50 protein-coding genes (1 of these 50 running past the window's edge) are annotated in these 57,671 nt (G+C 60.9%); 8 read left to right on the top strand and 42 right to left on the bottom strand.

The features are described from left to right. Positions 1–384: 384 nt before the first annotated feature. Positions 385–1,407 carry a zinc-dependent alcohol dehydrogenase family protein gene (locus ASH01S_RS05675; RefSeq protein WP_067924939.1) on the bottom strand — a complete coding sequence of 341 codons (1,023 nt, stop codon included), beginning with the start codon at positions 1,405–1,407 and terminating at the stop codon, positions 385–387. Positions 1,408–1,424: 17 nt separating this feature from the next. Continuing rightward, positions 1,425–1,922 carry a 6-phospho-3-hexuloisomerase gene (gene hxlB, locus ASH01S_RS05680; RefSeq protein ID WP_304504133.1) on the bottom strand — a complete coding sequence of 166 codons (498 nt, stop codon included), beginning with the start codon at positions 1,920–1,922 and terminating at the stop codon, positions 1,425–1,427. Positions 1,923–2,485: 563 nt separating this feature from the next. On the opposite strand from hxlB, the gene ASH01S_RS05685 reads away from it, so the two are divergent. Further along, on the top strand, positions 2,486–3,508 hold the full coding sequence (locus ASH01S_RS05685) for an NADH:flavin oxidoreductase/NADH oxidase (RefSeq protein ID WP_067924942.1): 1,023 nt from the start codon (positions 2,486–2,488) through the stop codon (positions 3,506–3,508). 160 nt (positions 3,509–3,668) lie between these two features. Here ASH01S_RS05685 and ASH01S_RS05690 read toward each other — a convergent pair whose 3' ends face one another. Further along, positions 3,669–5,327, bottom strand: coding sequence for a long-chain fatty acid--CoA ligase (locus ASH01S_RS05690; RefSeq protein WP_067924944.1), 1,659 nt, complete (start codon positions 5,325–5,327; stop codon positions 3,669–3,671). A 392-nt stretch (positions 5,328–5,719) separates the two neighbouring features. Here ASH01S_RS05690 and ASH01S_RS05695 point away from each other — a divergent pair, with 392 nt between their 5' ends. From ASH01S_RS05695 to ASH01S_RS05710, 4 genes are read left to right on the top strand one after another with little or no spacing between them, the layout of a single operon-like run. Further along, positions 5,720–6,454 (top strand): FadR/GntR family transcriptional regulator, encoded by a 735-nt coding sequence (locus ASH01S_RS05695; protein WP_067924946.1) that lies wholly within the window; start codon positions 5,720–5,722, stop codon positions 6,452–6,454. Between the two features lie 2 nt (positions 6,455–6,456). Beyond that, entirely contained in the window at positions 6,457–7,209 is a 753-nt protein-coding gene (locus tag ASH01S_RS05700; protein WP_067924952.1) for a (Fe-S)-binding protein, read from the top strand. Next, a complete protein-coding gene (locus ASH01S_RS05705) occupies positions 7,206–8,684 on the top strand; it encodes a LutB/LldF family L-lactate oxidation iron-sulfur protein (protein WP_083516850.1) in 1,479 nt (492 codons plus the stop codon). The genes ASH01S_RS05700 and ASH01S_RS05705 overlap by 4 nt, the downstream gene beginning before the upstream one ends. 5 nt (positions 8,685–8,689) lie before the next feature. Then, the gene (locus ASH01S_RS05710) at positions 8,690–9,349 is read left to right on the top strand and encodes a LutC/YkgG family protein (RefSeq protein ID WP_067924954.1); all 660 of its coding nucleotides are present in this window, start codon (positions 8,690–8,692) and stop codon (positions 9,347–9,349) included. Between the two features lie 22 nt (positions 9,350–9,371). Here ASH01S_RS05710 and ASH01S_RS05715 read toward each other — a convergent pair whose 3' ends face one another. The 14 genes from ASH01S_RS05715 to ASH01S_RS05780 all read right to left on the bottom strand — a co-directional run bounded on the left by ASH01S_RS05715 (position 9,372) and on the right by ASH01S_RS05780 (position 23,512). Continuing rightward, positions 9,372–10,049 carry an MgtC/SapB family protein gene (locus tag ASH01S_RS05715; RefSeq protein WP_245628944.1) on the bottom strand — a complete coding sequence of 226 codons (678 nt, stop codon included), beginning with the start codon at positions 10,047–10,049 and terminating at the stop codon, positions 9,372–9,374. After that, the gene (locus tag ASH01S_RS05720; RefSeq protein ID WP_067924958.1) at positions 10,034–10,870 is read right to left on the bottom strand and encodes a glycerophosphodiester phosphodiesterase; all 837 of its coding nucleotides are present in this window, start codon (positions 10,868–10,870) and stop codon (positions 10,034–10,036) included. Before ASH01S_RS05720 ends, ASH01S_RS05715 begins: the two co-directional genes overlap by 16 nt. A 69-nt stretch (positions 10,871–10,939) precedes the next feature. Beyond that, on the bottom strand, positions 10,940–11,908 hold the full coding sequence (locus tag ASH01S_RS05725) for a sugar phosphate isomerase/epimerase family protein (protein WP_067924960.1): 969 nt from the start codon (positions 11,906–11,908) through the stop codon (positions 10,940–10,942). Positions 11,909–12,018: 110 nt separating this feature from the next. Next, positions 12,019–13,014, bottom strand: coding sequence for a Gfo/Idh/MocA family protein (locus tag ASH01S_RS05730; protein WP_067924962.1), 996 nt, complete (start codon positions 13,012–13,014; stop codon positions 12,019–12,021). Then, positions 13,007–14,062: a Gfo/Idh/MocA family protein gene (locus tag ASH01S_RS05735; RefSeq protein ID WP_067924966.1), complete on the bottom strand. Its 1,056-nt coding sequence runs from the start codon at positions 14,060–14,062 to the stop codon at positions 13,007–13,009. Before ASH01S_RS05735 ends, ASH01S_RS05730 begins: the two co-directional genes overlap by 8 nt. Before the next feature lie 29 nt (positions 14,063–14,091). Beyond that, positions 14,092–15,081, bottom strand: coding sequence for an oligopeptide/dipeptide ABC transporter ATP-binding protein (locus ASH01S_RS05740; protein WP_067924969.1), 990 nt, complete (start codon positions 15,079–15,081; stop codon positions 14,092–14,094). Beyond that, positions 15,032–16,060: an ABC transporter ATP-binding protein gene (locus ASH01S_RS05745; protein ID WP_067924972.1), complete on the bottom strand. Its 1,029-nt coding sequence runs from the start codon at positions 16,058–16,060 to the stop codon at positions 15,032–15,034. Before ASH01S_RS05745 ends, ASH01S_RS05740 begins: the two co-directional genes overlap by 50 nt. Before the next feature lie 24 nt (positions 16,061–16,084). Next, complete coding sequence (locus ASH01S_RS05750; protein ID WP_067924975.1) at positions 16,085–16,975, bottom strand: ABC transporter permease; 891 nt, start codon at positions 16,973–16,975, stop codon at positions 16,085–16,087. Positions 16,976–17,030: 55 nt separating this feature from the next. Further along, entirely contained in the window at positions 17,031–17,996 is a 966-nt protein-coding gene (locus ASH01S_RS05755) for an ABC transporter permease (protein WP_067924978.1), read from the bottom strand. Between the two features lie 52 nt (positions 17,997–18,048). Further along, positions 18,049–19,833 carry a peptide ABC transporter substrate-binding protein gene (locus tag ASH01S_RS05760; protein ID WP_067924981.1) on the bottom strand — a complete coding sequence of 595 codons (1,785 nt, stop codon included), beginning with the start codon at positions 19,831–19,833 and terminating at the stop codon, positions 18,049–18,051. Continuing rightward, complete coding sequence (locus tag ASH01S_RS05765; RefSeq protein WP_245628948.1) at positions 19,830–20,672, bottom strand: sugar phosphate isomerase/epimerase family protein; 843 nt, start codon at positions 20,670–20,672, stop codon at positions 19,830–19,832. Before ASH01S_RS05765 ends, ASH01S_RS05760 begins: the two co-directional genes overlap by 4 nt. Positions 20,673–20,730: 58 nt before the next feature. Continuing rightward, a complete protein-coding gene (locus ASH01S_RS05770) occupies positions 20,731–21,783 on the bottom strand; it encodes a Gfo/Idh/MocA family protein (RefSeq protein WP_067924991.1) in 1,053 nt (350 codons plus the stop codon). A gap of 27 nt (positions 21,784–21,810) precedes the next feature. Continuing rightward, complete coding sequence (locus ASH01S_RS05775; protein WP_067924993.1) at positions 21,811–22,791, bottom strand: ROK family protein; 981 nt, start codon at positions 22,789–22,791, stop codon at positions 21,811–21,813. Beyond that, positions 22,784–23,512, bottom strand: a complete 729-nt coding sequence (locus ASH01S_RS05780; protein ID WP_067924996.1) for an N-acetylmannosamine-6-phosphate 2-epimerase — start codon at positions 23,510–23,512, stop codon at positions 22,784–22,786. Before ASH01S_RS05780 ends, ASH01S_RS05775 begins: the two co-directional genes overlap by 8 nt. Before the next feature lie 154 nt (positions 23,513–23,666). On the opposite strand from ASH01S_RS05780, the gene ASH01S_RS05785 reads away from it, so the two are divergent. Both ASH01S_RS05785 and ASH01S_RS05790 read left to right on the top strand, forming a co-directional pair. Next, entirely contained in the window at positions 23,667–24,503 is an 837-nt protein-coding gene (locus tag ASH01S_RS05785) for a metallophosphoesterase family protein (RefSeq protein ID WP_067924999.1), read from the top strand. Between the two features lie 26 nt (positions 24,504–24,529). Beyond that, positions 24,530–26,230: a DUF4855 domain-containing protein gene (locus tag ASH01S_RS05790; RefSeq protein WP_067925002.1), complete on the top strand. Its 1,701-nt coding sequence runs from the start codon at positions 24,530–24,532 to the stop codon at positions 26,228–26,230. Between the two features lie 67 nt (positions 26,231–26,297). On the opposite strand, the gene ASH01S_RS05795 is transcribed toward ASH01S_RS05790, so the two are convergent. The 10 genes from ASH01S_RS05795 to ASH01S_RS05835 form a co-directional block, all read right to left on the bottom strand. Then, on the bottom strand, positions 26,298–27,158 hold the full coding sequence (locus ASH01S_RS05795) for a MurR/RpiR family transcriptional regulator (protein ID WP_067925003.1): 861 nt from the start codon (positions 27,156–27,158) through the stop codon (positions 26,298–26,300). Positions 27,159–27,322: 164 nt separating this feature from the next. After that, positions 27,323–28,144, bottom strand: coding sequence for a sugar phosphate isomerase/epimerase family protein (locus ASH01S_RS05800; RefSeq protein WP_067925004.1), 822 nt, complete (start codon positions 28,142–28,144; stop codon positions 27,323–27,325). 158 nt (positions 28,145–28,302) lie between these two features. Continuing rightward, entirely contained in the window at positions 28,303–28,455 is a 153-nt protein-coding gene (locus tag ASH01S_RS19215) for an MFS transporter (protein WP_245628945.1), read from the bottom strand. A 17-nt stretch (positions 28,456–28,472) separates the two neighbouring features. After that, a complete protein-coding gene (locus ASH01S_RS05805; protein ID WP_067925007.1) occupies positions 28,473–30,278 on the bottom strand; it encodes an ABC transporter ATP-binding protein in 1,806 nt (601 codons plus the stop codon). Next, positions 30,271–32,052: an ABC transporter ATP-binding protein gene (locus ASH01S_RS05810; RefSeq protein ID WP_067925009.1), complete on the bottom strand. Its 1,782-nt coding sequence runs from the start codon at positions 32,050–32,052 to the stop codon at positions 30,271–30,273. Before ASH01S_RS05810 ends, ASH01S_RS05805 begins: the two co-directional genes overlap by 8 nt. A 176-nt stretch (positions 32,053–32,228) precedes the next feature. Next, entirely contained in the window at positions 32,229–33,041 is an 813-nt protein-coding gene (locus tag ASH01S_RS05815; protein WP_067925012.1) for a helix-turn-helix transcriptional regulator, read from the bottom strand. A 130-nt stretch (positions 33,042–33,171) separates the two neighbouring features. Next, positions 33,172–33,399 carry a hypothetical protein gene (locus tag ASH01S_RS05820; protein WP_067925015.1) on the bottom strand — a complete coding sequence of 76 codons (228 nt, stop codon included), beginning with the start codon at positions 33,397–33,399 and terminating at the stop codon, positions 33,172–33,174. A 58-nt stretch (positions 33,400–33,457) separates the two neighbouring features. Next, complete coding sequence (locus tag ASH01S_RS05825; RefSeq protein WP_067925017.1) at positions 33,458–34,819, bottom strand: MFS transporter; 1,362 nt, start codon at positions 34,817–34,819, stop codon at positions 33,458–33,460. An 80-nt stretch (positions 34,820–34,899) separates the two neighbouring features. Further along, on the bottom strand, positions 34,900–37,773 hold the full coding sequence (locus ASH01S_RS05830) for a DEAD/DEAH box helicase (protein WP_067925019.1): 2,874 nt from the start codon (positions 37,771–37,773) through the stop codon (positions 34,900–34,902). Further along, on the bottom strand, positions 37,770–39,374 hold the full coding sequence (locus ASH01S_RS05835) for an SWIM zinc finger family protein (RefSeq protein ID WP_169794189.1): 1,605 nt from the start codon (positions 39,372–39,374) through the stop codon (positions 37,770–37,772). Before ASH01S_RS05835 ends, ASH01S_RS05830 begins: the two co-directional genes overlap by 4 nt. Before the next feature lie 203 nt (positions 39,375–39,577). On the opposite strand from ASH01S_RS05835, the gene ASH01S_RS05840 reads away from it, so the two are divergent. Then, positions 39,578–40,585, top strand: coding sequence for an LLM class flavin-dependent oxidoreductase (locus ASH01S_RS05840; RefSeq protein ID WP_067925024.1), 1,008 nt, complete (start codon positions 39,578–39,580; stop codon positions 40,583–40,585). Between the two features lie 33 nt (positions 40,586–40,618). Here ASH01S_RS05840 and ASH01S_RS05845 read toward each other — a convergent pair whose 3' ends face one another. The 15 genes from ASH01S_RS05845 to ASH01S_RS05915 form a co-directional block, all read right to left on the bottom strand. Then, positions 40,619–41,671, bottom strand: a complete 1,053-nt coding sequence (locus ASH01S_RS05845) for a mannonate dehydratase (protein ID WP_067925027.1) — start codon at positions 41,669–41,671, stop codon at positions 40,619–40,621. Beyond that, positions 41,668–42,324, bottom strand: coding sequence for a bifunctional 4-hydroxy-2-oxoglutarate aldolase/2-dehydro-3-deoxy-phosphogluconate aldolase (locus ASH01S_RS05850; RefSeq protein WP_067925029.1), 657 nt, complete (start codon positions 42,322–42,324; stop codon positions 41,668–41,670). Before ASH01S_RS05850 ends, ASH01S_RS05845 begins: the two co-directional genes overlap by 4 nt. Continuing rightward, positions 42,321–43,292 (bottom strand): sugar kinase, encoded by a 972-nt coding sequence (locus tag ASH01S_RS05855; protein WP_245628946.1) that lies wholly within the window; start codon positions 43,290–43,292, stop codon positions 42,321–42,323. The genes ASH01S_RS05850 and ASH01S_RS05855 overlap by 4 nt, the downstream gene beginning before the upstream one ends. After that, positions 43,289–44,818, bottom strand: coding sequence for a tagaturonate reductase (locus ASH01S_RS05860; RefSeq protein WP_067925032.1), 1,530 nt, complete (start codon positions 44,816–44,818; stop codon positions 43,289–43,291). Before ASH01S_RS05860 ends, ASH01S_RS05855 begins: the two co-directional genes overlap by 4 nt. A gap of 65 nt (positions 44,819–44,883) precedes the next feature. Next, positions 44,884–45,687 (bottom strand): 5-deoxy-glucuronate isomerase, encoded by an 804-nt coding sequence (iolB, locus tag ASH01S_RS05865; RefSeq protein ID WP_067925034.1) that lies wholly within the window; start codon positions 45,685–45,687, stop codon positions 44,884–44,886. Positions 45,688–45,810: 123 nt separating this feature from the next. Continuing rightward, on the bottom strand, positions 45,811–47,325 hold the full coding sequence (locus ASH01S_RS05870; protein WP_067925098.1) for a UxaA family hydrolase: 1,515 nt from the start codon (positions 47,323–47,325) through the stop codon (positions 45,811–45,813). Positions 47,326–47,467: 142 nt separating this feature from the next. Further along, entirely contained in the window at positions 47,468–48,541 is a 1,074-nt protein-coding gene (locus ASH01S_RS05875; protein WP_067925037.1) for a M24 family metallopeptidase, read from the bottom strand. 3 nt (positions 48,542–48,544) lie between these two features. Then, a complete protein-coding gene (locus ASH01S_RS05880; RefSeq protein WP_067925040.1) occupies positions 48,545–49,330 on the bottom strand; it encodes a DeoR/GlpR family DNA-binding transcription regulator in 786 nt (261 codons plus the stop codon). Between the two features lie 94 nt (positions 49,331–49,424). Beyond that, positions 49,425–50,969: a xylulokinase gene (locus ASH01S_RS05885; RefSeq protein WP_067925043.1), complete on the bottom strand. Its 1,545-nt coding sequence runs from the start codon at positions 50,967–50,969 to the stop codon at positions 49,425–49,427. Between the two features lie 314 nt (positions 50,970–51,283). Further along, positions 51,284–52,627, bottom strand: a complete 1,344-nt coding sequence (locus tag ASH01S_RS05890; RefSeq protein ID WP_217996299.1) for an MFS transporter — start codon at positions 52,625–52,627, stop codon at positions 51,284–51,286. 154 nt (positions 52,628–52,781) lie between these two features. Continuing rightward, complete coding sequence (locus ASH01S_RS05895) at positions 52,782–53,306, bottom strand: (2Fe-2S)-binding protein (RefSeq protein WP_067925046.1); 525 nt, start codon at positions 53,304–53,306, stop codon at positions 52,782–52,784. Between the two features lies 1 nt (position 53,307). Continuing rightward, positions 53,308–55,671: a xanthine dehydrogenase family protein molybdopterin-binding subunit gene (locus tag ASH01S_RS05900; RefSeq protein WP_067925049.1), complete on the bottom strand. Its 2,364-nt coding sequence runs from the start codon at positions 55,669–55,671 to the stop codon at positions 53,308–53,310. Continuing rightward, positions 55,664–56,554 (bottom strand): FAD binding domain-containing protein, encoded by an 891-nt coding sequence (locus ASH01S_RS05905; protein WP_067925052.1) that lies wholly within the window; start codon positions 56,552–56,554, stop codon positions 55,664–55,666. The genes ASH01S_RS05900 and ASH01S_RS05905 overlap by 8 nt, the downstream gene beginning before the upstream one ends. Next, entirely contained in the window at positions 56,551–57,015 is a 465-nt protein-coding gene (locus ASH01S_RS05910; RefSeq protein ID WP_067925053.1) for an SRPBCC family protein, read from the bottom strand. Before ASH01S_RS05910 ends, ASH01S_RS05905 begins: the two co-directional genes overlap by 4 nt. Then, positions 56,988–57,671, bottom strand: the 3' portion of a protein-coding gene (locus tag ASH01S_RS05915; protein ID WP_067925054.1) for a cyclase family protein. The gene runs 57 nt beyond the window's last position; 684 of the gene's 741 nt are visible here — the last part of the coding sequence; its start codon lies beyond the right edge, outside the window — the gene reads right to left on this strand; it ends in the stop codon at positions 56,988–56,990. The genes ASH01S_RS05910 and ASH01S_RS05915 overlap by 28 nt, the downstream gene beginning before the upstream one ends.

Consider the following 57,671-nt stretch of genomic DNA (forward strand, 5'->3'; position numbering starts at 1 on the left):
ATACAGCTCCTCTCACCCCCAAATTCTAGTTCATTCAACAACACCAGAACACAAATAAACAATTCTTGACGTGTAGACTATAGCAAATCAACAAGACATTGTCTAGAGTTGAACATCTACAAACACCCAACCACAAGATAATCACTCATGAGGGAGTGCGATGTCATGGGAGTAGAGTGACCATGATTTCAAGATTCGGTTGTAGGCAGGAGAAAGGAACTTCGATCCACGGGTGCCCAGGGGATTTTCTATATCTCTCCGGAACTTGTGGACCGTTACAAAACTTAACTCCCCAAACTTATATCGCTCCCCGTGCCATGCTCAAAACTTCAGTTCGTCACTCCCCATATATCTTCAAAATCTTCACTGCGCCCATACCCACCGTCACACACTTCCAACTATCACCTTTATATGTCCACGCCCGGACTCGACCTGCTTGATGGCGTCTCCAAAATCGTCGAGTGAAAATCGATGTGTAATGATGTCACGAACATTCACAATACCCCGCTGCATGAATTTAATTGCCCGATCAAAACAGTGCGTCTGCGCGAATGAACCAATAATCTTCAGTTCTTTTCGGAACACTTCATACGGACTGATGACCATTTGGTCCGATTCGTTGCACACGCCGTACACCACGATCTTCGCGCCGTACTTGGCGAACTGTGTGCAGTGCTGGAGGACAGTGACTGCCCCTGTCGCGTCGATAATAACGTCAAATCCTTTCGGGTAACGCCGCTGTAACTCGGCCGTATGCTTGGAATAGTCGGACCTATCCATACGTACTACGTCAGCTGCCGCCAGCCCCGCCACCACTTCCAATTTGCGCTCGTCGGAAGCGACCACCACGAGGTTTCCGGCGCCCGCGTGGCGCAGCAACTGCGCCAGCACGATGCCCGTCGGTCCGGTACCAAACAACAGTACATCGTCCCCAGGGCGTACATCGATCACATCCAATCCGTGCACCGCACATGCTGTCGGCTCAATCATGGCTGCTTCTTCAAACGTAAGATTGCCAATCGGGAACACCTTGTCATGCCCCGCAGCCACATATTCGGCGAAACCGCCGGGCCCATTACACCCCAGAGAGTAGAATCTTTCACAAAATAGTGGTTCATTCCGCCGGCAGTAGTAACAGTGACCACACAACACTGTGTTGTCCACCGCCACTCTGTCCCCAGGCCTGAAAGCCTCCACCCCGCTTCCGACCTTGACAATCTCCCCAGCAAACTCATGCCCAGGTATCAACGGAAACTCCGTCAGAAACTCGCCATGGTGAATGTGCACGTCCGTTTTGCAAACGCCACACGTGGCGACTCTAACAAGGACCTGATTTGCCGCAATCTCCGGAACTGGCACATCTTCCACTCGAAACGAACGCGGCGCATCATATACAACCGCTTTCACGATTCCCTCACCTTCTTCTATTCCAGGTTAGTGTGCAGCTCGACCATATCCGTCTCTGTCCGGCCAAGCCGCTCTTTTAATCGCATTGCCAGCATATCGAGCAGCATGAGCTGCACCTGTTCAAACAACGTCCCCATCGGCTGGACGGACGAAGTGCCATTCCTGTCGTCACGCATTGTCCGCGCTGGAATCAAGACTGCTTGGTCCACCATTGGAAGTAATGGTGAATCCGTGGCGGCTGTAAAGAAAGCGATCCGAGCCCTGGCCGTCTTCGCAATCTTCATCAACGCCTCTACAGTCGCAAGATACCCAGCTCCAGAACTGGTCAGAAAAAGATCACCCTCGCCTATGCGTGGTGTCGTAACGTCGCCCACCACGTGAACCGTCAGCCCCAAATGCATCAGGCGCATCGCAAATGCTTGCAACATCAGTCGTTCGCGACCCAGGCCATACACGAACACCCGCTTAGCTTGGCAGATTTCGTCCAGTAGTTGTCCCAACTGCTCCTCCTCCACGCGTTGGAAGGCCTAGCGCAATTCTTGCATCATCCGATCCCGCAGTTCGAACGTATCACACTGGCCATTTCCCATTTGTTTACAAACATCCCCCTCCGCGGGATTCATAATGTTTGGTACCTATCCACCTGCAAACCCGGTTGAAATCCCCAGGCGAATCCTCATGTCTCACCATCTTTCTGAAATACACCAACAAAAATCAACAAATTAATCAGCCGATCTGTTTAGTTTTGATAAAAAGACAGTTCTATTGTGTCTTATCAACCACAACCTTGCAAGCTCCTAGGATCACGTGAACGTATAAAAAGTGCACACATAAACATGATCAACACAAAATTAACATTTAATGGAAATCGTTCGCCGGAAGGGATGTGAATCATAACCTCCCTCCTTTGCACGTCATGGGTGGACACACAGGGGGACCCGTTGACTGGCTCCTTGGCTTACAATAAGATAGTATCTGCCCCGACCAGAAGGCGCCGAGATTGGACGCATCTTCCTTTGGAAGGACAAACAGGGCTTCTATGCCCGTTCCAGTCTTGCTAGGAGGAGGGACTGCACACATGTCGAAGCTCTTTACCCCGTTTTCTTATAAAGGTCTTGAACTGAAAAACCGCGTCGTGATGGCGCCGATGTGCCAGTATTCGGTGACCGCCAAGGATGGCAAGCCCAACGATTGGCACTTTGTCCACTACACCAGCCGCGCCGTGGGCGGGGCCGGTCTGATTATCATCGAAATGACAGATGTCGAACCGGACGGTCGTATCACCGACTACGACCTGGGGCTGTGGTCAGATGACCACATCGCTGCCTTCGCGCGCATCATTGATGCCTGCCACCGACACGGCGCCAAGGTCGGAATTCAGATTGCCCACGCCGGACGTAAAGCCGAGGACGCGGAGGTACCCGTGGCACCCTCTCCCATCCGCTTCGAAGGTCCGGGATACAAGACGCCGCGCGCGTTGAGCACGGACGAAGTGAAGCAGATGGTGGAAAAGTTCCGCCAAGCGGCCCGGCGGGCGGTGGCTGCGGGCGTGGACGTCATCGAGCTGCACGGGGCGCATGGCTATCTGATTCACCAGTTCCACTCTCCGTACACCAATCACCGCGACGACGAATACGGACAGGATTTGGCCCGGTTCGGCCACGAGGTGATTCAGGCGGTAAAAAGCGAAATGCCGGCCTCGATGCCGCTGTTCATGCGCGTCTCCGCGGTGGAGTATGTGGACGGGGGCTACGATGTAGACCATATTTTGGAAATCGGGAAACGGTACAAGGACGCGGGTGTCGACATCTTCCACGTCAGTTCAGGTGGCGAAGGGCCGGCTGGCAAGCGCAGGCCGGGAAATTATCCGGGCTACCAAGTTCCGTTTGCCCGCGCATTCAAGGAGACGCTGGGGACGCCGGTGATTGCAGTGGGCATGCTGGAGCATCCCGCCCTGGCGGAGGCGGTCGTAGCCAATGGGGACGCCGATTTGGTGGCGATTGCCCGAGGCCTGCTGCGCGATCCGTATTGGCCGATTCACGCGGCGCAGGCGCTCCAACAGGAGCCTCAGGTGCCAAAGCAGTACATGCGGGCTTTTTGACAGACGACAACATCCAGACCGCCCGCACGCCCCGGGGCGCGACAGCCGGTAGCCGCCCGGGCGCGTGTCTGGACTCCATACACACAGAAATATGCACAGGCCCAGACAAACCCGCCAGGTTCCTGGCGGGTTTGTCTGTTCTTCCGCACCCCATGCGGGGTCAAGCGTGGCTCTCTCCGCTCAACTCTGGCGCTGTCGACGCCACCAGTTTGCCTTCCTGATACCACTGACGCAGCGTCTTCTTCGCAAACTTGCCCACGCTGGTCTTGGGGATTTCCCTGACAAAGACCACGTCGTCGGGCAGCCACCACTTCGCGACCTTCGCGCGCAGAAACTCCAGGATGTCCGCCTTCGTCACGCGGCCCTCGGCGCCCTGGGCCGGCACCACGCAGGCAAGGGGCCGCTCCTGCCACTTTTCGTGCGGGATACCGATGACCGCCGCCTCGGCAACCAGCGGATGCGCCATGATGGTGTTTTCGAGATCGACCGAAGAAATCCACTCACCGCCGCTCTTAATCAGGTCCTTGGTCCTGTCGACAATCTGCAGATAGCCGTGCTCATCCAACGTGACGATGTCGCCTGTGCGGAACCAACCGTCCACAAACGACTGCTCGGTCTGATCTGCATCCTTGTAGTATTCGGCTAACACCCACGGCCCACGCAACCACAACTCGCCCATCTGCTTCCCATCGTGAGCGACCTCACGTCCGTCTTCGCCGACAACGCGCATCTCCAGGCCAGGCATGATGAGACCCGTTTTTGTCCGCAGCTTCAGCCTCTCGTCTTCGGAGAGATGGGATAAGGAGCTCTTGGGTTCATTCACGAAGGTCACGGGGGTCGTCTCGGTTTGCCCGTACCCTTGCCACAGACGCACCCCCAGTTCACGCTCAAAAGCCTGGGTCAGCGACGCCGGCATTGCGGCCCCACCGGACATCAGGAAACGTACACAGCTGAAGTCGTATTGTTGTGGATGGGCCCGGACATGCTGCAGCACACCCATCCAGATGGTCGGGACCCCCACCGCGAAGCTCACCCGCTCTGTGTGTATCAACTCGCACAGGTCTTTCGCAGTGGGGCGGCTGCCCGGATAGACCTGCTTGGCGCCCATCCAAGTGTCGCAATAGGGACGCCCCCATGCGTTGACATGAAACATCGGCACCACGGGCATGGTGACATCGTACTCACGCGTCCCCAGCTCACCGGTCAGACTGGTCAAACAGTGCAGATACAGACCACGATGCGTGTAAAGAACCCCTTTCGGATTCCCGGTGGTGGCCGACGTATAGCTCAGAATGGCCGGTGTCCATTCGTCAAACTCCGGAAACTCGTAGGTCTCGGGCTGGCCGGCGATGAAATCTTCGTAGTACACGGCACCAGGCAAAGACGTGGTGGGAGTCCCCCGTTTGTCCGTCATGATGATGTAGTGCTGGACAGTCTTCAACTCCGAGACCATCGACTCGATGAGCGGCACCAAGTCCTCATCGACAAACAGCGCCTTGTCTTCCGCGTGGTTGATGGTGTACACGATTTGATCCCGGAACAGACGGATGTTTACAGTGTGAAGCACCCGCTGAGAACAGGGGACGGCAAAGTACAGTTCGAGGTGACGGTGGTGGTTCCAGGCAAACGACGCGACATGCTCTCCCCGTTGCACGCCCAAAGCGTTCAGCGCGTTGGCCAATTGGCACACCCGCCGGTGCATGTCGGCGTAGGTATAGCGCACGGTTTGTGAGTAATCCCGAGACACAATCTCCTTCTCGGGAAACACCGTAGCGGCACGATACAACACAGAGCGGAGCAGCAGCGGATAGTTCATCATTGCGAACTTGTTTCCCCCTTTGTCGGACCAGGGCAAGCGCTGCGGATGGACTCCTGGCCAACTGGTTCCTGGCTCCGTGGCCCAGCATAACTGGGCGGAGCCGCCAAAGGCAAGCGGACGACAGCCACAACCCCCATTCGGATCGACCGTCTCGCAACCCTACCAAACAGTCGGTCGATAGCAAACACGCTCACGATAGCGCTTTCATTCGTGCAAGGAACGGGTTTTCATGTCTGTATCATACACCTTATCGGCCATTTCCGATAGATGTGGTGGATGATCTGCCCGCCATTGGGCTTGGCAGCAGCCGTCGCTGCATGGTACAGTATAGCCATGTGGTGATCTGATGACTCGGTTATCGACACATTGAACACGCTGAAGGAGGAAAACGCTTGCCATCGCTCCAACCCATCCGCACGACCAAGACCACCGAAGCCGTGACCGAACGGCTGAAAGAGGCTATCCTGGGGGGCGTGTTTGCCCCGGGCAGTAGGCTGCCCTCGGTGCGGGAGCTGAGCCAACAGTTTTTGGTCGGACAGGCGGCGGTGCGGGAGGCCCTGTCAGCGCTCAAGGCGATGCACCTGGTGACGGTGAAACAGGGCGAGGGTACCTTCGTCACGCGCTTTGACGCGTCCGCGCTCGCGCGCCAAGCGACGGCCACCGGGGTGTTGACGCGGCAGGAGATGCGCCACCTGCTGGAGCTGCGGCGAGTGGTCGAAGGCGGGGCCGCCCGCCTCGCGGCCGGTCGCCGAACGACAGCTGACATGGAGACACTGGCCGGCGCATTGGCCGAAATGGAGGCCGATATCGCCAGTGGATCTGTGGGAGAGGCGGCTGACTGGACGTTCCACCGGGCGGTCGCGGCCGCCTCCGGGAATCCACTGTTTCCGTCGCTGCTGGATACCATCGCGGAGAAGGTGCAGGCCCAACTGTATGAAAGCCGCCGGCGGCTGTATGAACGACCGGGCGAAGCGCAGACCCTGCTACGGCAGCACCAGCACATCGCGCAAGCCATCTCTGCAGCCGACGGGGACGGGGCGGAAGCCGCCATGCAGACCCACCTGCTCTATGTCGAGAGTCGATTGCACCTGGAGCATCCGTCAACACAACCGTCCGAGGAGGTATGAGCGTGAAGGTGGCTCTGTTCGTTACGTGTCTGGTCGACAGCCTGTACCCGCAGGTCGGTGAAGCGATGGTGCGCCTTTTGCACCGGCTGGGCGTCGACGTCGATTTCCCGGAGCAGCAAACCTGCTGCGGGCAGCCGGCGTTCAACAGCGGTTACTGGGACGACGCCCGCGAGGTCGCCCGCACCCTGCTCGACGCGTTCGATCCGTACGATTACGTCGTGTCTCCGTCCGGATCGTGCTGCGGCATGATTTACCATTACTACCCTGATTTGTTTGCCGGCGACGCCGAGAGCCGCCGGCGGGCGGCCGCCCTGACCGAGAAGACCTATGAATTCTCCCAGTTTCTCGTGCGCGTGTTGGAAGTGTCGGATGTCGGCGCCAGCTTCCCGGCGCGGGCCACGTACCATCCGTCTTGCCACGGATCGCGCCTGCTCGGCGTGCGCGATGAGCCGCTGGAGTTGCTCCGTCACGTGCGCGGTCTGGAGTTGGTCCCTCTCCCCTACGCGGCCGATTGCTGCGGTTTCGGTGGTACGTTCGCGGTCAAAATGGGCGAACTGTCGAGTGCGATGGTGGAGGACAAGGTCCGCCATGTCGAGGAAACACAAGCGCAGGTACTGGTGGGCACGGATATGGGCTGCCTCATGAACATCGGCGGCCGCATGGCGCGCGAAGGCCGCCGGGTCCGCGTGATGCACCTGGCGCAGCTGCTGTATGAAGGGACGCAGGCACAGCACAGGAGGGAAATCGTGGGATGAGCCAAACCGGGATTCGGGAGCGGGCGAAATCGGCGTTGCAGGATCCACTCTTGCAGCAGGCGGTGCAGTTCACGACCGACAGATTGCGCACACGCAAGGCGAATGTCACCGAGACGTTCGGCCGCTGGCAGGAATGGCGGGACCGGGGCCGCGACATCCGCGCCCATACGATTGCCCATCTGGACTTCTATCTGCAGCAGTTCGCCGACAACGTCCGATCGGCGGGCGGCCACGTGCACTTTGCGGCCGATGCCGAGGAGGCGGCGCAGGCCATCGTCGACATCGCCAAGAAGCGGCGGGCCAAGCTCGTGGTCAAGTCCAAGTCGATGGTCTCGGAGGAAATCCACCTCAACCGGCACCTGGAGGACGAGGGAATCCAGGTGGTGGAGACGGACCTTGGAGAATACATCATTCAACTGGCCGGGGAAACGCCTTCGCACATCATCATCCCCTCGATTCACAAGACGCGGGAGCAAATCCGGGAGTTGTTCACCAAGGCGGGCGGCGAAAACCTGACCACCGACACGAAAGCGCTGACCGGCTTCGCCAGGCGGACGCTGCGGACGCTGTTTCAGAGCGCCGACATCGGCGTCACCGGGTGCAACTTCGGCATCGCCGAGTCGGGCACGGTGGTCCTGTTCACGAACGAGGGCAACGCAGACATGGTCGCCAACCTGCCGCGGACGCATGTGGTCATCATGGGCATGGAGCGCATCCTGCCCAGCTTTGCCGACCTGGAGGTGTTTTCGCACCTGCTTCCCAAAAGCGCGACCGGGCAGAACGTCATCACCTACATGTCGTGCTTCACCGGTCCCAGGCGCGACGGAGAGGCCGATGGCGCCCGCGAACTGCACGTGGTCATCCTCGACAACGGTCGCTCCCGTCAGCTCGGCGACGCCGACTTTCAGGACATCCTGCATTGCATCCGCTGCGGCGCCTGCCTCAACGTGTGCCCCGTGTACCGGCAGATTGGTGGGCACGCGTACGGATCGGTCTATCCGGGGCCTGTCGGCGCGGTGCTGACGCCGCTGCTCAACCCGGGACCCGAGTACGCGGACCTGCCGTACGCCTCCAGTCTGTGCGGCGCTTGTTTCGAAGCCTGCCCGGTCCAGATTCCGCTGCACGACATGCTGGTCAAACTGCGCCGGCGCCACGTGGCCCAGGGGTTGGCCAAGCGCGGCGAACGGGCAGCTTCCCGCGGCTTCCGGCTTGTCTTTGCCCGTGCCGGGCGGTACCGCGCAATCATCCGAAGCGGACGCCTGGGTCAGGTGCTGGTGGCCCGCCACGGCGGGATTGACGCGCGCATCGGTCCGCTGCGCGGCTGGACGCAGACGCGGCGCGCCCCGGTCCTCGCCAAGCGGTCGTTCCGGGAAGGCTGGCCCGGACTCAGACAGGAACTCCGCCAGGGCAACCGCCCGCCCGCGACAGGGACTGAAGGCGCACCCGCGCATGAGACGGCGGTCAACAAGGAGTGAGGCCCATGGAAGAACAAGCGTTTCTTGCCCGCATTCGCGAACGATTGGGCCGCCAGGACGGGGCTCCTGTAGCGCCGTACCGACGCGGTGCACCCGAATTTTGGACCGGGCGTTCGCTGAGCTCGGCGGATAGGGTATCCACTTTCGTCGAGCGGTTTGCCCAGCAGGGCGGTCAGGCGTGGGTCTGCCCGGATCTCACAGACCTGCACAACCGACTGGAAGGGTTCCTCCGCGATCTCGCCCCGCCGGCCATTGGGGTGTGGGGCGGCGATACCCTGAAAGAGTTCCAGATTGACGGACTGCTCGCACGGTTTACGGTCCTACGCTGGGGAGAGGCGCCGGCGAAATCGTTTGCCGACACCCACGTCGGCATCACCGGCTGCGCCGCGGCAATTGCCGACACTGGGACCTTGATGATGGCGGCGGACGCTTGGCGAGGCCGATCCGTCCACCTCCTGCCGACGGTGCACATCGCGTTGCTTCACGCCCGGCAGATCAAGACCCGACTCGGCGAGGCCCTGCCGAAGCCCGGGGAGCGCGTGCCGTCATCGCTGCACTTTGTCAGCGGGCCCAGCCGGTCTTCGGACATCGAAAACGACCTGAGCATCGGCGTGCACGGTCCGGCGGCGGTATACGCCCTGGTCCTGGCTGTGGAGGGGACGTGATGCGCGTCGGTCGTCGCGTCGGTCACAGCACCTCGATTTCCGCGTAGCGGACATCGGCAAGAGCGATGAGTCTGCGGTAGGCATCCGGGATCTCCTCGTGGCCGAGGGCGGCCGCGCACGTCAGAAACACCTCGTGCCCGTCCTGAAGGCCGCGCACGCGCAGGTTTTCCACGTGCATCCCCAGGCCCTCCACCGCCGCCACCACCGCCTCAATCGCGCCTTCGCTGCCGACGACCACGGTGACATGGACCTCGTCTTCACGCAGTGCGCGCGGGCCCACCCGCTTCATGACAAACGGGATCACCTCGACGCTGATGATGATGAGGGCGAGGCCCATCAGCGATTCCGCATAGTAGCCTGCGCCAATGGCGATGCCAAGGCCCGAGGCGGCCCAGACAATGGCCGCGGTGGTCAGTCCAGAGATCACCTCGTTGCTGCGGCGCAGGATGACGCCGGCACCGAGGAAACCGATACCGCTGACAATCTGGGCCGCCAATCGCATGGGATCGGCCCGTATCAGCTGCGATTCGCCCCAGGAGGTCACCGCCGACTCGATGGAGACAATGGTCAGCAGGCAGCTGGCGACCGAGATGACCAGACAGGTTTTCAGGCCCAAGGGTTTGTGCTTGATCTCCCGCTCCAGGCCGAGGACAATCCCGCATAGGGCGGACAGCCCGAGCTTGATTAGGATGACGGCCACGTGCTGTCCTCCTTCAGCCATTGTCTGCGCACCGTCTCCGCCACGTCCGGATGGTTGGAGATCAGCACATCCACGCCCCACCGATACATCTCCGCAATGCGGGCCGGATGGTTCACCGTCCAGGCGGCCACCTGGACGCCCGCCTCATGACAGGCGGCCACAGTATCAGGTCGGATGAGAAGGTGTTGCAGATTGACCGATTCGGCACCAAGCCGCCGCGCCCGGCGCCACGGCTGTGCCACCTCGTGATCGTACAACAGACCGGTGGGGACATCCGGCCAGCGCGACTTCAGATACTCCAGGCAGGTGTGACGAAACGAGGAAAAGCGGACAAGCTGGAAAGGTACCGACATGCGGTGCGCCAATTCCCGCGCAGTCGGCACGACGGCATCCACGAGCGACCGACCGTTCGCCTGATACACCTTGAGCTCGATGTTGACGATGGTATCTTGGCGCGCCCTCCAAATCGCCGTCAGCGCCTGCTCCAGCGTCGGGATGGGCTGAAACGCCAGGCCCTGCTCAGGGACCTGGCGCATCAGATTGGATGGGCGGGAACCTGGACGGGTGGACGCTGGCCAATGGGCAGCCGCATTCAACCGCGCCAACTCTCGTGCCGTGAACGAGGCCACCCGGCCATGACCGTCGGTCGTCCGATCCACCGTCGCATCATGTATCACCACCGGAACCCCATCCGCCGACAGCTGAACGTCCAACTCGATGCCCTCGATGGGTAGATCCAGTGCCCGCTCGTAGGCCAAGCATGTGTTCTCGGGGTAACGCCCGCTCCATCCTCGGTGCGCCTGGATCTGGGGATGTGCCATGGGGATGAGATCATCTCCTGTCCATCTTGGGGTGCCGTGGTCTCCGGTCGGTCCGACGTCAATAGGCTATCACGCCCACCACACCTTATCCAGACGCTCGCGGATGAGCTGCTGCTGTAAAAATTTTACCGCCTTTTGGAATCCTTCTTCAATCGACATCAGACTGTCTTCATGTTCGATGCTGATGGCACCGTCGTAGCCGACCAGTTGCAGGGCGCTCAAGATCTGCCGCCAGGTCTCCTCCCCGTGGCCATACCCGACGGTGCGGAAGATCCACGAGCGGTGCAGCTCGTCCGTATACGGCTTGGTGTCCAGAACGCCGTTTTTGGCCGTGTTCTCGCGGTCGAACGCTGTGTCCTTGGCGTGCACGTGGAACAGCGCACCTGCCGCCGCCAACTCCTTGATGGCAACCACCGGGTCCATAGCCTGCCAGAAGAGGTGGCTCGGGTCAAAGTTCACGCCGATGGATTCACCGCAGGCTTCGCGCAGCCGCAGCATCGTTTCGGTATTGTATACGACAAAGCTTGGATGCGGCTCAATCGCAATCCGCACCCCATGCTCCGCGGCAAACCGGTTCTGCTCGCGCCAGTACGGAATGACCTTTTCATTCCACTGCCACTCAAGCACGGTCAGGTTGTCGGTCGGCCAGGGGCAGGTCACCCAGACCGGGTACCGGGAGTGCTCCGACTCGCCGGGGCAGCCGGAAAACGTGATGACGTTTTTCACTCCGAGCCGCTCCGCCAACAGCACCGTGTTGACAAAATCCTCATGCGCCTGCCGCGCCGCGTCGGCGTAAGGATGGAGCGGATTATCGTGACAGCTGAGGGCGCTGATCTCCAAGCCGCGGCTTTCCACCGCCTGTCGAAACGCCCGCAGCTTGCCCTCGTCGGCGAGCAATTCGGCCGGATTGCAATGCGCTTTCCCAGGGTTGCCGCCGGTGCCGATTTCGACGGTCTGCAGACCGGCCTCGGCGATGATATCGAGCGCCTCCTCAAACGGTTTCTGGCCAAACAAAACGGCAAACACTCCAAGCTTCATGGCAACCTCTCCTCAGAATCCAGGATGGCGTGAACAGATGCATACTTCTCCGTTCAATTTTAAAAGAATCGGGCGTATCGGGACAAGGGAGAGGTGAAAACGGGCACCCTTCAGCGGAGTCTCACCGGGCGGCCAGACTGCGCCGATTCATAGGCAGCCAGGGTCACCTCCAGCGCGCGCAGACCGTCTTCGCCGGAGATGAACGGCTCCTTGTCTGTTCGCACGCATGCGACAAAGTCGGTCAGTAAGCCGGCGTCCATCGAATCTCCGAAGAACACGTGCTGGTACCTTCCCTCCTGGTCCTGGTAGACGTTCAGGTGCTGCGCCAACGCGTCGACCCGGGTGATCCCTTCCGTACCCACCACCTCAAGCGTCACATCCCCCCACGTCGGGTAGGTCTGGGGGCGTGACCAACTAGGGTCATGGGAGGCAAACACCCCGTTGTCAAACTCAAGCATGAGGAGACCGCAATCGTCAGTCTCAATATCGTAGAAGCGGGTGTCGATCTCGGCGTACACTTCGCGCACCTCGCTGTGCGTCAGCCAACGCATGATGTCTACCACGTGCACGGTGTGGTCCATCACCGCGCCACCACCCGACCACTGCCGTTCTACAAACCATCCCCCTGGATTCTGCCCATGGTTGGTACCACGGATGGCCACTATCCGCCCAAGGCGGCCAGCATCCACGGTCTGCTTGAGCCGGCGTAGGGGTGAACAATAGCGCACGGGAAACGCGATTTGCAGCTTGACGCCGTGCTGACGGCAAGTTTCAATCATCCGCTGTGCGTCCTCGACGCGTGTGGCCATCGGCTTTTCACACAACACATGCTTATGCGCCTGGGCCGCGGCGATAACCATCTCGGCATGCCGGGAATTTTCCGAACACACGATGACGGCTTCGATATCGTCCCGTGTGAGCAGGGCTTGATAGTCCTGGTAGAACGCGCCACCAAACCGTGCTTGGGCGGCTCGTCCGCGTTCTTCGTCGAAGTCGGCTACCGCTTGAATGCGCACGCTGGGCATGCGACGCAGGATGTCTGCGTACGTGTACGCGTGCATGTGCGCAAAGCTGAGGATGCCAACGCCGAGGTGGTATTCAGTCATCCTGATTCCCCCTTGTCAACCGCTCTTGCACTGACGCTGTCGTGTTGGGTGTCTGGGCGAGTCGAACGGGTTTTCCCGCGCGCGCACTGGCTAGGGCGGCCAAACTGATTTCCAACGCCTTGCATGCATCCTCCGCCGTCACCAACGGCTGCACGTCCCGGCGAATACACTCCAGAAAGTGTTCGAGTTCCAACTGGTATGGGCTTTTGACGAGCGGACTCTCGGGCACCTGGACCCCTGCGTGCGCCCGCTCCGACTGCCGAATCTGCGTATGCACAGCAATCGCGTCCTGACTTCTAAACTCAATCAACCCCTTAGCCCCGGCCATCTCCAGCTCCGTATAAAATCCGCTCGGATACGCCCAGGTGCCCTCAACGTGGGCGATGACTCCATTTTGGAAGCGCAGACTGACAAACGCGTGATCCGATTGGACCATGTCGCGGCCCAACTGACTCTTGGCATAGACCCGGTCCACCTCGCCGAAACACCAGCGCAAGAAGTCAAAGTCGTGAATCATTGAATCGACGATGACCGTGCCGCACTTAGCAACATTGGCGTACCAGTCCTCCCAGCCGACGGGAAATGCGCCCCCGCGCATGGCTCGGACAACGCCCACGCGGCCGACAGCACCATCGCACACCAGATCATGGGCGCGCCGATACTCGGGAAAAAACCGCACCACGTGCGCGATGTACAGCTTCACCCCAGCCGCTTGGCAGACGCGTATCATCGCCTCGGCGTCGGCTAGGGTGCGGGCAATCGGTTTTTCACAAATAACGTGACACCCCGCGACCGCCGCCGCTTCCACCACCTGCCGGTGCAAATAGGTCGGTACACAGACATCGACAACGTCCGGCTGCGCCGCCTGGATGAGCGCGTTCAGCGTCGTGTAGGCCGCGGTTTCCCGGCGGGCAGCCAGACGCTGGGCGGCTTCCGGGCGGATGTCGAGAATGCCGACCAAATCGACGTCCGCCATCTCCCGATAGGCTTCAGAATGCACCGTCCCCATCGTGCCCGCCCCGACAACAGCCACCTTGAGCCTACTCATGCGTGTTTCCTCCTTTTCACCCGTGGCTCTCACCCAGAGACGACCTGTGAGGCGTTCATGGTCTCGGCGTGATGACACGCCACCTGGCGGTCACCTATCCACCGCAGCTCGGGCCGCTCACGCCGGCACGTCTCGGACGCCAGCGGGCAGCGCGGATGATAGGGGCACCCGGCTACTGTCGATCCGCTTGTTTCCGCAGTCCGTCTCCCAACAGCCCGAAGCGGCGTGACCCCCTGAGCCGTAAACGCCGGAATAGAGTCGATCAGAGCTTGGGTGTACGGGTGGAGAGGGTGCGCGAAGAGGGCCTCCGAATCGCCAAATTCAATGATGCGCCCCTTGTACATCACTGCGGTCTGCTCACACATCAGCCGGATCACGGCAAGGTTGTGAGAAATGAATACGTATGTCAACTCCATATCTTCTTTCAACGTCTGTAGCAGGTTGAGAATCTGCGCTTGAATCGACACATCCAGGCTGGAGACCGCCTCATCGAGCACAATCAACTCGGGCATCAAGGCGAGAGCCCTGGCAATGACAACCCGCTGTTGTTGCCCGCCGCTCAACTCACTCGGAAATGAGTTCCATAATTCTGAAGCCAATCCGACTTTCTCCATCAGCGCCAGCGTCGTCTTCCGCCGCGATTCCTTGTCGCCAACTTTATGAATCCACAACGGCTCGGCAATGTTTTCGGCAACGGTCAGATTCGGCATCAACGCCGACAAAGGGTCCTGGGCTACAAACTGCACATGCCTCCGAAAAGGTTTCAACCGGTGCTCAGGCAGGTGCGTGACATCATGCCCGTGCAGCCACACCTGTCCAGAAGTCGGCGGTATCAACATGAGCAAGATACGCACCAGGGTCGATTTCCCGCTGCCGCTCTCCCCAACCACACCCAAGCTCTGACCTTTGGTCACTGTCAGCGAAATGTCATCACACGCCACCACCTCACCGCGCTGGGCAGGAAACGTCTTACAGATGTGTTCCAGCTGCGCCAACGGATTGGATGCCAAACTGGCCATCATCATCCTCCTCCATGTCTACGTAAGGGAGCCAGCACATCACTTCATGCCTGTCGCCGAGCTTCACGAGGGGCGGGCGTTCGCTGCACTGGTTCCGACGGTGGGGACAACGGCTCGCGAACAGGCACCCGTGCGGCAGCGTTCCGACAGTGTTCACCGGGTTCCCAGCGATGAATGGCAGCTTTTCGCGGCGTCCGTCAATGCGTGGAATCGAGCGCAGCAGACCACGCAAATACGGGTGCGCTTCGCCCTTCATCAGCTCGTGCGAAGGCAGATGCTCAACGACCATCCCGCCGTACATCACGTACACCTCGTCAGCCATTTGCGCGGCCACTGCCATGTCGTGCGTCACCAGCACCATCCCCATCCCGTGCTCGGCCTGCAGTTCCTTGAGCAAGGCCAAGATCTCTGCCTGAACGGTGACGTCCAAAGCGGTCGTGGGCTCGTCGGCAATCAATAGCTTCGGCCCAGCTATCAGGCCCATGGCAATCATCACCCGCTGCAGCATGCCGCCACTGAATTCAAACGGATAGCTGGAAAACCGCGCGCGGGCGCTCGCGATGCCCACGCGCTCCAAGAAGTCAAGCGCCTGCTGCTGGGCCTGACGAGGAGTGGCAAGGTGATGGTAGAGCAGGGGCTCCATTAGCTGTTGACCGATGGTCTTGGTCGGGTTTAGGTAGGCCATGGGATTCTGGAAGACCATCGATATGTGATGCCCGCGCAATCTTCTCACCTGGCGCGACGAAAGGGAAAGCAGGTCCTGACCGTCAAACCAGATGTGACCAGATACGCGGGCAGTACGGGGCAAAAGCCGCATCAGGGCGGTCATGGCCGTACTCTTGCCGCTGCCGCTTTCACCCACGATGGCAACTGTGCCTCCGGCTTTGAGCTCCAGGTTGAGACCGTTGACAGCATGCACCGTCCCCTCGTCCGTGCCAAATTGCACGTATAAATCCTCTATCCGAAGTAGTACGGACACAAGTTCCCCCTCCTCATCGGCAGGCTAGCGCCGCTGCTTGGTATCAAACGCATCACGCAGCCCGTCGCCGACGAACGTGAACGCCAGCAGGGCCACAGCAAACACCAGTGCCGGGGCGAGCAGAAGGTACGGGTAGGAGAACAGGGACGACTGCCCTTCTATGATCATCTGCCCTAGATCCGGTGTGGGCGGCTCAATGCCCAGCCCAACCACGGACAAGCCCGCCTCGGTCATCATATTGGCGGGGATGCCAAAGGTCACTGCGACCAAGATAGGCCCCAAGGCATTCGGAATCACATAACGCCGTATCGCCCGCCACCACCCGGCCCCCAGGCTGCGCGCACTCTCGATGTATCCAGACTGACGAATGGCTAGCACCTGGCTGCGCACCACCCGCGCCATGCCGACCCAGCTGGTGGCCGAAACGGCAATCAACACGGCCCAAATGTTGTGCCCCAGCAAGACGACGAGGATGATGCTGAACAAGAAACTGGGGAACGCATAGACAATATCGACGATGCGCATCAACACGTTGTCGACAACTCCGCCCATGTAACCGGCGATGGCACCCAACAGAAGTCCGAGTGTCAACTCCACGACCTCCGCGCCAAAACCTACAATGCAGGCGCTGCGCAACCCCCATAGCACGCGGCTGAATACGTCCCGTCCCAGGGAATCAGTACCCAGCCAATGCCGGACACTCGGTGCTTGGTACGTAGCCGTGAAGTCAGACTTGAAATAGGAGTACGGGGAGAGAACCGGCGCCAGAATGGCCAACAACACGAGCAACGCCACCACCCCGAGCCCTACAACCGCCACTTTGTTACGGCAAAAGCGATGCCACCGCATGTGCAGAACGGATCGACGCCGGACACCTTGCAGCAAACTGTCAGACCGTCCGATTTCAATCGCCATCTGCACGCCTCCTCACAAGTGCATAAAACACCACTGTTTGCATCATGAAACGAGGTCACCCCGTATATCCGAACTTTCGAATACGCGGGTCAAGCACGCTGTAGACCAGGTCCACAATCAGGTTCATGACCATAATCACCACCGAGTACAACAGAGTCGAATCCATGATGAGCGGGTAATCGCGCGTTGAGGCCGCGTCGGTAAAGATGTGGGCCAACCCCGGCAGACCGAACAATTGCTCAATGAAGACGGTCCCCATCATCAGGGCCGCCAAGTGCGGTCCGACCACCGTGACGAACGGTAGCAGCGAATTGCGCAGGGCATGTCCAAACGCCGCCTGCCATAGCCCCCCGCCCTTGGCAAATACGGTGACGATATATTCAGAATGAAGGCTCTCCATCAAACTGTTGCGCATGTAACGCGACATGGAGCCTATCATGGGTATGGCCAGTGAAAGGACGGGCAAGACAAAATACCGGGGTCCTTGGTAACCGAGTACAGGAAGCAGGTGGAACCAAACGCCAAATACGAGCATGAGAAAGACGGCCACGACATACGATGGCACAGCCGTACCGACCATGGCGACGAACATCGTGGTGCCGTCCATCCAAGTGTTCTCGCGGATGGCCGCCAAGGTGCCAGCAGCAATCGACAGCACCACCGCTACGGCAATTGAAGTGAATGCCAGACCGAGCGATAGAGGAAAGGTCTGGCGAATCAACGTCACCGTGTCCGTATTGGGGAATTCAAACGAGTATCCCATATGAAACGTGATGAAATGCCAGACGTAGTACCAGTATTGAACGTACCAAGGGTCATTCAAGTGGTACTCCTTGGCCAGTTCCTGGGCGACCACATTGTCCAAGCCCATACTGGTGGCAGCCGCCGCAATGTTTCCGACATATTGATTCAGTTGTAGAAAACTCCCAGGCGCCGCTTTCATTAAAAAGAACGTCACCAGGCTGACGATGAAGAACGCCACAATGATGTACAGGACACGCCTGACGAGATACTTAAGCAACCCCGTCCACCTCTCACCGCCCAGGGGGACGTGGCCCCTGGGCGTGAATCGTTTAGTTGGACCCGCCTGCCGCATGAATGTCATTGAACCAATACGGTGGATTGGTCAAAATGAAGTTGTTGGGCGTGTAACCAGTAAAGGTAGACCGCAGCAGGACAGGGTTTTTGGGTGTGTACACCGGGATGTCGTAGGCCCGCTGCTCACGCGTCACGTAAAACTGTTTCAACAGGTTCTCGTCCTGAGTCTGATACGCCTTCACACCTGTCTTCACGTAATCAATATATTGCTTTGGTAGGTATTTTTCATAGATGGCCACCTCTTCCGACTCTTTCTTAGTCGGATTGAGGCTCGTATCACTGTCAATCTGATACCAGCGTTGATACACGTCCGGCGGCAGAAACTGACTGTGCAAGCCACCGTTGCTGTACAGCCAATCCCCCAAATCCTGCGGCAATTTGAGTTCGGGGTAAGAACCTTGCTGAGAATTGTTCACCCAGCCCACTTCGTTGGCGGGCAACTGCTTTTTCATGTCTGTCAGGTACTGCCCCCACTCTTCGCCCTTGAAAACCACCTTCACCCCGAGTGTCTGCTGCCACATCTGTTGAATCGCTTCTGCTACGTGGTCTGTGGTCGATCCGACCAGCAACACAACTGTGGGAAAGCCCTTCCCGCCTGGGTATCCGGCCTTGGCCATCAGTTGTTTGGCCTTTTCCGGGTTGTACGAGATGCCTGTGTCCTTGACCCACGGCTCCTGCCACTGCATGAGGAACGGATCATAAGCCGGGATGGCAGTGCCATTGAGGACGCTCTTGCATATCGCCTCTTTATCAATCGCCATTTCGAATGCCTTGCGCACGTCCTCGTTCTGCAAGGCCTTGTTCTTAGAAGGCATGACCTCCAGCGTGTATTGCGCCTGTGTGTTCCAATAGTGCAGCTGGCTTTTCAGGGTCGGATCGGCATTGACCGCGGCGACGTCCTGGGAGCTGAGCAGTGCACAGTCCAAGGTTCCGTTTTTGAACGCCAGCAACTGGTTGATGTTCGATGAAAATTGCACAGTAATCTTCTTTAAATTGACTCTGCCCCAGTAGTAAGGGTTGGGCACCAAGGTCGCGGATGTCTTGTTTTGAAAAGAGGCAAGCTTGTATGGGCCGTTGCCGACCACCTTGCTGGGATTGGACCAATCGTCCGGCTTCATGTTCTCGATGACCTTCTTATCCACCGGCACAATCCAAGCCGACGTATTCAACGTCATATCCCGTAGCAGGTGATTGTCTTTTTGGCTTAGCTTCATCTGCAGAGTGTGGTCATCGAGGGCTTTGACCCCCAAAGCGCTCATCGGCTTTTGCCCGGTGCGGCACTGGACAATGTTTTGAATCGGCACGTCGGTAATCGGCACGGGACCGTGCTTGGTCTCCTGAGCGGTCTGCAAACTGACGGCGCGCTGAATCGAGTAGACAAAATCCTCTGCGGTCACCGGGTCGCCATTGGAAAACTTGGCGTTTTTGCGCAAGTGAAACGTCCAGACCGTGTAGTCGCTGTTGTGCTCGATTTTGTCAGCAACCCCCAGCTCGTACTTGCCGTCCGGTCCACCATGCACAAGCCCCTCAAAGATTCCCGCCGAATCCAGGAACATCTGGAACGTCCACAGCGCTGGGTCAAAGCCGCTGCTGCCGTCGTTCCAGTACAACGAAAACGTGTCCGCCGCCTGCTTTGGTGTCGATTTCGTCGGCGCAGTCGCCTGGTTTTGCCCGACGTTGCCGCCCGCACAGCCGGCGACCAGTCCGGCTGCTGTCAGCACGGCTAGCGCATGCGCCCCCATCCGTTTCCCTCGCTTCACATCAGACTCCCCCTTTGGTCTTCGTCTCCGGCAGCACTAATCCAGCGATCCAGCGCCTGCAAACTTTCCAACACGCCGGCCGCCTCGTCTCCGCCGCCTTCGTATTCCAGCGAGATACACCCGCTGTACCCGTATTCCTGGAGCCGCGTTAAGATGGGCCCGAGCGGAATCACCCCCTTCCCGCAGATGACCGACTGATAGCGAGTCCCGTCGATGGCCGGATACCCCTCATCACCCGCGGTCCGACGAAAGTCTTTTACGTGTACGTGAACTATCCTGGGCAGCAATTCATCCAACGCTGCCAGTGAAGACTGCCCGACCAAGATGAAATTGCCAGTGTCAAATGCAGCTTCCAGGGCGGGACTACCCACCTCGTCGAGAATCCGCTGCACCTGCTCGCCGCGTCCGGCCAACTGCCCGTGATTCTCCAGCGCGAGTGTAAGGCCGCATCGCGCTGCCGCTTGTGCCGCCGCCCGCAATCCGCTGACGATATACTGCAGCCCGACGTCAAAATCGCATTCTGGCTTCGCATCGCCCGCAAACACCCGCACCACTTTGGTGCCCAGAGCTTCTGCTACCGGCAGACCGGTAAGAATAGCCTGAAGGGCCTGGTCTCGCCCCGCTCGGTCCGTTTGCACAAAGTCGTTAGTCACTGCATAGGCGCCGACCTGCATTTCGTGCTCACGCAAGAACTGCTGCACTGCGGCCAGTTCCCGTTCGATGTCGCGCCAAAACACGTCCAACAGCTCGACGCAGTCAATGCCATTCTTCGCGCAGAAGTTCAGGAAATCCATGACGCTCCAACCCTGGTCGTAGAACTTGCGGTGCATGCTCCACATGCTCACGCACAACCTCATGTCTATACCCCCGTCCCGCGAAATTGGGCCGCTTGCACTCTCAGAGGCGCACCTCCCGCCCTGTCTCAGCCGAACGCACGATGGCCAGCAGCATCTGGACCACCTTTTGCCCCTGCTGGACCGTGCACAGCGGCTGTTGGCGCCGCTGAACACAATCGACAAAGTGATAGATTTCGTCCCGGTAGAAGTCGTTGCCTTCCACCGACAGTCTGGACTCGGTCAACACCCGGTTGTGTTCACCGTAGAACACGGGCGGATCGAGCGTTATCCCACCACGGTCGCCAAACACATCGACCTTCAGCGCGTCATCTTGGGGGCCGTTGACCGCCCAGCTGACCTCCAACTGCATGACCAGACCGCCAGCAAAGCGCAGGTACGCTGTCGCAAAGTCCTCCACGTCAAACACCTGGTTCTCCTGGTTGGCCGCATCGGAGGACTGCCAGCGCGAAGCCATCAAGGTCTGGTAGCGCCCGATGCCCTGTACCAATTGCCCGGAGACGCTGACCAAATCCGGCATTCCGACCATCCACCAGGCTAAATCGAGAGCGTGCACACCGATATCCATAAGACACCCGCCGCCGGATTTGGACTTATCCGTAAACCACCCGGCCGGCGTTCCGCGCCGACGCAGGATATGCGCCCGCACGTAATACAACCGGCCCAAGTCGCCCGCGTCGAGAAACCGTTTGACCGCCTGCACGTCACTGCGAAAGCGGTGTGTCATACCGACCATGCAGATGCGCCCGGCACCCTCTGCCGCCGCCACCAATCGTTCGGCATCCTCAGCATCGGAACACAAGGGCTTTTCCACCAGCACATCCACCCCATGTGCAAACGCCGTCTGCACCAATTCAGCGTGCGTTCGGTTGGGTGTACAGATGCTGACCGCATCCAACCGCTCCTGCTTGAACATGGCTTGAGCGTCTGTATAGACAGCCTTGGCGCCAAACTCGTCTGCCAATTTGCGGGCGCGGAGGGCATCCAAATCGGCCAACGCAGCCAGTTCCACGTCCGGGTGGCTCTGATAGTGCGGCAAGTGCGCCACCCGCGCGATAGTGCCGGCGCCAATCACTCCGACTCGCAGCCGTTCCACTGAAACTCACTCCCTTAACTTCGTGATTTATCCCCCGCATTGCCACCAAATCAGTGAGGCGGCACCAATCACACCCGCCCTGGCGCCCAACTGTGCCGGCACAATAGGCACCGGCTGCACCAGAGACGACATCCCGAGCCCCCGCACACGCGCGGCCAACTGCGAGACGAAAGCAGGGTTGGCGGCAACCACGCCACCGCCTACCACAACCACTGTGGGGTTGAAGGTGTGAATCAGGCTTACCACCGCATGCGCCAACGCAGCCAGCGCGTCATCCAGCGTCTCTCGGGCCAATGCATCGCCCGCCTCCGCCCACTGAAACACCATCGCCGTCGTCACACCGTCCAACCCGTGGCTGGACAGATACTCGCGAGCAACTGGCGAGACATCGGCCGGTTGCGCAGCCAAGCGTTCCTGCAACCGCTCCACCAAACCATGTCCGGAGGCGTAGGCTTCGACGCACCCGGTCGATCCGCACGTACACCGCGGCCCCCGGAAGTTCACGCATAGATGCCCAAGCTCGGCAGCTCCGCCCCAGGCTCCATGCAAAATGCGGCCGCCCGTCACAACCCCGCCTCCGATGCCAGTGCCGATAGTCAGGCCCACCGCGTCGCCGTGACCCTTGGCAGCTCCGGCCCACACCTCGGCCAGCAGGGCGGCATTGCCGTCGTTGTCGACGCGCACGGGCAGTCTGGTGGCCTGACCAATCCTCTCCGCAAGCGGCACCTGACTCCATTCGCGCAGGTTGGCCGTCGCCGAGCGTACGATGCCCTGCTCTGCATCGACTTGACCCGCCGTGCCCACCCCGATGCCGCGGATGTGTATCGCGTGTCGCTGTGCCCGCGCCGCGAGATAATGCAACAGGTCGAAGACCGCCTTGAGCACCGCCTCGCCGCCCATTTCCGGCGTCGGCACGGTCAGCGCGCCCCGCAGACCGCCGGTCTCATCAACTAGGCCGGCGGCGACCTTCGTCGCACCGATGTCGACTCCGACGACACACTCAGACACGCTGCTCACCCTCCGCCGTCTGCTCCTGCAGACACCGGTGCAAAGACTCGACAAACGACTGCGTAATCTCCTGCGGCCGGGTGATTGCTGAACCGACAACCACCGCCCAGGCTCCCAAGCGCAGACACTGCGCCGCCTGCCGCGGCGTACGGATGCGCCCTTCCGCCACCACCGGTATGCTCAGGGACTCGCTGAGCGCTCCGATGAGAGGGAAGTCAGGCTCTTGTAAGGGAAATGTGTATTCCGTATAGCCAGACAATGTGGAGGCCACAACATCTGCTCCTGCCTGCGCCGCGAGAACCCCCTCGTGATACGTGGACACATCCGCCACCACCACAACTTCTGGAAAGCGTTGTTTCACCAGAGCCACGAATTCGCTGCCAAGCTGGCCGCCCGGACGTGGTCGCTGAGTCGCATCCACGGCCACGATATCTGCGCCCGCTCTCAACACCTCCTCCACGTCCTCCAGCGTTGGTGTGATGTACACGTCACTCCCGTGGCACTTGCGTTTCAGAATGCCAATCACGGGTAGAGTCGTGACCGATTTGATCTGTCGAATGTCGTTCGCTCCGTTTGCGCGAATCCCAACCGCTCCCCCACTTTCCGCTGCTATCGCCATGCGTGCCATGATGTCCGCGCCGTAGAGCGGCTCGTTTTCCAGCGCCTGACATGAAACGATGAGCCCTCCTCGGATTTTCTGCAGTATCGATTCTTCTGTCATTTCTTCCCACCCAGTCGCGGATTCCCTATTCTGTGCTGCCCTTGATTCTAGCTATTCTTCGCTGAAGAGAAATATCCTCCTTAAATTTTTTATTTGACGGATTGATTTTTCATGACAGATAGAGATACCATTCAGATAAAGTGAGGTGAGGCGCATGCACGGCCCTGATTTATCGTTTGCCGTCCTGTCGGACCTACACTTCATGGCGTGGAAAGATACGCTGGCACCTGTCGAATGGGTGCCTCAGGTCATCGACAGTCTGGAAGATGCGGTTTGTCAACAACCCGACTTTGTTGTCCTCAATGGAGACCTGACCAACGGCAAGCGGCGGGACTATGACCTGGCGTTCCAAGCGATTCGCCAAGTAGTGCCCTGCCCCGTGTACTGCACCATGGGAAATCATGAGTATTACGGCTTCTATGAACCCGAGGACTACGCACCGCACCCCTTCAGCCCCGAGCGCGCCCAGCGTCGGTTTCTGGACTACACGGGGCTCAAAAACATCTATTACCAAGTTCAGACCCGGATGGGAACCTTCTTGTTTCTCTCCTGCGAGTCCTACTCGCCAGACTTGAAGGACGCCGGATGGCTGTCCGACCGCCAGCTCGAGTGGCTGTCCAAGCGACTGACCTCTGCGCCTGCGGGCCCGGTATTCACCTTTGTCCATCAACCGGTCAACCGCACTGTGGCAAAGTCTGAATACACCCTGGTCCAATCCGAGGTGCTGCGCAACATCCTCAAGACTCGTCCCAACACCATCCTGTTCAGCGGCCACACCCACTGCAGAATGGATCGCGTCGACCAACTGGTTCGTCAGAACGGAACCTGGTTTGTCGGTGGCGGCTGCCCCCACGGTGACTACCCTCAGTTCCGCTTCGTGCAGGTGTACACAGACCGTGTTGCCCTGCGTCTGCGCGATTGCAGTCAGAAACGATGGCATGAGGAGTACCAATACGTGCTGTCGCTGCCCGACCTAAACCTTGGGTCCTAATTCTGCTTGCTGAAAGGAGACGTTGTATGAACACAGGCAAGTGGTCCAGGCTCGGCGCATCCACCATCGCGGGTGCCGGGATGATGGCGCTGTTGTCCGCCCCGACTGCCGCGAGTCCAACCCCAAGCGACGTCGATTTGGCTCTGCATCGCCCTTATCAAGTCTCCACGTCGGTCATCGACGACGTCTACCACGCGTCCGAAACAGTCAACTTTCCCGACGACGGAAGCAAGCTGACCGATGGTGTGGTCGGCCCCGCGAGTTGGAGCGCACACGGTCCGTGGGTCGGCTACCTGCGCCAAGATCGGCACAATGTGACGGTGGACCTGGGAAAGTCACAGACCCTGCATAAGTTGGACGCCTGGCTCTTGCAGGACACAGCTTCTGGCATCTATTTTCCACGTCATATGAAATTTTCCGTCTCTTTGGACGGAAAGCACTGGTCCTGTGTCGGCACAGCCAAACCCTCGATTCCTATCAGCCAGAAGGGGGTATTCACTCAGGCGTATACCGTCTCCCACCTGAACGTCATCGCCCGCTATGTGCGTTACACGTTCTATGACGACGTGTTCGTGTTTCTGAGTGAGGTCGAAGCGTTTGGCCTGCCAGGAATCCAACCGGGCGCGGTGCGCCCACGGCCCACGCCCTCCCGGCCCGATGGTGATGCAGGTTTTCCTCGGGCGGGATCCGTCGCAACATCAGGCCGCCGGGCTGAGGTATTGATTCCCAGCGGATACTATTCGAGTCAGCCTGAACTCGGCGTCTGGCACTTGAACGAACTGCTGCCTTACGTCGCCTATCTAAACACCCGCCAGCAGATCCGTGGACGCATGTTTGACAGCTTCTTGTTCACACCCTTTGATACCGGTCCCAGCGGGGGCAGTTACGGCACGGGCACCGCCACGCAAGCAGATTGGAAATACTTCGCCGACCAACTGTTCCAGAGTGGACTGCAGCTGGACGCCTTGGACCAGGCAGTCGCCCAAACCGACCAAGCCCTGCATCAAAAGAACTGGAAAGCCAAGGTGGTCATCGGCATCCCGTTTCCAGGCCTGAACAGCAACTGGGGAGATGGACTGGATTTTAACCCAGACCACGTTGGCCAAGCACAGTCGCTGGCCAACCGTGAGGCGGCGGTGCGCTGGTATGTCTCCTATGTCAAGCGCAAATTCGCCTCCGCTGGCTTCCGGCACCTGGAACTCACCGGATTCTATTGGCAAAACGAGAGTGTTTACTTACAATGGACACCCAACGATGAAAAGCTCATTCGCGACACCGGACGCTTCGTTCACTCACTCGGCCACTACACATTTGACTGGATTCCCTACAACGAAGCTACCGGCTTTCGCGATTGGCGTTGGATGGGATTTGACACCGCCCTGATGCAGCCGAACTACGCATTCACCACTGGCGCCACCGTGCAGCGCCTGCAATCCACCGCCCAGTTGGCGAGACACTACGGATTGGGCATCGAAATGGAGATGCACTGGGACATTACCCGCACCGACAGCCTGGGGACTTGGGCGCGACAGAACTACCAAGACTATTTGAGCGCGGCGTACACATATCACTACCAAAACAGCTTTTTGGCGTGGTATCAAAACACCACAACTCTGCTCGACTGCGAGACCAGCCAAACCCCGGCGATTCGCCAGGTCTACGACGAAACGTATCAGTTCATCCACGGTCAATATCAGCCCGTCAATCGGCCCGGCGGTGTCAGCTGATCCACAAGTGTTCCGGAGCATCCGCACCGGCCCGCCCACGCGCGCGCAGCTTGGACGGGCAATTTCCTCAATACAGCTTATCAAGCACGGATTTCGCCGTGGTGTTCAAGGAACGGAATGCGGACTCTCGATGGCGCATGGCGACCACCGTGGACAGGATGTCGAGTACGTGGATCTGTGCCAGCTTGGAAGAAAACGCTCCTCCCTGTAGCGGTGTTTCCTTTGCCGCCCCCAAAAGGATGGCGTCCGCATACTGAGTGATGGGGGAACGGGCGTGATTGGTGATGCAGATGACATAGGCCCCGTTTTGCTTGGACATCTTCACCGCGTCAACCAGGTCCTTGGTGCTCCCAGACGTCGTAATGCCGACCACCACGTCCTCAGGTGTAACCATAGACGCGTTCATTGCAATCACATGCGCATCGGACGCGCAATCCGCATGAAATCCTAGCCTCATGAACCGATACTTGGCGTCCGCCGCAGTGATTCCGGAGGAACCCACACCGAAAAACATCACGCGCTGGCAGCGAGCCAATGCCGAGCATGCCTTTTCCAACTCGGCTTCCTGCAAGAGGCTGTGCGTATCCTGCAGGGTTTGTGTGTTATGCGCCGTGATCTTCTCGGCCATGGTCGGGACGTCATCCGAGTCTTCGATACGTCCGTGCACGTGCTGACTCGGAGAGACAAGGTCTTGGGCCACCGCCAGTTTAAACTCCTGAAAACCGCGATACCCGAGCTTACGGCAGAAGCGGATGACGGTAGTCTCGCCCACACCGGCTTTTTCGGCTAAATCGGTGACCGAAGAATATACCGTAGTCTCCGCATCGGCCAGGACCGCATCGGCCACCTTTTGCTCAGCCTTGGACAGAGACGGATATACGCTGCTAATCATCGTCAAAGACCGTTGACCGGTGCCTGCTTTGTTCATACACCCATCTCCACAGGGAATGTTATCTCCACAATTCTATCATACGTCGGAAATATCCGCCGCAAGTCCAAAAGAGGAGTCACATTCACTCCCGGACATGGCCTTATTGCGACTCGGAACCGCATAGGTTCCTCTGATAACCAGCCCGTTCGTGAAAACAGGATTTATCCGCCCAGAATGCAGCGCAGTTGGCGGACCACATCGTCAGCAATTTGCGAGCTGAAGTGGCGATAAGGGGTATACTCGGCTGTCAGATAATCGTCGTAGCCGATGCTTTGGAGCGCCTGCAGCACGGCAGGCCAAGCCACGTCCCCCGACAAGAGCGGCACGAAGCCGTGAATATTGCCTACCGCTCCAGCGAAGTCCTTGACATGCACCTTGAGGATATGATCCCCCAGTATGCGAATCCACTGCTCGGGATACCCAAAGGCAAGGACGTTGCCGACATCAAAATACACCCCTATCCAGGAAGAACCGACCGATTCCACGTAACGCTTCATCTCCAAAGGGGAGAGCAAAAACTTGTTCCACACATTTTCAATCCCGATTTTCACCCCGAAGCTCCGCGCGTCTTCCACCAGCGCCGCTAATTCCGCCAGGCTGCGCTCATAGCATTCGTCGTAGGACACTTCAGGCGTCACCACGCCCGGGACAACCAAAACGGCGTCCATCTCAAGCCACGACGCAATCTCCAACTGCTTGCGAACAATACTGCGAGCCATTGTGCGGACCTGGGCATCTGGAGAAGAGAGTGGAAAATCCCACAACAGCCCCGTGGCCAAACTTTTCAGTTCCAGCCCGACCGCCTTCGCCTGCTTGTCTATCGCCCGCACGTCGGCCGGGGAACTGTCAAGCGTCAACCCCTGCACCCCGGATGGCTGCAGGTTCAACTCCACGCCGTCCACCCCCGCTCTCGCGCACGCCTCAAACACCAAGTTAAGAGGTGCTCCTTCGCCAAAACACCACTGGTTCAACCCAATCTTCACATGTTTCCCCCACTTCCCTGGACCACGCGGCGAGCGATTACGCCTGCACCCGCGCTCCTTTATGCACCCGACGATGGTCAACAACACAGTCGCCACAGCCGTGAATGGCAGCCAGGCTACCTTGTAAACACGGTACACTTGTTCGGCACATGCGACAATCAGCGCAACACGTCCCCCAACTGCTGACCATCGAGCCCGTGCAGTCCGAGATACAAATTGAAGTACGGTCCAAACACCGCGACCGTACCGTAGACGAAAAAGTAGCCACATGACATGCGCACGTAGTCTGTTCTCGACATGTTGTTCCCCATCGTGCCCACCACCTGCATCACGCCAAAAACCGGTACTGGGCCTCGACCAGATGGTAGTAGTGGCCACGTTCCGCCATCAGCTCTGTGTGCGTGCCACGCTCGACAATCTGGCCGTGATCAAACACCAGGATCTGGTCCGCCTCGCGAATGGTTGACAGACGGTGCGCCACGACAAACGCGGTGCGACCGGAGAGGAGCACCTCCAGCGCCTTTTGGATGAGATGTTCCGTATACGTGTCAATGCTGGCGGTGGCCTCATCCAGTATCAGGATTTTGGGATCCGCGAGGATGGCGCGGGCGAACGAGATCAACTGCCGTTGGCCCATCGACAGCCGGCTGCCGCGCTCGCGCACCTCCGTGTGATAGCCGTTCTCCATCTGACGGATGAACTCATCCGCATACACGGCGCAGGCGGCGGCTATCACATCCTCGTCGCTGGCGGACGGATTTCCGTAGCGGATGTTGTCCATGATGGTGCCCGAGAAGATGAACGTGTCCTGCAGCACAATGCCAATCTGCTGACGCAGGCTGTCGGTCTGAACCGTGCGGATGTCCTGGCCGTCAATGCGGATGACGCCGGCAGTCGGATCGTAAAAGCGGGAGAGCAGATTGATGACTGTGCTCTTGCCGGCGCCGGTGTGGCCGACCAAAGCCACCGTCTCGCCCGGCTCCACACGGAAACTGACGCCATCCAGCGCCTTGCGGCCAGGTTCATACTCGAATTCCACGTCGACGAACTCGACCCGCCCCTCAATCGCCGGCAACGCGGGGGCGTCCACAGCGTCTTGTACGATGGGTTGGGTATCCAGATACTGAAATATTCGTTCGGACGATGCGGAGGCCACCAACAACTGATTGTAGACCTGGCCAAGCTGGGCAATTGGCGTCCAGAAATTTCCCAGGTAATTGGCAAACGAGACCAACAGACCGACCGTGACTTCCCCCGCGGTCAGCAGGTGAACGCCATAGCCGAACAGCAACGCGCTACCGACCGCTCCGGTCAGGTCCACCAACGGACTAAACACGATGCTGCGCCGTTGGGCGCGCAGAAACATGCGCATGTAGTCCCGGTTCATGTCCTCGAAGAAGGCCTGATTCTCGTCCTGCCGCGCGTACGCCTCGGTCACGCGCATGCCCTGAATGCTCTCCGCCAGGTGCGCGTTCATCTTCGACGTGCGCAGCCGCACCTGCTGCCAAGCCCGGCGGATGTTGACGGTCAGTCGCAGGGACAGCAGGAACATGAACGGCACCACGACCATCGTCACCAGCGCCAGCCTGGCGTTCAGGCTGAACATGATGACGATGATGCCGACCAGCGTAAACATGTTGGTGATGGAATTGATGACCCCGTTCGTGAACAGGTCCTGCAACGAGTTCACGTCGTTCATGATGCGCACCAACACCGATCCGGCCGGTCGATTATCAAAAAACGTCAACGACAGTTTCTGCACATGGCTGAACAGCTGCCGGCGCAAATCGCGAATGACGTTCTGTCCTAACAGGTTGGTGTAGTAAATACGCCGGTTGCTGGCATAAAAGTTGACAGCATAGAGCGCCAACAGAACGCCACAGTAGGTGATGAGCCGGCCGGTGTGACCGGTGGCGATGGCCGAGTCAATCACGCGCCCAACCACATACGGTGCGGCCAGCGTGACCAAGGCCGTCGCACAGGTGGCGGTGAAGGCGAAGACAATCACCTTCGGATACGCCAGCATATACCCGAGCAGCCGGCGGATCTGCCCCCAATCAAACTTCTCAATCCGCTCGTCTTCACGGTAAACAAACGGAGCCCGCAGGTCTGCCTGAACGTCCGACTTACACATGATGGCCTCCCTTTGGCGGCGAGAATCCACCAGCCACCGCAGCCAGGTGAGTGTCGTAATCGCGGAACTGCATGTCGAAGATGCGCCGATACAGCCCCTGCCGCGCCAGCAGCTCCTTATGGGTTCCCCGCTCGACAATCCGGCCGTGGTCAATCACCAGGATCTTATCCGCTCGTTTCAGCGTCGAGATGCGGTGCGCGATGATGAATGTGGTGCGCCCGCGCATGACCTCCTGCAGCGCCTGCTGAATCTGATACTCCGTCTCCATATCGACCGCGCTGGTCGCGTCATCCAGGATGAGGATGGACGGGTCCTGCAGGATGGCCCGGGCCAAGGCGATGCGCTGCTTCTGGCCGCCGGAGAGCCCCATGCCGCGCTCACCGACAATCGTCGCATAGCCATCGGGCAACTGCTCAATGAACTCGGCCGCGTCCGCCATTCGCGCTGCCCGCCTGACCTCCTCCAAGGTCGCGTCCGGGCGGCCGTAGGCAATGTTGGAGAAAATGGTGGTGGAGAACAGGAACGGCTCCTGGAACACGACCGCCACGTTGCGTCGCAGCGCCTCGAGATCCCACTGGCGGACATCCATGCCGTCCACCAGCACACGGCCGGAGCTGACGTCATAGAACCGGGGCAGCAGATTGACCAGCGTCGACTTTCCCGATCCGGTCAAACCCATCAGAGCCACGGTCTCGCCGGGAGCCACCTCCAGGTTGATGTCCTCCAGCACCCGGTTCTCCCCGTAGTCGACATTCACGTGCTCCAGACACACGCAGCCACGCATCGGCGAGCGATGGACGCCGTTTTGCGTGGTGATGTCCACCGGCGCCTCAAGGATTTCGAGCAGCCGTCCCCCGGCGGCGCGCGCCTGCGTCCAGTTGTTCAGATAGAACCCAAGATCCGCCAGAGGCCACAGGATGTACCACAGTACACTCAGAAACGCGACCAGGTCGCCCAGCTCCATGTGCTGATGCATGACCAACCAGCCGCCCACGAGCAGAATCAGCACGATGCCGACATTTCCGGTGATGCCCACCACGGGGAAAAACCACTTCCAGATATTGCTGGCGCTCAGGTTCGAATCGAAGTAGTCGTCATTGCGGTGGGTGAACTTGTCGAGCTCGAAGTCTTCCTTGGCGAACGACTTGACCGTACGGATGCCCATGATGGTTTCCTGCACACCCGAGTTCAGCGTCCCGAGACTTTGGCGGATACGGCGAAAGGCTTTGTGCAGCCGACGGTCGAAGAACACCCCGGCGAAGCCAAGAACCGGCATCAGGCAGAGCATGACCAGCGCCGGCCAGCCGTTCATCCACCACATCATCGCCATGCTGAAGCCGACAATCAGCCCCAGATTGACCAGGTTGTTGATGCCGAACGCAAGAAACATCCGGAACGCGTCCAGGTCCGCCGTCAAGCGAGACATCAGATCCCCGGTGTGGATTTCGTCATACCAGCTGAATGGCTGCCGGTTGAGTTTATGGTACAGTGCGTTGCGCAAGTCGTAGGCGGTGCGGCTGCCAAATAACTGGCCGGTGTACTGCTGCCCGAAGTTGAACACGCCTTTCACCAGGGCAGCGGCCAAAATTGCCGCAATCAACCAGGGTAAGTCCCCGTACGCATGGCCGATGATGACCCGATTGACAATCAACTTTAATAAGTAAGGATAAACCAGTCCCAGTACGGTCGTGACCACCAACAGGCCCATGCTCAGGTACATCCAGGGTAGATAGGGACGGTAAAAGTCGGACAATCGTCGAAACTCTCCCGCCAAGCAAAGCCCTCCCCATGCATCTGCGCCCTGAGTGACCAGGGCGGTTTTCCTCTCCGCACTCTGATGTGACGGAGAATTGACAACGTAGTTGAGATTTAACCACAAACGGGGAGGGTTGAGAATGACGTATCTGGTTGCATACTTTTCAGATCTGGCTATGTTTCGCCATTCGTCGCTTACTGCATCTGCTGGCGGTACTGTTTCGGAGAGACACCGTAACGATCCCGAAACACCCGGTAGAAATAGGAATAACTGCGAAACCCGGCCGACTCTGCCGCCTGCTCCAGTGTCATGGCGCTGAAGCGGATGCGGTCAGACGCCAGTTTCAGCCGCACATCCACGATGTACTGAACGATGGTGCAGCCAAACGTCTCCTTGAACAGATGAACCGCCCGCGATACGCTCAGGCCGACCTCGTCTGCGACATCCTGCAACGTGAGTTCGTCGCCGATATTCTGCTCAATAAACCGTTTCATACGGTGGGCTGCCAACGACTCCGGACTGACCACGCGGGTCTGCCATTCGTCCAGACTGCGGTCGATGAACAGGCACAGCACGCGCAGCAGGTAGTCGCTGATACGCTCATCGGTGCGGCCAATTCGCCGTTTCTCCCAGGCCACCTGACGCCACAAGGAGAGCATCGCGTCATCCAAGGGAATCGTCGCCAGACGCGGCCGGCAACGATTCCGCCACCACGCGTCCAGCCAAGGCCCGTCGCAGAAGATGTAATAGTCCGCGCTGCGCACCGGTGTCTGGTATGCGGACGGATCGCCGATGCGCAGCTCGTACGGCTGTTTCGGAGCCAGCAACAGGAGGTCCCCAACCCCAAGCGGGACGCGCCGGCCGTCAATCACGGTCTCCGCCTGACCCTCCACCTGCAGGCGCAGCAAATAGGTCGTAAAACCTTCCCGCTTCACCGAATAATACGGACGGTCGTGATAGCCGTATCCAGCCACCCGCACATACGTCCCCAATGTATCGTCGCTCACGTGCCGCCGTCACCTCCACGCCAGTTTACACTCCCTTGTTCATCGGGTCTAGGTGCAACTTCAGCGTTTTCATGAGGTTTTTGCCCGAGTCGAAGCGCATGGGGGAAGAGATGACAGCAGCCAGGCCCATTTACCGGCGCCCGTTTCGCCAGGCACGGATCCACGCCTGGTAGAATTGCTGCCACTCGGCCGAGACCCCGTCAGGAAGGCGGACATCCGGGGTTTCCTCATCCGCCGAGCGTGTCTTTGACCGCGCTTTCGTCCGCTTGGGGGCGTCTGACCCTGAGTGGGCCGCGCCGAGACCACGGCCACGCGCAACGGTGTCGGGCTCGGACGGGTGTCTTTGCCGATGGTTCATCACAGCAAGCCTCCTCTCTGCCAGCGGACGTGCCGATTGCGTACAGACTGTCCGGCTGCTAGGATTGAATATCCTCGGCAGCGGGCCCCGTCAACCGACCGGAACCGTACTCCATCGGATCCAAATCGGTCAACAGGAAGACGTAGCTGAGAATGCCGACCACCAGAATGAGAGCGGCGAGCAAGAAGGCGTACATGAACGATCCGGTGGCCTGCACAATAAATCCCGTAACAATCGGGGCCACGATGGCCATCGCATTGTTGCCAAAGGTCAGAATTCCAATCAGCGAGCCCACCATACCTTTGGGCGCGATAAAGGTCGGGATACTGTACGCGATCGACGAGGTGATGACCAGCGAGCCCAGCGCGATGGAGATGAAGGTGACCGCCACAATCGGTTTATGGGTGAGCGCCGCGCCGATGACCGATAGCCCAAGCAACATGCAGATGACGAGAATGGTCTTGCGCACGCGCAGGGAATCATGCCCTTGGTTCACCAGCTTGTCCACCAGCCAGCCGCCAATCAACAACTCCGAAATCGTCCCGACGAGCCACGGTATCGCCGAATACCACCCGGTCTTGAGAATGGACATATGCAGCGACGTTTCCAGGTAACCGGGCAGCCACGTTAAAAAGAGCCACCAGGAGTAGCCGTACGCAGCGAAACCGATGAAGACGCCCCAAACTTTCCGCTGCGTCAGCAGAAACTGGATGTTGTCCCATACGCCACCGGGCGCTTCTCCTTCGGATTGGGACCCGCCTTCCACGATGTAGGCATACTCGGCCTTCGACAAACGCTTGTCTTCGTGTGGATCGCGGTAGCTCACCCAGAAGAGAACCACATACAATACACTCAGCGCCGCTGTGAACCAAAAACCGCCACGCCAACCCCAGTGAGTGACAACCAGAGCGAGCAAGGGAGCGCCGATGGCGTTCGAAAACTTGGATTGCGCATCGAACAGGGAGACGGCGCGTCCCCGCTCATGGCGAGGGAACCAATAGCCCGTCGCCTTCGTGGAGGCAGGGAAATACGGGGCTTCCCCGATGCCCAGCAGAACGCGCGAGAGGATGACCAAGCCTTGCCCGGTCGCTATCGCGGTGAGGACGCAGGCTATCGTCCACACCATCGTACCCATCCGCGTCACCCATTTGACACCAATCCTGTCGAGCAAGGTCCCGGCGGGAATCTGCAACAATGCGTAGGACCACGCAAAGGCAGACAACAAGATGCCCATCTGTCCCGCTGTGAGATGAAATTCCTGGGTGATGGGCTGCGTAGCGATGGACATGTTCGTACGGTCGAAATAATTGATGATGACACCCACAGAAAGCAGCAGTGCAATCCACCAACGCCGACGTTTCGCCAATACCAACACTCCAATCTCGTTCTTCAAGCCGTGAATCGATGTCAGGCCGGTCATAATCTCCCGACCATCACAACAGCGCCTTGCCCGGCGGAGAGAGCCTCCGACCTGTCCGCCGGCGCAAGCTTCGGGCCATCTCATTCGCCGACCCATTCCCTCCTGAGACTGAACAGCTCTTTCAGCTCTTCATTGGACAGCTCGGTCAACCACTGCTCCCCGGCACCGACAATCCGCTCGGACAATGCCGTCTTCTCCAACAGCATCTGGTCAATGCGCTCCTCCAATGTCCCCATCGAGACAAACTTGTGCACCTGCACGTGCCGCTGCTGTCCAATTCGGTAGGCGCGGTCTGTCGCCTGCTCTTCGACAGCTGGGTTCCACCAGCGGTCAAAGTGAAACACGTGGTTGGCCGCCGTCAGGTTCAGTCCGACGCCTCCCGCCCGCAGCGAAAGGACGAAGACCCCAGCCGGATGGGTCGGATCCTGAAACTGGGCAACCATCTCTTCCCGATCCGCCTGCGGCACCGCTCCATGCAGAAACAACACGGGTTCTTTCAGCCGCTGGCCAAGCACCTGCTGGATCATCGTCCCCACCTCCAGGAACTGCGTGAAGATGAGGCACTGGTCGCCTTCCAGCCGCAGTTCCTCCACCATCTCGAGCAGCCGGTCGAACTTGTTGGAACGACCCTTGTAACGCCGTCCCCGCTCGTTCAGATAGACGGCGGGATGGTCGCAGACGAGCTTCAACCGTGTCAAAGCGGCGAGAATCAAGCCCCGGCGTTGCATCGCCGGAAGCCCGTCCATGGTGGTCAGCAGTTCATCCAACACGGTCTGATATAGGGCTGCCTGTTCGGAAGTCAGGTGGACATACTCGCGGGTTTCCGTCTTATCCGGCAGGTCCAGTTTAATCGAGGGATCCGTCTTCATCCGGCGCAGCAAAAACGGCTGCACCAACCGCTGCAATTGGCGCGTGCGTGCCTCATCCTGATGCCGCTCAATCGGGGTGACGAAACGCTCGGTGAAGCTTTTCAAGCTCCCCAGGTAGCCGGGATTCAGGAAAGCAAACAACGACCATAATTCGCTCAGGCGGTTTTCGACCGGTGTGCCGGTAAGCGCAATGCGGTGTCTCGCCTGAAGCCGGCGCACAGCCTGCGCCTGCTTGGTCGCAGGGTTCTTGATGTTCTGCGCCTCGTCCAGACAGACCGTACCAAAGCGAATCCGCTCCAAGTCCTTCCTGTCCAAGTGGGCCACCGTGTACGTGGTCACGATGACGTCCGCCTGCTCCACCGCTGCGGCCAGCGCATCACCGCGCATTCGGTTGCTGCTGTAATGGACATAGGCGCGCAATTCGGGTGCGAACTGACGCAGCTCCCTCTGCCAGTTGCCGAGCACCGAGGTCGGACAGACAATCAATGCCGGGCCATCCTGGCGGTCGCAGGCCAACAGATAGGCGATGAGTTGGACGGTCTTGCCCAGACCCATGTCATCCGCCAGGCAGGCCCCTAAACCCAATTCCCGCAGCCAACAGAGCCAGCGAAACCCCAACTCCTGATAGGGGCGCAACCGGCCCCGAAAACTGGCGGGAACCTCGCGCTGCGGAACCCCCTCGACATGGGCGAGGCCGCGCAGAGTCTTCTGCATAGCCGCCGGGAATACAAATTGCACAGCGCCGTCCACCTCGTCCGCGCCCCCGCCAATGTCGGGCTGAACGGCCGCGTCCTGGCCATTCGCGCCCTCCAGCAGCGCGTGCTGCAGGACGTCCATCATCGTCAGACCGCGTCGGCGCATGGAATCCAAGCGCCGACGCAAGCGCCGAAGATAGTCTGGGTGCAGCACCAGCCACTGGCCGTCGAGGTTGATGAGACGCTGGTTTCTGTCCACCAGGCGCCAGAATTCCCGCTCGTCCAATTCCGCCCCGCCAAGCGCCACCTTCCAGTCAAAGGCCAGGGTCTCGGCCAGTCCTACCCATGTGCGACCGCCCCGTGGAAGCTGGATATGGGCGCGCACCTGCGGCTTTATCGCCTTATCCAATCCCCACCAGGCGGGGACCATGACCTCACAGCCGGCTTGGCTCAGGCGCGGACTGGACTCGGTGAGGAACCGCCACGCCCCGGCAGCATCCAAGGAAGCGATGCCGTCCCGCCAGTCAAGGTCCAGCAGCCACGGGTCTTCCCTCAACCAACGCTGGGCGCGCTGCTGCGCCGCTTCCAGGTCCGCCAGCCATTCTCCCGGAAACGACGCGTCCGCCCGCGCCTCGGCCGCGGTCCACAACCGCCCTGGCTCCGCGTCCGCCTTGAACACCAGGCGTAACAGCCAAGGTTGTTCGGCGACGGGCGGATCGACCAGTTGCAGGGCGGGCTGTACGGGAGAAACATAGGCGTCCCAGCCGATAGACGCCAGCCACTCCTCACCCTCCATCCAAGACGGCAGCTTGCGCGCTGTCAACAGCGGCCGCGTCGCAAGCACCTCTTCCCACGCCTGCTGTACCTCGGGGTGAGCGGCTACCTCCTCCCAGATCACCGCGCTGCCCCACGCCTCCAGCGTCGCCCGCAGTGGCTGGGGAGGGGTCGAATCCTGCGGCCACAAGATGCGCCAGGTCAGGTTGGGCGCCTGCGGGTGAGCGGCCGGCGCCGAAGCCCATTCACTGTCCTCCGCGCTCGACTGCGGTGGTTGGCGCCGAAGCGCCGGCTCAAAGCGGCCCTCGTCCAAAGCCTGGGCCAGTACAGGCGCCCAGGTAAACGCCTCTTGACAGGAATCGGACCAGCGCCAGTCGGTGTGACGGTGATAGTGGGGACGCCGGAAATAGCGCAGCGCATGCGCCGGGGACAGACGAAAGCCGATGCGTCCGTCGCAGGTCTCCGTTTCGACCCAGGTCCCGTACACAGAATCAGGATCCCACGCGAACACCCGCAGCGCCAGTTCGTCTGTCGACATGGGTGCGCTCAGCTCAGCCGGACCTAACCACACCGCGCCGTCCGCTAGACGCTTCAGGTCCATCTGGATGGTGGTCATTGCGGCATCACCTTGGCTTTTTCCATCTCTTCCATCAACGCCCGCAGGCGCCGGTGGCGGGCCGTGAACCGCCCAATGTACGCCTCCCAGACATCCGTTTGTTTCAGCTTGCGATAATGTTTGCGCAATTGCTTGAGGCGCCGGCAGGCCAGGCGGTAATGCTCGCGGGTGCGCTGTTCAACCAGGCGATGGACCTGCTGATGCAGGATGGGCAGCAGCACCTCCGGCGCCCTTTGCTCCACCCATTTGCGCTCGTCGCTCGACACCGCATCGAGCCCCCCGGCCGTCATGACGTAGTCCGCCCAGTCGACAAAAGCGGCATGCTGCAGCAGGTAGTAACGATACTGGGTGGCGGTGGTCGGAAGATGCGCGCGAAGAAAATCGCGACACGCCCTCTGCGCGCTCTCCACGTGGTGCGCCAACGCCATCCAATGCTCCGCAAACACACCCGCCCATGCCTCGCCCTGCCGCAGTAAGGCGCTGACATCCCTGAGTGTGCGCCCGCACAGATCCCATCGGCCGCGTTGTTCCAGCGCCACCAACACGCGCACAGTCCCATCGAGATCGGCCGCCTCCAGCTCGCCCAGCTGTTGGAGGCCCGTATCCTCCTCACCGGCGAGGATTTGCAACAGCGCCTGCATCCGACGGACGCAGACCCACTCTTCACTGGCGGTGAATCCCCGCACGTGCAGGCGCCGCGCCTGCTGCTCCAGGTACACCCGCTCTTGTTTCAACAACTCCGGATACCGGTGCAGCCAGTGCAGCCACATCCACTCGAGCGCCGCCGCAGACGCCGGGAGCTCCCCTAGTTGATCGAAGAAGCGCTCGTGCAGCCAGTTTATCCAATCTCCCACCTGTCGTTCATCCAGGAGATGTAAGTCGTCCCCGATGGCCGCGAGCTGGCGCAGGTTCTCCTCCAATTTCCGAACCTCGTTGGCCGCAGAGCGAACCCAATAGGACAAGGAGATCGGGGTTTGCCCGCCCTGTCCCAGTTCCAACCGCTTCGCCAACGCCACCACGCGCACGACCACCGCGGCCAACTGCCGTTGGCTGGGAGACCACGACTTCGTCTGCTGGAGCAGGCCTTCACAGACCTGTTCCAGCTCGTAACCGTGGTAATACCCAAAGGAAGATAGGCTGTCGATCTGCGATTCCACGAACAGTGCCCAGTCGGTCAAGGCCGCGTTTGGGCGGAAGTCGCCCGCCGGAGCCACCTCATCGGATACCTTTAGGTGTCGGGCCACGCTGTCCAAGCCCTGCAGTCTCGATCCATGGACCAAGTCGTTCAGGGCGTCGAATGTGACCCCGGCCTCTTCCAACACCTGCAGGGCGACGGCCGCCAGGTGCTTGCACAGGTCCCCATACGGACAGGTGCACACGCTATGCTTTGGAAACGCGTCCACATCCAATTGGACGCTGTAGGATTCGGTCCCCTCCACGGTGGCGGTGACCAGGGTGCCCTCCATGGCCAGAGCCGTAACGCGGTTGTCCGCCAGGTACTGGAGCCCTCGCGCCAAGATGTGGGGCTGAATTTCGCTCTTGATGGACTCCGCCAGGTGCAGCCAGGTCAATAAGGAAACCATGTCCAACCTCCACCCCATCCGTCTCTCACCTGCACAGGGTAACCTATTCGCCCTGATGGGGCAACGGACCTGCCTGGACACACACCATACGGAAAGACGGGCCATTCGCAGGAGTTCCCGAAGAGGAGTACACTTCAAAGGGGAGGTTTGCTGCAGGCGGCCGACCCACGGCAAAAACAAGCCATCGCGGCCTTCTCGACCACGATTTTCAGTCAGGGGCGATGCAGATGAAGCTGAGCGTACTCGACCAATCTCCCATTGGACCGGGCGTGACCCCACGGGCGGCGTTGCAGGAGACGGTGCACCTGGCGCAGGCGGTGGAGCAACTGGGGTATCACCGGTTTTGGGTGTCAGAGCACCACAACACCGAACGACTGGCCGGCACCACTCCAGAGGTGCTGCTGGCCCATCTGGGCGCCAAGACCCAGCGTATTCGGATAGGATCCGGCGGCGTCCTGCTTCCTTATTACAGCTCACTGAAGGTGGCGGAAAACTTTCGCATGCTGCACGCTCTCTACCCAGACAGGGTGGACCTGGGACTCGGGCGGGCGCCGGGGGGCGACATGCGCACCATGCGGGCGATGCAGGACCGAGGCAAAGCATCCATCGACGACTACCCGGAGCAGGTGCAGACTCTCATCCACTTCCTGCATGACGATGTCCCAGCGGATCACAGATACCACGGCGTTCACGCCATGCCTGTGGGCTCTGGAGCGCCCGAGGTGTGGCTGCTTGGGTCCAGCGACGCCAGCGCCTACTACGCGGCCACGCTCGGCACTCGCTTCTCGTTCGCACAGTTCATCAACGGCTACGGCGGTCCTGAGGTGGTGCGGATGTATAAAGAGGCGTTTCGCCCCTCCCCGTACCTGGATCACCCCGAGGCCAACGCCGCCATCTTCGCGCTCTGCGCCGAGACCGAAGAGCAGGCCCGGCAGTTGGCGGCCATCATGGACCTGCGGCTGCTGTGGCTGGAGCAGGGCCGCGGCGGCGAGATTCCGACCGCCGAGGTCGCCGCATCGTATTCGTACACACCGTGGGAGCGCCGGCGCGTGGAAAACAACCGGGCACGGATGGTGTTCGGGACCCCGGCTCAGGTGCGCGAACAGTTGACCGCCTTGGCCCAGGCCTACGGCATTGATGAGTGGATCCTCGTGACCATCACCGACAGTTTCGAGTCGCGCTTGCGCTCGTACGAACTGATTGCCGAGGCGTTTGGCATCGCGCCGTAACCCCGGACTGGTCCACCACCCCGGCGTGTGCGTTCAGGCGCCTGTGCGCTGGCGGCGGACCGCCTCCCACAGCCCGTTCAGGTAGGCCGCCCCCAACGCCCGGTCGTATAACCCGTAGCCGGGGCGGCCCTGTTCCCCCCATATCATGCGCCCGTGGTCCGGCCGAATCGGCCCATCATAGTGGAATTCGGCCAAGGCCGTCATCACCTCGTACATATCGACCGATCCGTCCGCGCTTTGGTGCCCGCTCTCGTGAAACCGTCTGGGCCCGGTCACGCGCACGTTGCGCGCGTGCACGAAGTGAACGCGCCCCCGCGCCAGAAACTCCCGCAGCAGCGACGGAACATCGTTATCCGGGCTGGCGCCGAGAGACCCGGTGCAGACGCACAACCCGTTGCTGGCGACATCGCACAGGTCGAGCACCCGACGCAGGCCCGGGCCGTCGCAGAGGATGCGGGGCAGGCCGAACACAGACCAGGGTGGATCATCCGGGTGCACCGCGAGCTTCACCCCCGCCTCCTGGGCCGCCGGGGCCACCGCCCGGATGAAGTACGCCAGGTTGCTCCACAGCGCCTCGGCGTCGACCTCCCGGTACGCCCGCATCAGGCCCTCCAACTCGTCGTCGCCGTAGCTGGCGTCCCATCCCGGCAGCTTCCACTCCCCACCGAGCGGGTTCATGCGCGCGACCTCTTCCTCGTCGTACGCCAACGTCAACGATCCGTCCGGCAATCGATAGTCCAGGCGGGACCGGGTCCAATCGAAGACCGGCATAAAGTTGTAGCAGACCGTCCGGATGCCGGCTTGTCCTAGCCGGCGCACAGTCTCAATGAAGTTCTCGATGTAACGGTCGCGGGTCGGCCGCCCCAGCTTGATGTCCTCGTGCACAGGCACGCTCTCAATCACCGTCAACTCCAGCCCCTGCTCGGCGATCTCCCGTTTCAGGGCGGTGATGTGTTCCACCGGCCACACCTCACCGACCGGGACCGTGTAGAGTGCGCTGACGACGCCCACCATGCCGGGGATTTGGCGGATCTGCCAGAGGCGGACCGGATCTTCCTGACCGTACCACCGGAACGACATTTTCATCCCCGGCGCGCCTCCTCCACCTGCCTGGCGACTGTGGCCGCCAGTTCCCGCACGCGGGCAAAGTCCCCTGCGGCCACCGCGTCTTGGGGGGTCAGAGCGCTGCCGACGCCCACCGCCAGGGCGCCGGCAGCCAGGTAAGCCCCCACCTCATCCGGCCGGATACCGCCGGTGGGCACAAACAGCGTACCGCGAAACGGTCCCAGCAGGTCTTTCAGGTACCCTGGACCGAGCGGTCCTGCAGGGAACAGTTTCAGCACCTCCGCCCCCGTCCGCAGCGCGCTGGCCGCCTCGCTGGCCGTAAGGATGCCCGGTATGTACAAGTGACCCTGTTCCCGCGCCGTCTGCACCAACGTCGGATCAAAATGCGGGCCGACGAGAAAGTCCGCCCCGGCCGCCATCGCCTCTTGCACCTGCCCTGTCGTCATCACCGTTCCCGCACCGAGCAGCAGTTCCCCGCCCAGGCGATCCCGGAGGGCGGCTATCACCTCGGCCGCAGCCGGTGTATCCATCGTCAATTCGACCGCCTTCACGCCCCCTTCCAACAACGCCTCCACAACCCCGTGCACGGCGTCGCTGGGCAGTCGGCGCAGCACAGCGATGACGCCCACCTGGCCGATCCGCTCAACCAATCGCCCCGTCGTTTGGCTCCTCATCTCCATACCCCTTTCGTTCCTTCCAGCTCCGCCAACGCCTCGGCGCGGGATGGATAGCCGGTATGGTCGCCGACCCGGGTGACCGCGTAGGCGCCGACCACCGCTCCCAGGCGCGCCGCCTGCTCGGTGGGCCAGCCTTCCATCAGGCCGGCGATAAAGCCGGCGTTAAAGCCATCCCCGGCCCCGACCGTGTCGACCACACGCGGCACCGGACAGGGGGGGACCTGGGTCAGGCACCCGCCTTCGCTCACCTGGGCACCCTGGGCCCCACATTTGACCACAACCCCTCGGCCCAAAAATCCAAGCCCACGTGCCGCCTCCTCCACGGCGTCCGCCGTGGCGGTGCCAAACAGGGCCATCGCCTCCTCATCGCCGAGGAAAAACCAGTCCAACCAGGGCAGGACGTGATCCACCAAGCTTCTCCAGGACGGCTCGTCGGCCAGCTTGTAGCGGATGTTGACGTCAAACGACACGGTGCACCCTCCAGTCCTGGCCGCGCCCAGCAGGTCATCGGCCGCCGCCTTGGCCTGGGCGCCGAGCATCCAAGTGATGCCGGTCGCGTGCACCCAGCGGTAACGCCCGGCCGCCACTTCCCGGGCGAGCGGGCGCACGTCCCAGAGTCCCTGCGCCATCGGAGACGTGGAACGGTAATAGTACACCGAGGTCGCCTGTTGAAGCCCGCTCCACTGTTTGAACAACAAAGCGGTCGGAGCCTCCGACTCCTGCACCCAGCGCACGTCGATGCCTTCCGCCCGGGCCTGGCGAATCAGCAGTTGGCCGAACGGGTCTCGGCCGACGGCCGCGGCGAACGCCGCTTCGACGCCCAACCGGACCAAACCCACAGCCGTGTTCAGCTCCGCCCCGGCCGCGTACGGAGTGAGCGGCGACCCTTCGCTGTAGGCGCCGGGTTGACTGGGGACCATCGCCACCAGCGGTTCTCCAAATGTCAATACGCGCCGCGCTGTCACCGTGTCTGAAACCTCCCTTGATCATATCCAGCCGCGAACACCTGTACCGCGCGGCGCACCGCCGTCTCCGCCCCCTCCGATTGAATCGCTCGGATGTTTTCGGCGACGGCAGGGGCCAAGCCCGACAGATTCCGCAGGTTCACTCCCCACAGCTCCTCCCGCGCCAAGAGCGCCTCAACGACAGCCAGGAGCCCCACTTCCGGTTCCTTCTCCCAGGCGTCGAGCAAAACCTGCACCTGCCGCTCATCGTCCCGAATCGGCCAACCTTCGACCCGAGCCCGCGGGTAATACATCAACAGCGCGGCCAAAGCGCAGACCAAGCGCGGAGGCAGCGCGCCGTAACGGCTGACATATGCGGTCAGCGTCGGCACCAGGCGCACCCGCGTCTTGGCGATGGTATTGAGGGTGATGCTCAACAGCTCGTGCTTCAGATACGGGTTTTGAAAGCGCTCGAACACCTGGGCGGCAAACGACTGCAAGACGGACGACGGGAGTGATTCCCCATCGAGAGCCGGGATGATTTCCGCTTCGGCCAGCCCTTTGACGAACTGCGAGAAATCCGCGTCGGCCATCACCTCACCCACCGTCTGTCGGCCGGCCAGCAGCGCCAGAGCCGACATGGCTGTATGCAGTCCGTTGAGGATGCGCACCTTCTGCAGCCGGAACGGGCTTACATCGTCCACCATATGGACGTTGAAACCCAGACTGGCGAACGGCCAGCGGGAGGGCAGCCGCTCGTCGCCGCTGATGGCCCACAGGTGATAGGGCTCGCCAACGGTCAACAGCTCATCCCGATAACCCATCCGGGCAAATAAGCCCTCCGCCTCCGTCGCGTTCGGATAACCCGGTAGGATGCGATCCACCAGCGTGTTGCAGAAGCGATTGGCCCGCTCCACCCAATCCGAAAACGCCTGCGGCAGCCCCCACTCCCGGGCGTGTCGCAGCACCAAACGGCGCAGCTCATCCCCATTGTCGTCAATCAGCTCACAGGGGATGAGCGTCATCCCAGCCTGCTCGTCGCCGGCAAAGTGTTGATAGCGGTGATAGAGGTACGCCGTCACCTTGGCGGGGAACGACTCGGGCGGCCGCCCCGGATGGTGCGCCTCGCTTTCGTATACCAGCCCGCGCTCGGTGGTGTTCGAGATCAGGATATCGATTTCTGGCGCTTCGGCCAAGCGTAAGATTTGCCGCCAATCGGTGTACGGATTGAGGGCGCGGCTGACTGACGTGACGACGCGCGCCTCATCCACCCGCCGACCGTTCTCCAGCCCGCGCAGCCAGACCGTGTACAGCCCGTCCTGAGCATTGAGCCGGCGCACATTGTCGGCCCCGCTGCGGCGCGGCGCCACCACGACAATGCGGCCGCCAAAGTGTCCGCGCTCGTTCAGCTCGTCCACCAACCAGTCGACAAACCCGCGCAGGAAGTTGCCTTCGCCAAACTGGATGATGCGCTCCGGCCAACTCTTCACCCGTTCATACCGATCCGGCTGGTGTTGCTTCAACCACTGCATCGACAAACGCTCCACCGAGCGACCTCCTTTCCATGTCGCGACGGCACTTTGCTCTGACGGGTAACACGTTGTGCCGTCCGTCAGGCATTGTGGACCCAGGCGTGGTCCGGATCGTCATGCGGAATCATGACGCGGTCGATGTCGCCGGCCATGACCCACAGGTAATACAGCTCGTAACCGGCTGCCGCGCACACCGGGTGGTACCCACGCGGTATCAAGAACACGTCTCCGTGCTCCACCCGGTGCACTTCGTCCAAGGAGCGGTCCTTCGTGTAAATCGCCTGCAGTCCGAAGCCCTGCCGCGGTTTCAGGCGGTAGTAGTACACCTCTTCCATACACGCCTCGACGCCGGGTTGGTAATCGTCGTGCTTGTGCGGTGGATAGCTCGACCAGTTGCCCGGCAGGTTGAAGGTTTCGCCGACGATGATGCGTTGGACCTTGCCCTCCGCCTCCTTGACCACCACGTCATGCACGTAGCGGCTGTAGTTATCCCGGCCGACCAGGCGCGGTTTGACCTCCTCCGGCCGAACCACAAACGGTGTATGCTCCTCGCTGGCGGGAGCCTGGCAGACCGCGACCTCAAGTGGCCCGGGCCCAGTGTTGGAAACGGTGAAGGATGCGCGCACGGGCACGTAGACCGCGGTTGCCCGCTCCGCGAACACGTCACTGCGCTGGAGGCTGCGGTAGGTTGCACCTCCCACCTCGACCTCGCACTGGCCGGACAAGAGCAGCAACACCGTCTCCACATCGGCAAACTGGCCTTGATGCCGCTCGCCCGGGCCCAGACGCAGGACGCCGAAGCGCAGGAGGCGCAGTCCGCCTGGGTTCGTGCTCCCGACCAACTCCCGGTACCCGGTGAACTCCTGAGACTTGACCAACAGCATGTTGCCATCCCTCCATTTCTGCTGCGGCCGCGCCGTGACCCGCGCGGCCTGAACGTGCCCCGTTCTCGCCACCTGGGCGTAGCGGTGGACTTTTGGCCTCGGCTCCGCTTGCAGCCTTGATGGCTACAGCGTCACCCCGTCTTTGAAAATCGCGATTTCACGGTACCCGAACCGCTCATTCTGGGTCTGCGACAAGCCCGAGGCCACATCGACGACCTGCCGATACAAGGCGGCCGCCAGCTCAATCATCGACGCCCCGCTGACGAGGCGACCGGCATCAAAGTCCATCCAGTGACGCTTGCGCGCGTACAGGTCGCTGTTGGTGGCAATTTTGAGTGTGGGCACAGGGCCGCCGAACGGGGTGCCGCGCCCGGTGGTGAACAGCACCAACTGCGCTCCGGCCAGGGCCAAGGCGGTGACGGAAACCAAGTCATTCCCCGGCGCCTGCACCAGCTGCACCCCCCCACCGTGGGCCGGTTCCCCGTACGCGTGCACGGCGGTCACGGGGCTGTGCCCGCCCTTTTGCACACAGCCCAGCGATTTTTCCTCCAGCGTCGTGATGCCGCCGTCCTTGTTGCCGGGAGAAGGGTTTTCGTAAATAACCTGGTTGTGCCGAATGTAGTAGTCCTTGAAATCGTTGATGAGTTGCACGATGTCAGCAAACGTCCGTTCGTCCTGCGCGCGGTTCATGAGCATCGTCTCCGCGCCGAACATCTCCGGAACCTCGGTCAACAGCGCCGCAGCCCCGCGATTTGTAAACAGATCAGCCACCTTGCCCACGAGCGGATTGGCCGTGATGCCCGAAAATCCGTCGGATCCCCCGCACTTGAGCCCAATGCGCAACTTGGCCACCGGAACCCAGGTGCGGCGAAACTGGCGGGCGTAGCCGGCCAGCTCGCGCAGGTGCGCAAGGCCCGCCTCGAACTCATCCTGCACGCTCTGCAGCGCCATGTAATGGACCTTGGCTGTCGGGACATCGCCAAGCTGGGCCTTCAACAGGTCTATCTGGTTATTTTCACAACCCAATCCGACCACCAGCACCCCAGCGGCGTTGGGGTGGCGGACGAGCCCGGCAATCGCCTTTTGCGTATAACCGAGATCATCCCCCAGCTGCGAGCAGCCGTACGGGTGGGGGAAGGCATAGACGCCGTCAATCCCAGATCCGGACAACTCGGCATGCGCCGCCTGTGCCAGACGCTCCACCATTTTGTTGACACAACCGACGGTGGGCAGCACCCAGATCTCGTTGCGAATGCCCACATCGCCGTTCTCGCGCACGTAGCCCTCAAACACGTCCGGCAAGGCCTCCAGATTCTCTTCCATGCGGCCCTGGGAAAGGCTCGGCGTATACTGATAGGACAACTTGTCTCCCAATTTCGTTTGCACGTTGTGCGTATGCACCCAGGCACCGCGGCGAATCGGCTGTGTGGCCCGCCCTATGGGGTGGCCATACTTGATGATGTCCTGCCCGGCCGCCACATCGCTGAGCGCAATCTTGTGGCCGCGCGGGATATCTTCAAGGGCCGTCAGTTGTCCTTCCGCCAGCTCCACCGCATCACCTTTCGCAACCGCTTCCAAGACCACGGCGACGTTATCCTCCGCGTGAATCCGCAGGGCCCGCCGCGCGGCCGCCTCCATCACCGGCATCCACTCGCCTCCCTGGCCCATGCGCACAGATGCCGCCTGCCAGGCTCTTGGGTGCGCGCCCAAAGCGCGGCAGCGGCTCTCTGTTGCTTTGTGGCATCATGTTGGATTATACCACATAATCTCTCAACCGGTTCTACGCATTTTTCACCAATATCCACGGCCTCGTCAACGTGACCTGGTCCCCCTGCACCTCTGTCTGTGGGTAGTGATGCGTGCCCGTCAACCATTCACGGCCGGATTCGCTGACCAGAAAGGTGTCTTCGACTTTCGCCCCGGCCACCGAGGGATTCCAGGCGACAGCCGCGAGGCGGGGCACGGGCAGCGATTGTCCGAGGTCGGCACGCACCTCGCGCGATTGGAACCCAATCAGTCCGCCCTGGTGATGCTCCATCCAGGCGTCGGCAAATCCCTGCGCCGCGTACGCGGCCTGCGCCTCGCGCACGACGTCGGCCAGCGGCACGCCGGGACCCGTCGCCGCCAGCATCCTGGCCTCCACGCGCAGCACAGCTTCATATCGGCGGGCCAGCTCTTCCGGCAGCCCGGCAAAGGCGACGGTCCGCGTCGTCGCGGCCACCAGGCCGCCGCCTCGGGCACACAGCGACACGATAGCGTACCGCCCCAGCCGCTCGGGTGTCGGCAGCGGATGGCGATACAGGCCTGCCCGGCGCTCGCCGGCGGCTAAGAGCACCACCGCGTCCAACCCCTGGGAAGCACAGAGAGCAGCCACGCGGGCCGCCAAATCAGCCTCCGTGTCCTCCGCGCGGGCCAAACGGCACGCCTCCTCCACCGCCCAGGAGGTCCGTCGTCCCAACTGACGATATACCTCCACCTGCTCCTGGTCCAACTGGATGCGCATACGCCGCATCGCTTCCGCCACCTCAGTGTCGGTCACGACCCGGCGCCCGTCACGCCACCTGCGCACAATCCCTTGCCGCGCCGCCTCGTCGTACCATGGGTAGACATGGACCGAATCGGCGGACAGGCCTTCCTCCGCCGTGAGCCGGGCCTGCTCAATGTTGCTGACAGCGCTTTCTATCCGCTCCTGGCTGATGAACACCGCCGCCAACCCCTGTTCGGTCGCCACATTGACGTGGAATCTTCCGCCAAACAGCCAGGCCAAATTGATCGCCCGCTGGATGATCAATCCGTCCCAACCCTGCTCCTCAAGCATCGACCGGACCCGCTCCACCCTGTCCGAATACGCCATGCGTCAGCCCCCTCTCTCGGTCTCTGCCGTTTCCGCCAGAATCACCTGTGCTCCTTGCCGCCTAAACGGATCCACGGCCTCGTCCGGGACCGACGCGTTCATCACGATGCCGTCCACTTCGTCCACGCGCGCGTACGACACCAAGGCCGCTCGCCCCAACTTGCTCGCATCCACCACGCAGTAGACCGCATCCCCGGCCTGCATCATGGCCCGTTTGATCTGCCGCTCCGCGCTGGAAGCCGTGGTCAGGCCTTGGCTGACGGACACCCCGCCCGCCCCGAGAAACACCACGTCCACGTGGTAACGCCCAATCATCTCCACGCATTCCGGACCGACGACGCAGGGAGTGCCGCGCTGATGAGTGCCGCCCAGCATGACCAATTGCACATGGACCGACGTGGACAGCTCCGCGGCAATGATCAGGTCGTTGGTCACCACCGTCACCGGCCGCGCCGCCAGCCGCCGCGCAATTTCCAGCGTGGTCGTGCCGCTGTCCAGCATCACCGTGCTGCCGTCGCGGATGAAGTCGACCGCTCGCTCAGCCACCGCCGCTTTTTCTGGCACGTTCTGATGCATGCGCTGCTGCGCCGGCGGCACCACATGCACCGGCTCCGCCAGCATCGCACCGCCGTGGGTACGCCTCGCCAGTCCCTCCGACTCCAGCTTGCGCAGGTCGCGGCGCACCGTCTCTTCCGACACCCCAAACCGACTCTTGAGATCCGAAATGCGTACGGATCCTTCCCTTAGCAAAATCTCCTTCAGTTTCCGCTGGCGCATCTCCCCTAGCACGGTCAATCTTCCTTTCCTGAACCCAGCAGCCTGCCCTTCAAGAAAACCTCACTATCCCGCAAAAGTCAACATGAATTATCGAATCCCCGCAGCCTCACGGGTGGTCCTTGGACACGTCGCCGTCAACTCCGGCGCCCTCGTCCCGCATCGTCTGCTGACGGTAAGCGTCCAAACGCGGCCAGACTGTCCGCATGCCGGCCGCAAACGCTTGATAGGCGGCGAACCCGGCCCTGTACACCTCCTGCTCCCGCGAATCCGGAACATACTCCTCCTGCACGGGGTTGACGCATCGCATCTCCTCTTCGGTCACCCAGCCCAGGGCCCGGGCGGCCAATAAAAAAGCGCCGTAGGCGGCGGCGTGCCGGATCCTCGGTTGGTGCACAGGCACCCCGTAGAAGGAGGCCTTCATGCGGTTCCAGGCCTGGTTCCCCGCCATCCCGCCGACAACGCGCACCGCCTGGACGGGCTCCACATACTGACGCATCCGCTCCAACACGGCCCGCAGTTCATAGCCAATCGACTCCAATGCGGCCCGCACCAGGTGTTCGGGCTGGTGCCCCAGCGTCAAGCCGCCGATAACCCCGGTGGCGCCGGCGGTCACAGAACTCCCTTTGCGCCCCATGAACCACGGCAGCATCAGAACACCGGCAGACCCGGGCCGCACCGACTGCAGAACACACTCAAGATGCTGCACATCGGGCGTGGATGCCCCAAGCAAACCCGTCAGCCACTCCAGCACAGCCCCGGATGCGGAAATCCCTTGCTCCAGAATCCACCTGCCGTCCAACACGTGCGGAGTGCAGCTCAGGCATTCCTCTTGGACAATGCGTTCCACTTCGCAGGACATGTTGCTGGTGGTTCCGGACGACTCCATGATTTCCCGCGGCCGCACTCCGGATCCCAGCACTTCACATGGCCTGTCCCCGCCGCCAATCAGGACGGGGATGCCGGGCGACAGGCCCAGTTGTTCAGCCGCTGCGCGTGACAGTCGGCCGACTGTCTCCTGCGGCGAGTGCACCGGTGGTAGTTGGTGCAAACCCACTTCGCAGGCCTCGAGCAGTTCCGGCCGCCACGCCAGCCGGTGGATATCGAACAGCAGGGTACGGGCAGCCAGGGTCCAGTCGGTGGCCACCTCTCCCGACAACCAATATAAGATGTAGTCTTTCGGCTGCATGTACCAGCGGGCTTTCGAGAACACATCCGGGCACCGGCGGCGCAACCAGAGGATTTTGCCGGCCGAATACGCGGCTCCTGGGGCGAGCCCAGTCCACTCCCGCACTCGGCCTTGGAAGGCGTCCTGCAGGGCGTCGGCCTCGGCCGTTCCGCGTCCGTCCAGCCACAGCAGAGCGGGCGCGAGCGGACGCATGTCCTCTCCCACCGGCACCACCGTCTCTCGCTGGGACGTCAGGGCAATCATCCGCACAGCTGCGGGCGGAGCCTCGCCAAGAAGTCGGGAGACCGCCTGTTGCAGGGTGCGTATCCAATCGTCGGGTGACTGACATGCCTCCCCGTCGGGCGTGACCTGTCGGGGGTACGGGACGGTCACTTCGTACAGTGGGTCAAGACCTGCGCCAAACAGCATGGCCTTGCAGGCGGATGTGCCCAAATCTATGGTTAATACCGCTTCCTGCGCACGCACGCGTCTGCACCCCCACAACGAAGTCTGGCTGGCACCGGGCAGGATGGTGCCATGCGCATGAAGCGCCGCGACCCATCGGCCAGTTCGCTTCCATTATACGAACAGGGCGCCGCCATGAGAAACACCGCCGTGGGGTGCTCCCCCAGCGGTCTCCGATCCGCCAGTTTCCAAGCTCGTCTTGGTTCCCGCTGATGCTCCTATCATCTGCCACCACCAAACTCGCATACTCGCATAAGAGAAGGTGTTCGCCACGGTCGAGGGGGTGACATCAGCGGCCACCAAAAATGATGAAGCAATGTGGCCAGCGAATCTCCTTAATCTGGCAGTGGTCTTCCTTTCGTCTCCACACAGAAAATTGCGCACACAAATCCCAGTACGTAAATCAAGCCAATGATAGTCGCTGCCAGGCTGTATCCACCAAAGATGGTGATCAAGTAGCCCGAGCATAACGGCCCCAGAAAAGCGACAAACCGGGCGGCATTGAAAACAAACGAAACACCCGTGGCCCGGATACTTGTGGGAAAAAACTCCGGCAACCATACGGGCATCCACGAGTACTGGCCAAGGGTGAAAACCCCGTTGATCGCGGTGAGAATCAGGAGCCAACTCAGGTTGTGCACCCATAGGAACAGCACAGGTGTCAAAATAAGTGAAAGGCCAAAGTACATCAGCGTCGTCTTCTTCCGGCCCCAGGCATCAGCCATGAAGCCAAGCATAACATACCCCAGGATGGCGCCGACATTGTAGATCATGCCACTGAGGCTCGACCAATGCGTGGTGGACAGCCCATGCGTCGCAGCGACCGCTCCGATGTATGCCGGCACCCAGGACGAGATGGCCCACCAACCAACCGTGGTCGTGAGCGACATCAGCAGGCCCAATAGGGCCCCCTTTCTTAAATTCTTGCTTGAGAAAAGCGCTTTCATCGTGAACAAAGCGTAGGTCTTTTCTTCGTCGGAAACAGCCGCGCCGCTCTCCACCTTTCTGCGCACATGGTTGCGCAGGGCGTTAGCTTGCTCCCACCTGATGGATTCGTCCACGTTCCGGCGCAGCCACAACAGCACGAGCGCCGGCAACACACCGATCAAATACATGATCCGCCATGCGTTTGGCCCCATATTGCCAACGAAGAACCAGATCAGGGAAGCCACGAAAAAACCAATCCCCAAACCTGACTGCATAATTCCTGCCGCTTTTGCCCGTGTTTTCGCCGGAAACACCTCGGCCACCATGGAAGTTCCTGTGCCCCACTCCGATCCGATGCACAACCCAACCAAAAAGCGGAGGAAAATGAAAGATGGCCACGACCAAGCGATGGCACTGATGCCGGTCATTACGGCATAGGACAGAATGGACAACATCATGACGCGCTTGCGTCCGATGTAATCGGCGAGTATGCCCCCGACGATGCCCCCTAGGCCCCATCCCAACAGCGTCAGGCCAATGGTGGTCCCGGCGTACAATGGAACCGAATTCGTCTGTACGGCAGGAAGCAGTTGCTTCAACGCGACTCCAATCGTCAAGATCAAGGCATACGTCTCATATCCGTCAAACATCCAGCCTAAATTGGACGCCATCAGCACATACCATTGCTTGGAGCTTATCGACCTGTACCACGGGACCGCATCGGTGGCCAGTGTGGCACTCATTTGACTCATGGCTGTACCCTCCTGATTCCATATTTTCTTGCCTAATACTCGAACATTCCGTCTCTTTCTGTTCTGAACGGTGTGTCGCAATGCCGCTTAGCTGCAACCGTCGCCTGTACGACTCGTCTACAAGCGGCGAGTCGTACAGGGAACACGTCTTGGCCTAGCGCTGCGCCATGATAGCAGTCGCTGGAGTATTTCCAGCCGCTGTCTGGGCGCGCAGCTTCTCCGCCGCCCGATGCACAGCGGCAATGATCTCCGGGTACGCCGCGCAGCGGCAGAGGTTTCCGGACATGTAGTGCTTGATCTCCTCATCCGTCGGGTCCGGATTCTCCTGCAGCAACTGCGTCGCCATCATGATCATGCCAGGGGTGCAGAACCCGCACTGAAACCCTTCGCACTCCACGAACGCCTCCTGCACGGGCGACAATTGATTGAGCGTCCCCAGTCCCTCGACCGTCTGGACGTCGCAGCCGTCCACCAACACCGCCAGATATAGACAGCCCGAAACGGCCCGGCCGTCCACATTCACGGTGCAGCACCCACACAATCCCTGGCCGCAGCTTTCGCGTACACTGTACATCTGGAACCCGCGGCGCAGAGCCTCCACCAGGGTCTCGTACGGCTGCACCGCCAATTCCACCGGCCGTCCGTTCAACCGAAAGCGAATCGTCTGCAGTTCGGCCATCTCACGCATCCCCCCATACCCTGCCTTGCTGTTCTCGAAGCGCCCGGAGCACCCGTTCCGGTGTGAGCGGGGTTTCATAGATGCGCACCCCGACGGCGTCATACACCGCATTCGCCACGGCTGGCGACAGGCCTAGTGAACCAGTCTCGCCGATGCCCTTGGCGCCAAAGGGGCCATTGCGGTGCGGAACCTCCACGATGCTGACCTCGTTCTGCTCCGGCAGGTCCCAAAAGCCTGGGATCTTGTAGTCGGCCATGCTGGCGTTGACGACCTGCCCCTCATCGAACACCATCTCTTCAAAGAGGGTGAAACCCATCTGCATAAAGGAGGCACCCGAAAGCTGACGCTTCACAATGCCGGGATTGATGGCCTTGCCGCAGTCCCCCACCGTCACCAGCCGCACAATGCGCACCTTGCCGGTCTCTGTGTCAACTTCCACTTCGACCCCACTGCCGCCGACCATCCAGTACGGGGTGATGTGGTCCGACATTCCAGTGGTGGCATCCGGCTTTTTGTAGTAGGGGAAATAGGAGCCGACCCCGAGCACGTTGCCCGCTTGCATGCCAAACCGTCTCGCCAAAATGTCCCCGTAAGTGAAGAACGATCCGTCGGGCGCTGCCACCCCGCCGTCTTGCACAGCCAGGGCTTCAGGGGCAAACCCGGTCTGCTCAGCGCACAGGGCCACCATCTGTCTTTTCGCGTCCTCGGCCGCCAAACGAACCGCGTTGCCCATGTGGAACGTGGATCGCGATCCGAGAGTGGCCATGTCGTAGGGCGTCACTTCCGTATCCGGGTGAATCACCCGCACGGACTCGGCTTCAAGGCCTAGGACGTCCGCCGCTATCTGCGCCATCGCAGTGTCCGAGCCTTGCCCCATGTCCACCGTGCCGCAATACACTCCGCAGCTTCCGTCACTGTACAGATTGACAAACGCCACCGAGGTGGTGGGTGATACGGCCGCCTTGATGCCGATGGCGAGACCGCGGCCGCGGCGAATGGGTCCGGATCCGTGATCAAACGGTTCATCCCACCTCATCTTACGGGCGAGTTCCTCTAGCACCTCGACCGTCCCCACGTCCTCCATCACCGTACCAGTGGCGTGCGGGCGGCCGTTGCGCAGGATGTTTTTGCGCCGGAACTCCAACGGATCGATTCCGAGTTCGCGCGCGATGATGTCCGCTTGGCTCTCGTACGCCCACACCAGCTGCGGAATCCCGAAGCCGCGCAGGGCGCCGGCCGGAGGCAGGTTGGTGTAGACGGCGTAGGAGTCCAGGCTTACCGCTTCGATGTCATACGGGCCTGCGGCCGTGAACCCGGACTTCTGCGTCACGCGGGGCCCAATGTCGGCATACGCCCCGCCGTTCCACCATGTCTTGCAGTCGCGGGCGACAATGCGCCCGTCGTTCGTGACCCCGGTGCGGATGGTCACCGTCGCCGCGTGGCGGGTGATAGTGTAGAACTGCTCCTCCATGGTCAGGCTGAGGCGCACGGGGCGCTGCGTGATGAGGGCCAGCGCCGCCACCAAGGCCTCCAGCTTGATGTACAGCTTGGCACCGAATCCACCGCCGAGATAAGCCGTACGGACGCGCACCTTGTTCTCCGGCCAGCCAAGCAGCCGCGCCACCTCGATGCGCACGAACGAAGGGCTCTGCGAAGCGGTATGGATAAGCAGGTTGCCGGTGTCCGTCAGTTGCGCGAGGGTCACTATCGGTTCCAGTGGCAGGTGGCTGACCTGCTGGCTGCGGAAAGTATGTTCAAACACGCGGTCCGCCTTCGCAAACGCTGCGTCTAAGTCCCCGTTGCGCAGGTGGTACTCCATCGACACGTTCGTCTTGGCCCGCGGTTGGAGCGTCTTTAGGTCAGCGAACGTCCCGGCCGGCCGAATCACGTCGTGAACGAAGGTCGTTTCGGATTTCGCGGACTCGACCTCGTGAAAGAGGGGCTCAAGCTCCTCATAGTCAATCTCCACCAAATCAGTCGCCCTATCTGCCACATGCACGTCCGTCGCCAGCACCACCGCCACCGGCTCGCCGACATGGCGCACCTTGTCCAGGGCGAGGATGGGCTGGTCGTGAAATGCCGGTCCATAGTACGGATCGGGAATCACCTTGAGGATGTCCTCGCCGGTGATGACGTCGTACACGCCCGGCAACTCTTTGGCCTCCTGGGTGTCGATGCCGCGGATGCGCGCGTGGGCGATGGTGCTGCGGACCACCTTGGCATGCAGCATCCCGGGGACCTCCAGGTTGTGGATGTACTCCGCCCGGCCTGTCACCTTCGCTTGGCTCTCCAGCCGCTTGACCGCACGGCCCACCTGTCCTTGCTCCGTGCCCGCCGGGACGCCAGACTCCAGCACCTTACTCATGCGCCACCCCTCCGTTCCTGGTGCGCGCCGCAAGTGCCTGTTCCAGGGCACGGCGCACACACACCTTGACGATTTCACGTTTGTACCCGGACGAACCCCGAATGTCCGCAAGTGGGTGAACGCCTGCCGCAGCCAGCTCGGCCGCTTCTTCGAACGCCTCCGCGGCAGGGCGCCGCCCACGCAGAAACGACTCCACCCCAGTCAGCCGCACCGGTCTCTCGGTGGCGGCGCTGACCGCCACCCGCGCCTCGGCGACAACCCCGCCTTGCATCCGGACAAACGCGGCGACACCGCACATCGGCCAGTCGTCGGCCGACAACGCCGTGTATTTCAGATACGTTCCGCTCAACCCGTTCGGCAAAGCGGGCACCACCACGTCAGTGATCAGTTCACTCGGGTTAAGCACGGTGGTGTAATATCCGGTGAGAAACTCAGGCAGCGCCACCTCACGTTCGCCTGCCTGGCCCGAAATTCGCACACGGGCGTCCAACGCCATCAAAATGGGCGGCAGATCCATGTGCGGGTCCCCGTGCGCCAGGTGCCCGCCAACGGTCGCCACGTTTCGCACACGCACATTGGACAGCGTTTGCATCGCCTGGGTGATGACCGGAGTAAACTCGGCCACCACGGGTGAGCGCTCGACGTCGCGCAAGGATGCCAGAGGCCCCAGGTGCAGGTCGCCTGCGTCGTCCAGCCGGATGCCGCTGAGCGACGGCTTCAGCCGCTGCAAGCTGACCAGTGTATGGGGAGTGAACACTTTTGACTTCATCATTAGCATCAGGGCCGTGCCGCCGGCCACCGGTCGCACGGACGGATCGTCCGTGTTCAACAGCGACAAGGCCTCCTCCAGCGTCTCGGGCTGTAGCAGTTGAAACGGATTCATGACCGTGCCTCCTGAGGGTGTGTGAGCGCGGTCCTCAGATTTTCGGCAAACAGGTTCCCCATTTCTTCACATTTAGCACGAAAGACGGACTGCCCGATGCCGCCCAGCTTGCCGGTGATGGTCTGATCCAGCACGTAGTCAATGCGTGTGGTCTGGTCATCCACGGCAGACACCATCAATTCGACATTGCCGGTGAGTTTGCCGGCCAGAGCCTTCGGCTTGCCGTCCACCACGGCCTTCAAGGAGGTGGGTTCGTTCACCTCAGTCAGTCGGACCATGACGTCAAATTTCATCTTCAAAAAAGCGACTTCCACCTCAAGAATGGCACTGTACCTGCCATCGCCCAGGTCGGTGAGTCGGCTGCAGCCAGGAATGCACTGAGCCAACCGCTCTGGGGTGCTGACAAAGGCGAACACCTCGTTCTGGGGGCAGGCTACGTCAAACTGATTAGATACCTGCATGTTTCAAGGTCCTCCTCTTCCAACAGAATGGCAGCGGCGCGAGTTGGTCCGGCGGTACCGCCGGTGATTTTCAGCGGCAGGCCCATGTACCAGAACTGGCGCCCGGCTACCTGGCTCAGGTCGCCCAAGTTCTCGGTGTTGAGAATGCCGCGCTCGCGACAAACCGTGTGCGCAGGCTTCCACTCGTCTCCCTTGTGGGGTTCGACGTCGACACTGGCGCAGTCGATACCGATGTTGATGACGCCCCTGTCCGCCAGCCACTCTGTCGCAGCCCGGTCCAGCCCCGGATGAGCGTGGCCGTAGGCGGGCTTGGGAAACGTGCGGCCGTAGTGGCCCGTATAGAGCAAAACCACCTTGGGCGAGAACGGCCCAGAAAACTCGACTCGCGCTCGTTCCGCCGCCTCCTCCAACATGGCAACGGTGATGAATTCCGCTGGTTTGGCCACGCTCACGTCCAGGCACACCGCCAAACCCTGGAACATCTCGAGTGGCAGCTCGTGAATCGCCTTCGCCTTTGGGCTAGGGTCCATGTGTTGGAAGGAGTCCGTGTGCGTCGCACAATGATCGGACAGGAACAGCGCGTTGATGGCGAATGTCCACTGCCCATTCGGGAGTTGCTGCACAGATTTCAAACGGTGCACCACTGTCGGTTGATG

Origin of the sequence: Alicyclobacillus shizuokensis NBRC 103103, from assembly GCF_001552255.1 — a bacterium.
Taxonomy (GTDB): domain Bacteria; phylum Bacillota; class Bacilli; order Alicyclobacillales; family Alicyclobacillaceae; genus Alicyclobacillus_G; species Alicyclobacillus_G shizuokensis.

Coding starts and splice junctions, on each gene's coding strand:
- ASH01S_RS05785 (WP_067924999.1), top strand. CDS start 23,667: ATGCACGGCCCTGATTTATCGTTTGCCGTCCTGTCGGACCTACACTTC.
- ASH01S_RS05850 (WP_067925029.1), bottom strand. CDS start 42,324: ATGAGGAGCCAAACGACGGGGCGATTGGTTGAGCGGATCGGCCAGGTG.
- ASH01S_RS05710 (WP_067924954.1), top strand. CDS start 8,690: ATGGAAGAACAAGCGTTTCTTGCCCGCATTCGCGAACGATTGGGCCGC.
- ASH01S_RS05840 (WP_067925024.1), top strand. CDS start 39,578: ATGCAGATGAAGCTGAGCGTACTCGACCAATCTCCCATTGGACCGGGC.
- ASH01S_RS05765 (WP_245628948.1), bottom strand. CDS start 20,672: ATGTGGAGCATGCACCGCAAGTTCTACGACCAGGGTTGGAGCGTCATG.
- ASH01S_RS05780 (WP_067924996.1), bottom strand. CDS start 23,512: ATGACAGAAGAATCGATACTGCAGAAAATCCGAGGAGGGCTCATCGTT.
- ASH01S_RS05685 (WP_067924942.1), top strand. CDS start 2,486: ATGTCGAAGCTCTTTACCCCGTTTTCTTATAAAGGTCTTGAACTGAAA.
- ASH01S_RS05690 (WP_067924944.1), bottom strand. CDS start 5,327: ATGATGAACTATCCGCTGCTGCTCCGCTCTGTGTTGTATCGTGCCGCT.
- ASH01S_RS05835 (WP_169794189.1), bottom strand. CDS start 39,374: ATGGGGTGGAGGTTGGACATGGTTTCCTTATTGACCTGGCTGCACCTG.
- ASH01S_RS05740 (WP_067924969.1), bottom strand. CDS start 15,081: ATGGCCAGTTTGGCATCCAATCCGTTGGCGCAGCTGGAACACATCTGT.
- ASH01S_RS05900 (WP_067925049.1), bottom strand. CDS start 55,671: ATGAGTAAGGTGCTGGAGTCTGGCGTCCCGGCGGGCACGGAGCAAGGA.
- ASH01S_RS05890 (WP_217996299.1), bottom strand. CDS start 52,627: ATGAGTCAAATGAGTGCCACACTGGCCACCGATGCGGTCCCGTGGTAC.
- ASH01S_RS05830 (WP_067925019.1), bottom strand. CDS start 37,773: ATGACCACCATCCAGATGGACCTGAAGCGTCTAGCGGACGGCGCGGTG.
- ASH01S_RS05825 (WP_067925017.1), bottom strand. CDS start 34,819: ATGACCGGCCTGACATCGATTCACGGCTTGAAGAACGAGATTGGAGTG.
- ASH01S_RS05720 (WP_067924958.1), bottom strand. CDS start 10,870: ATGGCACATCCCCAGATCCAGGCGCACCGAGGATGGAGCGGGCGTTAC.
- ASH01S_RS05845 (WP_067925027.1), bottom strand. CDS start 41,671: ATGAAAATGTCGTTCCGGTGGTACGGTCAGGAAGATCCGGTCCGCCTC.
- ASH01S_RS05725 (WP_067924960.1), bottom strand. CDS start 11,908: ATGAAGCTTGGAGTGTTTGCCGTTTTGTTTGGCCAGAAACCGTTTGAG.
- iolB (WP_067925034.1), bottom strand. CDS start 45,687: ATGCTGTTGGTCAAGTCTCAGGAGTTCACCGGGTACCGGGAGTTGGTC.
- ASH01S_RS05750 (WP_067924975.1), bottom strand. CDS start 16,975: ATGGCGATTGAAATCGGACGGTCTGACAGTTTGCTGCAAGGTGTCCGG.
- ASH01S_RS05870 (WP_067925098.1), bottom strand. CDS start 47,325: ATGGAGGCGGCCGCGCGGCGGGCCCTGCGGATTCACGCGGAGGATAAC.
- ASH01S_RS05875 (WP_067925037.1), bottom strand. CDS start 48,541: ATGGCGTATTCGGACAGGGTGGAGCGGGTCCGGTCGATGCTTGAGGAG.
- ASH01S_RS05820 (WP_067925015.1), bottom strand. CDS start 33,399: ATGAACCATCGGCAAAGACACCCGTCCGAGCCCGACACCGTTGCGCGT.
- ASH01S_RS05895 (WP_067925046.1), bottom strand. CDS start 53,306: ATGGCCGAACTGCAGACGATTCGCTTTCGGTTGAACGGACGGCCGGTG.
- ASH01S_RS05705 (WP_083516850.1), top strand. CDS start 7,206: ATGAGCCAAACCGGGATTCGGGAGCGGGCGAAATCGGCGTTGCAGGAT.
- ASH01S_RS05805 (WP_067925007.1), bottom strand. CDS start 30,278: ATGTGTAAGTCGGACGTTCAGGCAGACCTGCGGGCTCCGTTTGTTTAC.
- ASH01S_RS05795 (WP_067925003.1), bottom strand. CDS start 27,158: ATGAACAAAGCAGGCACCGGTCAACGGTCTTTGACGATGATTAGCAGC.
- ASH01S_RS05735 (WP_067924966.1), bottom strand. CDS start 14,062: ATGAGTAGGCTCAAGGTGGCTGTTGTCGGGGCGGGCACGATGGGGACG.
- ASH01S_RS05790 (WP_067925002.1), top strand. CDS start 24,530: ATGAACACAGGCAAGTGGTCCAGGCTCGGCGCATCCACCATCGCGGGT.
- ASH01S_RS19215 (WP_245628945.1), bottom strand. CDS start 28,455: ATGGGGAACAACATGTCGAGAACAGACTACGTGCGCATGTCATGTGGC.
- ASH01S_RS05910 (WP_067925053.1), bottom strand. CDS start 57,015: ATGCAGGTATCTAATCAGTTTGACGTAGCCTGCCCCCAGAACGAGGTG.
- ASH01S_RS05730 (WP_067924962.1), bottom strand. CDS start 13,014: ATGACTGAATACCACCTCGGCGTTGGCATCCTCAGCTTTGCGCACATG.
- ASH01S_RS05905 (WP_067925052.1), bottom strand. CDS start 56,554: ATGAATCCGTTTCAACTGCTACAGCCCGAGACGCTGGAGGAGGCCTTG.